Here is a 56398-nt window from a genome sequence, read left to right as displayed (position 1 = left end):
GGCGACTGCCGGGCCATCAGCTCGAAGACCTTCTCCTCCACGCCTTCGCCGGCGGCATCGAGCTGGATGTCGGCCGCGATGACCTCTTCGGCCCGGCGGATGTCGGCCTCCAGCAGCGCGGAGGTCGACCGGCGTACGGCGGTGGACACCGTCCGCGTCATCCGTTCCAGTTCGGCGAGGATGTCGTCGAGCTGCTCGTGGTAGGTGTCGCGCATTGTGTTCGATTCCGATCTGTGGTGTCCGATACCGCCCTGGACGAGGTCGGCAGCACAGGTCCCGTACCCGTCCAGAGGTGACCGTATGCCGTCGAGGTTGCCGGACGGCGACGAGTGGTGAACGACCGATGAACAGTTAGGTCGTGTCCCGGTCATCCGGTGCTCATTCGGTCTTTCCCTGCTGGTTGCCCGCGTAGCATCGTTGCCGTGGACCCCACGCTGGCTGCGGTGCTGGGCGGCGTCATCGGCGCGGCCCTGGCTCTGCTTTCGCTCGGTGCGATGATGCTTTCCGAGCGGGCCCAGCGCAAGATCCCGGAGACCTCGGACCCGATCGTCCCGGCCGGCGTCGCCACGGTCCTGTCCGTACTGCGCTCCTCGGCGGTCGTGATGGGCCCCGAGGACCAGGTCCTGCAGGCCAGCGCCCCGGCGCACGTGCTCGGCATCGTCCGCGGTGAGCGGCTGGTGGTCGACGACATCCTGACGATGGTCCGGCAGGTCCGCCGGGACGGCGAGATCCGCCAGCAGGACCTCGAGATCGTCCGCGGCCGGCTCGGCGCCACGCAGTACGTGAGCGCCCGGGTGGCCCCGCTGGGCAGCCAACTGGTGCTGGTGCTGGTCGAGGACCGGACCCGGGAGCGCCGGCTGGAGGCGATCCGGCGGGACTTCACCGTCAACGTCAGCCACGAGCTCAAGACCCCGGTCGGCGCGCTGATCCTGCTCGCCGACGCGGTCTCGGAGGCCTCCGACGACCCGGAGGCGGTGCAGCGGTTCTCGGACCGGATGCGGATCGAGGCCTCCCGGCTGAGCCGCCTGGTCAAGGAGATCATCGAGCTGTCCCGGTTGCAGGGCGACGACCCGCTGGAGAACCCAGGCCCGGTCGACGTCAACGGGATCATCGAGACAGCGGTGGACCGGTGCCGGATCGACGCCGACGACCGCGACATCAAGATCGTGGTGAAGACCGAACCGGACCTCGAGGTGATGGGCAGCGAGGACCAGCTCGCGATGGCGATCGGCAACCTGGTCGAGAACGCCATCAACTACAGCCCGGACGGCACCCGGGTCGCGGTCGCCGCGCACCCGATCGGCGACCTGGTCGAGGTGACCGTGTCCGACCAGGGCGTCGGCATCCCCAGCAGCGACCTGGAGCGGGTCTTCGAGCGCTTCTACCGGGTCGACCGGGCCCGCAGCCGCGAGACCGGCGGTACCGGGCTCGGCCTGTCGATCGTCAAGCACATCGCCTCCATCCACGGGGGCGACGTCCGGGTGTGGAGCGTCGAGGGCCAGGGCTCCACCTTCACCGTGAGACTCCCGCTGCGGCTCGAACCCGCGCCGGGCCAGACCGACTCCTCCAGCCAGGAGGAGCCGGCCGTCCCCCTGACGCCTACCCCGTCAGGTCAGATCGCAAAGGAGACAGCTTCGTGACCCGAGTGCTGGTCGTCGAAGACGAAGAGAGCTACAGCGACGCGCTGTCGTACGTGCTGCGCAAGGAAGGGTTCGAGGTCGCCGTCGCGGAGACCGGGCCCGATGCGCTGGACGAGTACGACCGCGCCGGTGCGGACATCGTCCTGCTCGACCTGATGCTGCCGGGTCTGTCCGGCACGGAGGTCTGCCGGGCGCTCCGCAGCCGGGGCAACGTCCCGGTGATCATCGTGAGCGCCAAGGACACCGAGGTCGACAAGGTCGTCGGGCTCGAGCTGGGCGCGGACGACTACGTGACCAAGCCCTACAGCCCGCGCGAGCTGCTCGCCCGGGTGCGCGCCGTACTGCGTCGTGGGCAGGACGTCGAGCTGCTTCCGGACACGCTCGAGGCAGGCCCGGTCCGGATGGACGTCGAGCGGCACGTGGTGACGGTGTCCGGGACCGAGATCCGGCTGCCGCTGAAGGAGTTCGAGCTGCTCGAGATGCTGCTGCGGAACACCGGCCGGGTGCTCACCCGCGGTCAGCTGATCGACCGGATCTGGGGCGCCGACTACGTGGGCGACACCAAGACCCTCGACGTACACGTGAAGCGGCTGCGCTCCAAGCTCGAGAAGGACCCGTCGAACCCGCAGCACCTGGTCACCGTGCGTGGCCTGGGCTACAAGTTCGAGTCCTGAGTCACACCCCTCGCAGGTCGCGACGGCCTGGGAGGTTAGCTTAGGCTCTCCTTAGTTGAGGCAATCTAAGGAGAGTCATCATGTCCTGGTCCCGTACGCGGGTCGTCAGCGCGGTCACGACCGTGCTGCTCGCCACGACCACGCTCGCCGCTTGCGGCAGCGACGGCGACAAGCAGGCCGAGACGGCCGATTCGTCACAGTCCGGGTTCCCGGTCACGCTGAAGAACACGTTCGGTGACACCACCATCACCAAGAAGCCGGAGCGGATCGTCACGCTCGGCTGGAACGCGCAGGACGTCGTCTACGCGCTGGGCGAGACCCCGGTCGGGATGCCGAAGGTCACCTACGGGCCGACCCCCGACGGCGTCACCGCGTGGGACGCGGACAAGTTCGACAAGTCGAAGACGACGCTGCTCGACACCGGGGACAAGTACCCGTTCGAGAAGATCGCGGCGCTCAAGCCCGACGTCATCCTGGCACCGTACGAGGGGTTCGACGAGGCGACGTACAAGACGCTGAGCGGGATCGCGCCGACCGTCGCGTACCCGGGGGCGCCGTGGCAGACCACCTGGCAGGACCAGACGCTGCTCGTCGGTGAGGCGCTCGGCCGGAAGGCCGACGCGGAGAAGCTGATCACCGGCATCGAGGACAAGATCAAGCAGGTCGCCGCCGAGCACCCTGAGTTCAAGGACAAGACGATCACGGTCGGCTCGTTCGGCGCGGACAACTACGTCTACATGCCGGGCGACCCGCGGGTGCAGATCCTGAACGAGATGGGCTTCAAGAACGCGCCGGGTGTGGAGGCGCTGGAGAAGACCAACACCAAGAAGGAGTTCTCGCTCGCGATCTCCAAGGAGAAGGTCGTCGACGTCGACGCCGACGTGCTGATCGCGTACGTCGACGGGATCGGTACGCAGAAGTTCCTGTCCGACCCGGTCTACTCGGCGCTGCAGGCGGTCAAGAGCGGCGGGGCGTACGCCGTGCAGGACCAGCAGGTGATCTCCGGGATGAGCGCGGTCAGCGTGCTCAGCGTCCCGTGGGTGCTGGACAAGATGCTCCCGGGCCTGTCGAAGGCGGCATCGGCGAGCAAGGGCTGAGCTTGTACGGCGGGCCTCGGCCACCGGTTCGCCGTACGAAGAAGAACGGGCCGTCCCGCGCCGGGGCGGCCCGTTCTGTATGGACCTAGGACCTACTCGTTCCCGACCGGGGAGGGGGAGTAGTGGTTGTCGGTGAGGACCGGGACGTACGCCGAGACCGGTGCGGCGTTGCCGAACGTGATCGTCACGTTGACCATCTGACCCGGCTTCGCGCCGGTGACGATGATCGCCGGGCCGGCGTCCTCCGCGCCCGGGGTCGGGGCCGACGGTGTGTCGGTCGGCGTCGCCGAGGGGGTCCCGGACGGGGTCGCGCTCGGCGTGGCCCCGGCCTCGGCGATCGGCGGGGTGTCGGTGCCCGGCAGCCGGAGCGCGGTGTGCGGCGCCAGGTCGATCGGCTCGGTCAGGCCCTCGAACTTCACGTCGGTCGGCTGGTCGGAGCCCGCCTGGCCGTCCTGGGTCCCGGCTGCCGCCTGGGTGATGCCGACCAGCGTGTCGGCCTCGTCACCGTCGTTGACGATCACGCTGTGCAGTTCGCCCTTGCCGTCGGCATCGGCCAGCACCAGCATGTTGCGGACCTTGAGCTGGCCGGACTCGAAGTTCGTGCCCTCGGCGGCCTGGTACGGCTGCAGGGTCGGCGCATCGAAGCTCGCGCTGCACGCCGCCAGCGCGATACTGAGAGTGGCGGCGGCACTCGCCAGCGCAGTACGCCGGGCGAACCGCGAGGACAACGTGATCGGCACTGGAATCCCTCTCGTGCAAGCTGATTCGACACTGTCTACGACAGTTCGTGACGCCGTCAGGCGGCCGCCTCCGGCGCCCCAAAGCGTAGCCCTCGGGCTCCCCGGGCCCGACGGCGGGATGCCCCCGGAGGGGGCGGTAGGCAACTGCTCGCGCGCGTACGAGGCACGCACGAGAGCGTTTGTCAAGGCGAGAAGTGGGCCCTGACCAGCGCAAACGCCAGAACCGGACCACCGGCCGCGTGGTAGGATAGATCTTGGAAAGGGGCACTTCACACATGACTTTCACAGTCGGCGAGACGGTTGTTTACCCCAATCACGGAGCGGCCGTCATCGAGGACATCGAGACCCGTCAGATCAAAGGTGAGGACAAGACCTATCTGGTCTTGAGGATCGTCGCTCAGAACGACCTGGTCGTCCGGGTCCCCGCGTGCAACCTCGATCTTGTCGGCGTGCGTGACGTCGTGGATCAGGCCGGCCTGGAGCGCGTCTTCGACGTGCTGCGTGCACCGCACACGGAGGAGCCGACCAACTGGTCGCGTCGTTACAAGGCGAACCTGGAGAAGCTGCACTCCGGTGACGTGCTGAAGGTGGCAGAGGTCGTCCGCGACCTGTGGCGCCGTGAGCGTGACCGCGGTCTGTCCGCCGGTGAGAAGCGGATGCTGGCGAAGGCTCGCCAGATCCTGGTCTCCGAGCTGGCCCTGGCCGAGCACACCAACGAGGACAAGGCCGAGGCCATCCTCGACGAGGTCCTCGCCTCCTAGGACTGTTGAGACAGTCCGAGTTGCAGTTCTGAATGACTAGCGCGGTCGTGATTCCCGCGGCCGGGTTAGGGCTGCGGCTCGGTGGACAGACACCGAAGGCATTTCGAGAGGTCGGTGGCGATTCGCTGCTGGTCCACGCGGTGCGTGGGCTGAAGGCAGCGACCGCCGCCGACCTCAGCTGTTTCGTGGTCGCCGTGCCGCCGGGTGCCGAGGAGAGCGTCACCAAGGAGCTCGAGCCGTACGTCGGGGACGCGCAGCTGCTCGTCGTCGCCGGTGGCGCCGAGCGACCCGATTCGGTCCGGGCTGCCCTGGACGTGGTCCCGGTCGACGGGATCGACTGCATCCTGGTGCACGACGCGGCCCGGGCATTCGTGCCGGCCGATGCGATCGAGCGGGTCGTCGCGGCGGTCCGCGCCGGCGCCGACGCCGTCGTACCGGTGGTGCCGGTGACCGACACGATCAAGCGGGTCGGGCCGAACGGCGAGGTCGTCGACACGCCCGACCGTTCGACGTTGGTCGCCGTCCAGACACCGCAAGGGTTCGCCCCGGAGGTACTGCGTCGCGCGCACGCGGCCGGCGCCGATGCCGGCGTCACCGACGACGCGATGATGTGCGAGCGGCTCGGGGTCACGGTGCAGACGGTCGAAGGCTCGCCGGACGCCTTCAAGGTGACCCGCCCGCAGGACCTGCTGCTCGCCGAGGCGTTGCTGGCGGAGAGGCGGCTCGGATGAGGATCCCGCGAGTCGGCAACGGTATCGACGTACATCCGTTGGAGGACGGCCGTCCGATGTGGCTGGCCGGGCTGCACTGGCCGGACGAGGCGGCCGGGCTGTCCGGTCATTCCGACGGCGACGCGGCCGCCCATGCCATCTGTACTGCGTTGCTCACGGCAGCGAAGCTGGGCGACCTCGGCTCGAACTTCGGCACCGCCGAGCCCGAGTGGGCCGGCGCGGCCGGGGTCGCGCTGGTCGCGGAGGCCGCGCGCCGGGTCCGGGCCGCCGGGTTCGAGATCGGGAACGTCGCGGTGCAGATCGTCTGCAACCGGCCCCGGATCGGCACCCGCCGCGAGGAAGCCGAGAAGGTGCTCTCGGCTGCCTGTGACGCGGAGGTGTCGGTGAGCGCGGCAACGACAGACGGCCTCGGCTTCCCGGGGCGAGGCGAGGGCATCGTCGCTCTCGCGACCGCCCTCATCTATTGATCCTTGAGCACCCGCCAACCGTCTTCAGACGCTGTCTGTGGTTGGCGGGTACTCAAAGTCGACCGGGTCCGGGGAGAAGCGGGCAGCTCGGGGATCCAGCTCGTTGCCTTGGCGTTGGGTGAGCGGGGTGTAGAGCTCCGGCCGTCGGCCCCGGAGCCAACGCCGACCGGTTGCCAACGGCACCAGATCCAGGTCGAGGTCGGCGACCACCACGGCCTCGGCAGGCACGGGTGTCTCGGCGACGATCCGGCCGTACGGGTCGAGGATCATCGCGTTCCCGGTGCGAAGTTCGTCGTCGTCCTTCCCGACACCGTTGCTGAACAGGACGAACATGCCGTTGTCATGCGCCCGCGCCGGTAGCCATCGCATCAGCCAGCCGCGCCCGCTCGGCCCGTTGAACGCCGCCTCGATCCGCGCGCGATCCCCGCTCTCCCAGACCTCCAGCGGGATCGGCTTCATCCCGTGCGGGCTGCGCGAATTCGTGCCGCCGGTCTGGTGCGGCGCGATCAGAACCGTTGCACCGAGCAACGCAGTGATCCGGACGTTCTCGACGAGGTTGTTGTCCCAGCAGATCAGTACGCCGGCGCGGAAGCCCCAGGGCGTGTCGAACACCGTGTACGACGACCCGCTCGCGATCTGCTCGTGCTCGAACGCATGCAGCTTCCGGTGCACGTGGACGGACCCGTCCGGCAGGCACACGGCGTACGCGTTGAACAGGATGCCCTCGGCGAGCTCGAGGAAGCCGACGCCGATGCCGGCCTCGAGTTCCTTGGCCAGGGCAAGGACCCGCGTGACCAGCGGTCCGTCGGTCGGCTCGGCCAACTCGTGCAGCCGCTCGGGCGTGTGCCGGCGGAGATGCCAGTAGCCGAGCAGGCACAGTTCGGGGAACACGACCAGCCGCGCTCCGTCGGCGACCGCCGTACGGGCCAGTCGCCCGATGGTGGCGAGGTTGGTCGCGGGCTGGTCAGGGGTCGGCTCGAACTGGACGACGGCGGCGCGGAAGGACGTCATACGCCCATCGAAACGCCGAGCGGTCTATGACGTCCAATAGCTGTTCGGGGCGATTCCATATCCTGGGGTTATGGATCTCCGTCTGCTCCGGGCGTTCGTCACGGTGGCCAGGCTGCGGAACTTCGGTGCCGCGGCCGAGGAGTTGTCGACCAGTCAGCCGGCGCTGACCAAGCAGATCCAGGTGCTGGAGCGTCGGGTCGGTGCGGTGCTGTTCAGCCGGGGCCGGCATGGCGCCCGGCTGACCCCGGCCGGGGAACTGCTGCTTCCTGACGCTCTGGAGTTGCTCGACCGGTCCGAGGCCTTCGAACGGCGGGCCGCGCAGGTCGCGTCCGGGGCCGAGGGATCGCTGGCGATCGGATTCGGACTGTCCGGTATCGAGTTGGCTCCGAAGGCCGTCGCACTGTTCCGGAGCCGGTGGCCGGGAGTGACGATCTCGCTCGAGGACATGTCGTCGTCGGTGCAGTGTGAGCGATTGCTGGCCGGGAGTCTGCAGATCGGGTTCGTCCGGTTGCCGGTGCCGGCCGGTCTCGAACACCTTCGGTTACGACGGGATCGGCTGACGCTCGCGGTCCCGGCCGGGCAGAATCTTCCCCGCGACCTGGTCCACTGGATCGACTCCCGCCCGTTGATCCGGCTGACCCCCTCGCGGGGACCGGGCCTCGCGGCGCAGATCAACAGTCTGTACGCCGAGCTTGGTTGCCACCCGCAAGTACTTCAGGAAGCCGGTGATCTACAGACCGTGCTCGCTCTGACCGCAGCCGGAGCGGGGCCGGCCGTCGTACCGCAGTCTGCTGAGCGGATCGCGCCGCCGGAGGTCCGGCTGGTGCCGCTGCCGGGACGCGCGGCCACCTGGTGGATCGGGACTGCCTGGGCGACCAGGACGCCACTGACCGAACGCTTCGTGAAGGCTGCCGTCGAGGTGGCCCGGCAGGCCGGCTGAGGCTGCCTATGGGCCGGAGCTGAAGCCCGGGTTCACGACGTGCCGGACATTGCCGTGCAGGCGGCGGTTGTGGACGGCCGCGGCCGCGATGATGCCGGCGGCAACGAGCAGGCAGAGGATGCCGCCGACGAGATCCGCGGTCACGTTCTCCTCGCCGACGAACTCGGGCTGCAGTACGCCGTGCTTGTCGAGGATGACCGGGACCGTGCCGCCGGGGAAGTCGTGCGAGCCGTGCTTGGTGAAGTCGTAGCTGTGACCGTTCGGGCAGTCTGCCGTGAACTCGTACACCGGGTCGCCGTCGTACCCGCGGACGTGGCAGGTGATCGTCGTACCGATCTGGGAGAGCGCGACCGGCGTCGGCGTCATCACAAACGGCACCGCGGCGAGTCCGCCGGCCAGCGCCCCGAAGTACCCGAAGTTGCCGCCGCCCAGCGTCGCGACGCCCATCACCAGGAAGCCGACGCCCAGAACCAGCACGAGGACCGACAGCACGATGTCGTGCGGCGGGAACGTGTACAGCCCACCGGCCGCGACCAGCAGCACCCAGCCCAGCACGATGTGATGCCAGGTCGGCCCCTTCGGCGACCCCGGCCGCCGCAGATGACGCCCGGCGACGATCACGATCACGATGATCGCCGCCATCCCACCGAAGAACTCGATACCGATCCGCATCGGCTAGCGCCTCCGGGGCAGCGGGGGGAGTTCGTAGGAGTCGAGCCAGGCGGCGAAGAGGTGGCGGAGGGCTTCCTCGTCCGGGCTGAACGTGGTTGCCAGGGCGATGAACTCGGTGGTGGTTACGGAGCCGTGCCGGTGGACCTTCGTCCAGGTGTGCAGGAGCTCGAAGAACGCCTCGTCGCCCAGGTGCTTCCGCAGTACGTGCAGGGTGATCGCGCCACGCTTGTACAGCCGGTCGTCGAACATCAGCTCCGGGCCGGGGTCCGACAGCATCAGGTCCTGCGGCAGACCCTTCAACCGGGAGTGCGCCTTGGAGACCTGCTGGTCGGCGGTCAGGCCGCGCGACTCCTCCGACCAGAGCCACTCGGCGTAGCAGGCGAAGCCTTCGTTCAGCCAGATGTGCTGCCAGCTCGCCGGGGTCAGGCTGTTGCCGAACCATTGGTGCGCCAGCTCGTGGGCGACCAGCCGCTCCGATCCGCGCCGCCCGTCGACGTGGTTGCTCCCGAAGACCGAGATGCCCTGTGCCTCGAGCGGGATCTCCAGCGGGTCGTCGGTCACCACAACCGTGTACCCGCCGAACGGATACGGCCCGAACTGCCGGCAGAACAGCTTCATCATGTCCTGCTGCCGCCCGAAGTCGTTACGGAACTCCCGGGTCAGCCGGCCCGGCAGCATGCCCTTCGTCGTCACCGGTGTGGTGGCCAGGCCGACCTCGTCGTACGAGCCGATCTGCACGGTCGCGAGGTACGTCGCCATCGGCGCCGCCTGGTCGAACACCCACGTCGTCCGGCTCGCCTTCACCCGGCGCGACACCAGCCGTCCGTTCGCGACGACCTGGTACGGCGAATCCGTGGTGATCGCGATCCGGTAGTGGGCCTTGTCGCCGGGGTGGTCGTTGCACGGGAACCAGGTGGCCGCGCCGCTCGGCTGGCTCGCGACGATCACACCCTCGGTGAGCTCCTCCCAGCCGAGCTCGCCCCACGGGCTGTCCTCGGGCTTGGGGTTCCCGCCGTACTGGATGTCGACGGTGAACTCGGCGCCGTCGGGCAGGTTCGCGGTGATGTAGAGCTTGCCCGCGCGCTGGGTGAAGCGCTGCGGGCGGCGGCCGTTGACCAGCACCTTGGACGCGCGCAGTCCGGACAGGTCGAAGCTGAACCGGGACAGCGCCTGGGTGGCGAACGCCGTGATCGTCGCCTTGCCGCTCAGCCGGTTGCTGTTGACCCGATAGTCGAGCTCCAGGTCGTACGACTCGACCTTGTAGCCGGCGTTTCCATGGGTGGGCACATAGGGGTCAACCATCAGCCCTGCCAGGGACCGATCGGATTCCCAGCCCAGCGCGTGCCATCAGGCACACCTTCACCACGCATCACGAGAGACACCGGCCCGATGGTAGCTCCTGCTCCAACCGAGGCGGCCGGGAGGACGATGCCGTGGGGCCCGAGGGTTGCTCCCGGCCCGAAGGTGACTGTGCTCATGGAGAGAACTCGATCATGAAAAAGGTGCGTCTGCAGCACGCAGCCGCGATTCACCGTGGCACCGTCGCCCAGGGTGACCAGATCTGCCTCCGGCAACCAGTACGTCTCGCACCAGACGCCCTTGCCGATCTTGGCTCCGAGTGACCTGAGCCACAGGTTGAGGACAGGCGTGCCGGCCGCCGCGTTCGCGAACCAGGGCGCCGCGACCAGCTCGACGAAGCTGTCGACGACCTCGTTGCGCCAGACGAACGAGCTCCACAGCGGATACTCGACCGCGCGCGTCCGGCCCACGATCAGCCACTTCGCGACGGTTGCCATCCCGCCCGCGACCGCGCCGGCGGTCAGGATCACCGCGCCGGACAGCAGCAGCGCGGGCAGCGGACCGAGCCAGATGTCGAGCGCCTGCAGCGCGAACAGCACACCGAGCGCGATCAGTACCGTGCACATCATCGGGACGAAGCGGCACAGCTCGACCAGCGCCCGCGCGACCTTCAGCTTGTACGGCGGGTTGAAGGTCCGGCTCTGGTCCCCGGCGACGGCCTGCCGGCGGAGTTTCACCGGGGGCGACCCGAGCCACGACGTACCGGCCTTGGACTTCTTCGGAGCCGCGGACAGTACGGCGACCAGGCCGTTCTTCGGGACGCTCCGGCCCGGCGCGGTCATACCGGAGTTGCCGAGGAACGCGCGCTTGCCGACCTTCGCGCCGGCCACATGCAGCCAGCCGCCGCCCAGCTCGTACGACGCGATCATCGTGTCGTCGGCAAGGAACGCGCCCTCGCCGACGGTGGTCATCTTGGGGAGCAGTAGCACGGTCGAGGCCTCGACATCGCGGCCGATCTTCGCACCGAGCGCCCGCAACCACCACGGCGTCAGCAGGCTTGCGTACAGCGGGAAGAGGAACGTGCGGGCCGAGTCGAGCAGCCGCTCGGTCGCCCAGACCTGCCACCCGATCCGGCTCCGGACCGGGTAGTGCCCGGGCTTGATCCCGATGCCGAGCAGCCGTACGCCGATCAGCGTGAGCACAGCCGTCGTCGCGAAGCCGACGAGCGTCATCAGCGGGATCGCTTCGAGGGCCTTGAGCGCTGCGTCGCCGAGCGTCTGCGTGCCCTTCACATACTGTCCGAGCACGACGAAGGCCGCGGCCGCGGCCGCCACCGGGATCAGCGACATGATCGCGGACTGGGCGCCGTACGCCGCGACCCACCACGGCGCGCGGGCGGGCCGATGATCCGGCCACGGGTGCCGGGCGCGGCCGATCCGGGCCGCGGGCGAGCCGGACCAGCGCTCGTTCGCGGGCACCTTGCCGGAGACGGCGGAGCCGGCCATGATCTCGGCGTTCCGGCCGATCTCCGCGCCGGGAAGCAAGGTGCTGCGGGAACCGACCACGGCTTCAGCACCGACCGTCACCGGCCCGACGTGCAGTTGGTCGCCGTCGATCCAGTAGCCGGCCAGGTCGACCTCGGGCTCGACGGACGCGCCGCGACCCATCGTGAGCATGCCGGTCACCGGCGGAAGCGTGTGCAGGTCCACGCCGCGGCCGACCTTGGCCCCGAGCGCGCGGGCGTAGTACGCGATCCACGGCGCGCCCGCGAGGTTCGCGGCTCCGGCGGCGTCGGCGAGGTTCTCGGCGGCCCAGAGCCGGACGTGGACGTTGCCGCCGCGCGGGTACGTGCCGGGTTTGAGGCCGCGCAGCAGGATCCGGGCGCCGAGCACCGCGATGCCCATCCGGCCGGCCGGGCTGATGAGAATCAGCCAGCCCGCCAGGATCCACCACCAGGACACGGTCCGTGCCCAGGGCAGCGGAGCGATCAGCTCGGCGAGCAGGTTGTTCAGCGTGAAGACGTACACCAGCCAGCGGACGCCGACGACGGTCTGGAGGATCAGGGTCAACGCCGTCTGCAGGAGCTGGGTGCCCTTCGGCGTCGGCCGGATGTCGCGGATCTCGACCGGCTCCAGTGCGGCCGGCTGGAACTCGTCGAGCCGCTCGGCCAGCGCGCCGAGACGCGGGTACTCGTAGATGTCGCCGACGGTGACATCGGGGAACTGCTCCCGCAGCGCCGAGACCAACTGGGCCGCTGCGAGGCTGCCACCGCCGTGCAGGAAGAAGTCGTTGTCGGCGCTGGTGACCTTGGCGCCGAGGACCTTGGTCCAGCGCTCGGCCAGCCAGCCCGCGGTGCCGGTCAGCTCAGCGGCCGGGCCGTCGGTGTCCATGCCGGGCAGCGGCCAAGGCAGCGCGTTGCGATCGACCTTGCCCGACGTCCTTGTGGGCAGCGTGTCGACGACGGCGAGCAACGGCACGAGCGCCGCGGGCAGTGCTTCACGCAGCCGCTCGGTTGCCTTGGCGTTGTCGAAGGAGGTGGCGTCGTCCGGTACGACGTACCCGACCAGGAGCTGGTTGCCTGCGGCGCTGTTGCGTACGGCGGCTGCGGCGCCGGTGATACCGGGCAGCGCCTGCAGGGCAGCGTCGACCTCGCCGAGCTCGATGCGGCGACCGCCGAGCTTGACCTGTTCGTCGGCGCGGCCCTGGAACAGCAGGCCCAACGGATCGGACCGGACCAGGTCGCCGCTGCGATACGCACGCTCCCAGCCGAGGGTCGGCATCGGGGCGAACTTCTCGGCGTCCTTGACCGGGTCGAGGTAGCGGGCCAGGCCGACCCCGCCGATGATCAGCTCGCCGATCTCACCGTCCGCAACTTCGTTGCCTGCGGCATCTACTACGGCGAGGTCCCAGCCGTCCAGCGGGAGACCGATCCGGACCGGGCCTTCGCCGGTCAGCTGGGCGGCGCAGGCCACCACGGTCGCCTCGGTCGGGCCGTACGTGTTCCAGACCTCGCGGCCGTCGACCGCGAGCCGCTCGGCGAGCTCGGGCGGGCAGGCCTCGCCGCCGAAGATCAGCAGCCGGACCTGATCCAGCGCGTCCGGCGGCCAGAGCGCGGCCAGCGTCGGCACGGTGGAGACGATAGTGATGCCTTGGGCAACTAACCACGGACCGAGGTCCATGCCGGTCCGGACCAGGGAGCGTGGTGCCGGCACGAGGCAGGCGCCGTGCCGCCAGGCCAGCCACATCTCCTCGCAGGACGCGTCGAACGCGACCGACAGCCCGGCCAGGACGCGGTCGTCCGGCCCGATCGGCTCGCTCTGCAGGAACAGGCGAGCCTCGGCGTCGACGAACGCGGCGGCGCTCCGGTGCGTGACCGCGACACCCTTCGGTACGCCGGTAGAGCCCGAGGTGAAGATGATCCACGCGTCGTCGGTCGTCTCCGGGCCCTGCGTGCTCCGCGCGGCGGCGGTCGCCGTCGGGGCGTCCATGCGGGCGGAGTACGGATAGTCGAAGGAGCCGTTGGCCGCGTCGTTGTCGAGGATCGGTTGCTGCTGCGGACGGGTCACCGTCAGCTCGAGCTCGTCGCCGACGGTGGCCGCGACCGCTGCTTCACCGAACACCAGCTCGGCGCGTTCGTCGGGGTCGTCCGCGTCGACCGGAACGTACGCCGCGCCGGCCTGGAGCGTGCCGAGGATCGCGACGTACAGGTCGTTGTGGCCGGACGAGATCCGGACGCCGACGCGGTCGCCGGGACCGATTCCTGCGGCCGTCAGGCGGTTGGCGAACTTGGTCGTCTGCGCCAGCAGTTCGCGGTAGCTGAGGCTGACGCTGCCGTCATCGAGCGCCGGCTCGTCGGCGTACCTGTTGGCCGTCTCTTCCAGCACATCCACAAGCGTCCGCGCGGCCGTCGCCAACTCCCCGCGTCGCAACGTCACGGCCGGATAATACGCCGACTGGTTAGCAGCTGGATAACCCGAAGCAAACACCTCAATCGCTTGTTGTGTCCCGATCGTGAGCAAACGCCTTGAAGGTACGGGCGGGACGACCGAGCGCTTGCTCGATGTCGAGCGTCGGTTCGCCGCCGTGTCCGTCGGCGATCGAGGTCAGGACGCCGGCGAGAAGCTCGGCGCCGGCCCGCGGAACGCCTTGGGCTACCTGCTGTTCGGTGTATTCGGCCGGCGTCACCGCGACGTACGCGACGGGCAGGCCGGCCTCGGTCAGATGCTCGGCGGCTTCGCTGAACGTGATGGCTTCGGGGCCGGTCAGATCGTAGGTGCGACCATCATGATCGGCGGTTGTCAGGGCGGCGGTGGCGACGTCCGCGATGTCGTTCGCGTCGACGAACGGCGTACGTCCGTTGCCGGCAGGTAGGGCGAGGGTGCCGGAGCGGACCGCGTTCTTCCACGGGCCTTCGGTGAAGTTCTGCGCGAACCAGTTGGGGTGCAGGATCGTCCACTCGGCATCGGAACCGCGGACGGTCTGCTCGACGGCGTGCAGGGGATGGCTGGTCTCCGATGCGCGGGACGCCGACAGCAGGACGAGCCGTCGTGCGCCGGATGCGAGCGCCAACTCCGCGAACCGGGCCAGGCGGTCTCCCGGGCGGATCGTCGGTTCCATCAGGTAGGCGGCGGTGATGCCGTCGAGCGTCGGGGCCCATGTTTCCGGGTCGTCGAGGTCGAGTCGTACGTCGCTGCCGGCGCGCGACGCCGTACGGACGTCGTGGCCCGCGGATCGGAGCCGGGCGGCGATGCGGCGGCCGGTGGTGCCGGTGCCGCCGAGGACGAGGAACGTGTTCATGGGACAAGCCAACTGGAGTCGGTGCAGACGATCCATGGGAGAGCGTCGCCGATCCATTTGTGATCGTCTAGCTTGGAGGGGTGGATGTCCTGAGTGATCTGCTCCAGCGGGCGCAGGCGACGGACGCGCTGGTCCGGCAGATCATCGCGCGCGGGCCGTGGTCGGTGACGTACGCCGACGTGCCGTCGCTGTCGGTTGTCGCGACGCTCGGCGGTAGCGCCTGCCTACGGCTGGACGACGGCGTACCGACGACGTTGGCGGCTGGTGACATCGCGCTGATCACGGGAGTCGCCAGCTACACGATCGCGGACGATCCGGCGACGCCGGCGTACTACGTGATCCGGGGCGGGCAGAAGTACACGATCGACAGCGAGCCGGTGGAGTGGAAGGGCGAGTACCTGGCGCCGCGCACGTACGGTGACGGGCTGCCGGGCGCGACGACGATGGTGCGTGGCGCGTACGACTTGCGTGGTGATGTCGGCCGGCGGGTGCTCGCGCTACTGCCGCCGCTGGCTGTGGTGTCTGCTACGCCGCAGACCCGTCCGGCGCTGGATCTCTTGACCACTGAGGTCGCCCGCGAGGAGCCGGGGCAGGACGCCGTACTGCGGAGACTGCTCGACTTCGTGCTGGTGCTCGCGCTACGTGCATGGTGTGCGGAGGCGGGAACGCCGTCCTGGTATCAGGCTCTCAGCGCGCCTGGCGTTGGTGATGCGCTCCGCCACCTCCACGAGGACCCGGCGCACCGTTGGTCCGTCGCGGAGCTCGCCGCCAAGGTCGGCCTGTCCCGTGCCACCTTCGCCGCCCGCTTCACCAAGCTGGTCGGCCAGCCGCCACTCACCTACCTCACCGCCTGGCGCATGACCCTGGCCGCCGACCTCCTCCGCACCACCACCGCCACCATCGCAACTGTGGCCCACCAAGTCGGCTACGACGACCCCTTCGCCTTCAGCGTCGCCTTCAAACGCGCGTATCACGAGCCCCCAACCGACTGGAGAACCAGACAAAAGACCTGAACGAAAGGAAGAAAAGAAAGAAGAGAGATTTGGAGTGGTGGCCGCCGAGTCGTGGATCACGGCAGATTTTCTGAACCACTTTCCACGACTCGACGGACGTGCTCAGCCGGGGACGTTGATGGAGTTGTCGTGGGAGGGGTGGGGTTTGGGCATGGCGGGACGGTAGGTCCGGGTGGTGGGGACCCCTCCCGAGGTCAGTCGTCGAGGATGTCGAGGTCGGCGGGGACCAGCGTGGTTGTGAGGAGGAGTGCTCGGAACAGGTTGTCGTTGAGGGCGTTGCCGACGGGCTCGCCGACCTCCTCGCGGGTCAGGCCGGGTACGCCGTCTCGGGAGAGGCGGGTGCGCACGTTGGAGACCAGGTGCTCGACGCGCTTGGCGGTCCAGTTCTCAGACGGTTGTAGCTCGGCCAGTTGGTCTGCGGCCTGCCGCCAGGACAGGGGCAGTGGGTGCAGGTCGTGTAGGAGGTAGCGCTGGCCGACGACGGTCAGCGCGAGCTTCTCGGCCGGAGACAGCTGCCAGATGCGCGGCGGCTGCGTGGGGTCGCGTGGTCGCAGTACCGGCCGGGTGCCACTGTCGCCTACGACGTACACCTCCAGTAGGTGCTCGCGACCGCTGGAGCCCTGGACGAACAGCGGGGTGTACCCGGCCGCGAGCGGCATCGGGTCCTCGCCGGCGAACAGTGTCTGCTCGCGTGGGAACCGCACCGGCAGCCGCCCGGTCACCGCGACCCACCACTGACCGGTCCGGTAGCTGATCGACCCGTGCATCCGGCTGACTCGCGGATCGTCCTCACCGACGCACACATGGACCTCAGGGCGATTCCGCCCGAACAGAATCGTCCGGTGCGGCCCCGGGTCGACGGTCAGACCGCCGCCGACGCTCAGCACGTACATCGTGCCGGGCTGGGCGTCGGGTACGCCGCCTGCCAGGCTGGCCTGGCCTTGGGGAAGACTCCGGATCGGCTCCATGTCAGGCCTTCGGCAGCTTCGGGACGGCAGCCTGGGCGAGCTTCGTCGCCAGTCCGCACAGTGAGGCGGGCTTCGCCGAGCCGCCGACGGACATCGTCACCAACTCGACGGCGTCCTGGCCGTTCGAGTCGACGTACGTCCGGTAGACGATCACCACCGCACAGGTCTTCGGACCGTCGTTCTCGTTCGACAGGAACGCGGACCGTCCGCCCACCGTGATCGGCTGCCCGTCCGACGCGTCGAGCGGCTGGTTGCGGTCGAAGTACAGGTCCACCGACAGGTCACTCGTCGTACTTTCCCAGCCGCACGACCAGTTGCCGAAGGACGTGTCCGGATGCGTCGCGTCCACACCAGGGATGAGCTTGAGTGCCTTGCTGTCCAGCAACGTGCACGCGTTGACCCGCGCCAGCGACGTTGCCGGCAAGGGCTCCGTACGCCGCGGGATCGGACCTGCCTGCACTACGCCGATCGCCTTCTGCGTAACGGCTTCCGCCATCGCGCACACGTCCATCCCGGCGCCGTCCGTGTGCTTGGCCTCCACCTGGATCTGCGTACGGTCGGACAGCACCAGCACCCGCTCGCAGTCGTCACCGCCGGACTTCACTCGCGTCACGGTGCGCAGGTTGCCGGTGAACTTCTGCACCGCACCTCTCGGCGAGTCGGTGTAGGGCAGGTTCAGCTCTGCCCGGACGTCGACCTCCTGGTCGCCCGTACCGGTCACCACCACGTCGCACCGGTCGAAGTTCCCGTACGCCGGCTCGAGGGTGGTCTGCCCGAACCGGCTGAGTGACTTCTCATCGATCAGGGCGCACGGATCAACCGTCATCGGATCCCCGACCAGCCCGGCTGCTGGTGAAGTGGAAGCGGTGGATCCACGGGTCGGCGCCGGCGTCGTGGCTGGAGCTGACGGCTCCGGTGATCCCGACGGCTCAGACGGCCCCGACACTGCGCGCCCGATCAGCACACCCAGTACGACGACAACCGCGAGACCGGCTGCCGTGACCGGAATCGCCCAGCGCTTACGGCTCTTCGCTGGCGCGATCGCAGTACCGCCGAGCTCCTGCACCACCTCGGCGACCGACGGACGCTGCTGCGGGTCGACGGCGAGCATCCGCGTGATCAGCGGCGTCAGCTCGCCACCGTGGCGCAGCGGCTCGAGTTCGCCCTGGGCGGCGCGTCGCAGTACCGCCAAGGGATTGGGGTCGGTGCCGAACGGTGAGTGGCCTTCCAAGGCCGTGTAGAGCACCGCACCGAGGGAGAACACGTCGGATGCCGTCGTCGGTTCGTTGCCATTGGCCACTTCCGGGGCGAGGTGGGCGGGCGTGCCGACGGTCGAGCTGTCGGTGAGCGTGGCCTCGGCCCACAGGCGGCGCGAGATCCCGAAGTCCGCGAGCTTCGCCGTACCGTCCGGAGTCACCAGGATGTTGGCGGGCTTGAGATCGCGGTGGATGATCCCGGCCGCGTGCACAGCCTGCAGTGCGGACGCGATCTGTACGCCGATCCGTGCGACCTCAGCCGGCGGCAGCGTGCCGAGCTCGTCCAGACCGCGCGACGGCAGGTACTCCAGCACGAGCCAATGCTCGTCGCCGTCGGTCACGACGTCGAAGATCGTGACCACGTGTGGATCGTGCAGCCGGGCGCCGGTCCGTGCCTCGCGGCGCAGCCGGCGTCCGTCCGCGTCGTCCACTCCGGGATGTGCACGCTTCAGCGCCACCGTGCGGTCGAGTTGCTGATCGTGCGCACGCCAGACCGAGCCCATACCGCCCGAGCCGAGCGGTTCCCCCAGTAGGTAGCGGCCCCCGATCAGGCGGCCGCTCACTGCCCGGCGTTCATTTCACTAGGTCCGCAGATACCGCGAAGGTGTCGCATGCCTTGTTGGCGCCGATGTTGAAGCCGTTCTGGATCCAGAAGCCCTGGCTGGTGGCCAGGCCGTGGGTCCGCTCGTCCTCCGGCGTGTCCGGGGACTCACCGAAGCTGTTGCTGGACTGCTCCTTGAACTCGTCCAGCCGCTTCGTCAGCGGGTAGGACTTCTCCACGGCCTTGCTGAACACACCGCCGAAACAGGAGGCCTGCAACTCGTTCCGCCGCGAGCTCTCCAGCTTCTGGTCCGGGTGGTCCTGCAGGTAGACGGCACGCGCGTAGAACAGACCGGTGACGCCCTGCACGTGGTGTCCGTACTCGTGGGCGATCGTCATCAGGTACGCGAGGTCCTGCTGCGGTCCGAAGGCCTTGTTCATCTGCTTCACGTCGACGTACATCACCTGGTTGCCGTAGCAATAGAACGCCAGGACGCGGCCGGACAGCGGCTGGAAGTTGCCGCACGCCGTCTGGACCGGCTGGTCGAACACGACCAGGCCAGGGTCCGGCTTGTCCTGTCCGAGCTCGTGGAAGACCGGACGCCAGGCGTCGTTCAAGCATTTGAAGAGGCGCTGGTAGTAGACCTTCTGCGAGGCCAGGCTGCCGCTGCCGAGGTTCGCTGCCGGGCAGTTCTGCTCCTGGAGCGGACCGGTGCGGTAGACATCGGCGTTCAGCAGGTAGTCCTCGGCGGACCCCTTCTGCGGGTTCGTGGTCGGCGTCGGCACGATCGACGGACCGGTGACCCCGGGCTCGGCCGTGTCGGTGCCGCCCTTGTTCAGCAGGGCGGACATGACGGCGAACGAGACGCCGAGGAAGATCAGCAGCACGAAGCCGAACAGGATCAGTCGCAGCGGGCCGCGGCGGCGAGGCGGCGGCTGGAAGCCGTTGAAGTGCCCTGGAGGTCCGTAGTACGGCTGCGCCCACTGGCCCGGATACTGCTGCTGCGGGGGGCCGGGTGGGTACTGGCCCTGCTGCGGCGGCCACGGGGCTGCCTGCGGCGGTGGCAGGATGCCGGGCGGCGGGCCGCCGTACCCGTACGGGCTGCTCACTACTCTGGCCTCCAGGCTGGTCGGTCGAGTTCGCTGCACGAACCGGCACGAGACTACTCTCGACCCATGTCACCGAAGCGCCGCCTCCTCCCGGCTGCCCTGCTGATTTCCCTGACCGCGCCGGTAGCGGGCCTGTTCGTTGCCCTGAGCCCGGTGTCTGCGCAGGCAGCGGGTCAGGCCGACGACCAGATCACGGCGTACACCGCGGATGCGACGCTCACCAAGGACGGGCAGCTCCAGGTCAAGGAGACCGTCGACCTGAACGCCGGCGGTACGACGTTCAGCCGGACGTTGACCACCCGGGTCCGGTCCGACTCCGAGCGCGACCGCACGTACGGCCTGAAGGACGTGTGGGCGACGGTGAACGGCCAGCCCGCCCAGGGCTTCCAGAACCAGAGCACCGACGACGGCCGCAAGCTCACGCTGAACGTGTCCGGTCAGTCGAAGATCGTCTACAGCTACACCGTGGACAACGTGGTCGCCGACTCGACCGAGGGCCGCGAGGTGAGCTGGCCGATCGTGCAGGGCTTCGCCGTCGCGGTCCCGACGGCCGACCTGAGCGTCAGCGTCCCGTTCGCGACCTGGGTGACCTGCTTCGCCGGCCGGACCGGTTCGAGCATGCCGTGTACGTCGTCCCAGCTGGGCGAGTCCGCCGACCTGCAGATCCAGCAGAACGGCGTACCGGCGGGTGGCCGGCTGACCTTCCTGACCGGGCTGAGCGACCAGGCGACGGTGCAGGCGAACGCGCAGTACTCCACGCGCTGGTCGCTCGGCCGCGCGTTCACGGTGGACTCGAGCACGATCGGCCTGGCCGTGATCGTGTTCGGCATCGGACTGCTCGGTGCGGTCGGCCTGTGGTTCTTCCGCGGGCGCGACGCGGCGAAGGTCGGTGCGGGCGCGCCGGAGCGTCCGGTGCTGGACGGCGCCGACGGACCGCAGTTCGCTGCGCCGGACGGCATCCGGCCCGGTCAGGTCGGTACGGTCGTCGACGAGACGGCCGACGTCGTCGACATCACCGCCACGCTGCTGGACCTTGCCGTCCGCAACTACCTGACGATCGTCGAGCAGCCGCGCGAGTCGCACTTCGGCAAGCTGGACTGGGAGCTGCAGCGGCTGCACCCGGGCGGACCGGAGCTCCTGCCGTACGAGAAGGCCTTGCTCGACGCGGTGTTCGCCGATGGCGACACGGTGCTGGTGTCCGCGCTCGGGCCGTCGCTGCGGCCGCGGCTCAACCTCGTCCGCGAGCAGCTGTACGCCGACGTGGTGACGCAGGGCTGGTTCAACAACCGCCCGGACGCCGTGCGGAACCGGTGGACCACCGCGGGCGTGGTGCTGCTCGGTGCGGGCGTCGTACTGACGATCGTGCTGGGGATCGTCACGAAGTTCGGTCTGGTCGGTTTCGCGGTTATGGCGGCCGGTCTGGTGCTCGCACTCGTCGGCCAGGCCGCACCGGCCCGGACCGCGCGCGGTGCCGCCGTACTGGGCCGTGTGGCTGGTCTGCAGCACTACCTGGCCAACGAGTCCTCGTCGACCCTGCCGCAGAGCCACCGGCTCGAGTTCGCGTCCCGCTGCCTGCCGTACGCCGCTGTTCTCGGGCTGACCGAGAAGTGGGCGCTGGAGATCGCGGCGACCGATGACGACGACGACCCCGACGCCGGCATCGGCTGGTACTCCGGACCGGAGAACTGGCACCTGTCGGACATCGGGGAGTCGCTCAGCAACTTCGTGACCGCGTTCGGCGGCTCACTGACCACCGCCCGCCGGCTCTTCGGCTGACGGGCGGCGGTCACGCTCTACGGCGCTAGTTGAGCCGGACGTCTGCTGCGGTGAACGTGTTGCAGGCGTCCGGCTTCTTGTTGTTGAAGCCGGTGACCGACCACTGGTAGTTGCTCACCCGGTTGCCGTGGTCGTGCACGCGCGGCCGGGCGTAGTCGTCACCGGAGTGGGAGATCAGGAACTTCCAGTTCGCCAGCAGCTGGCCGTTCATCGGGGTGAACGCCGCGTTCGCACCGAGGTAGACGGCGCCAAGGCAGGTCGCCTGCAGTTCGCGCCGGCGGCTCTCGAGCAGCTTCTGGTTCGGCGTCATCGACTGCTGCCGGGACATCGACGAGGCGAGGATCCCGCTCAGCTTCTGCACGTGGTGCCCGTACTCGTGGGCGAACGTGTTCAGCATGACCGCCCGCGCGTAGACCGGGTTGGTCTTGTAGTACCCGTTGTCGACCGCGAACGGCAGGTAGATCGTCTCGTTCGCAGCGCAGTACGCCGCCCGCACGCTGCGCTGGATCCCGCACGGTGACGGCGTCTTGCCGACGTACACGATCGCCTTCGGGTTGCGGAACGGCAGGTTCGCCTTCTTCATCGCCAGCCACCAGGTGCGGTTGAGGCAGGGCAGCAGGCGGTTGTAGTACTGCTGCGCTGCCGCGACCGTGACCGGTGCGAACGGCGGCTCTGCGCACTTGGACGCGGCGACCGGGCCGACCTTGTAGAGCGCACTGCCCTTCACGACCTCGTCCGCGGTCGGGCCGCGCGGGGTGGACGGACTGGGCGAACTCGACGGGCTCTCGGACGGCGACGAGGAGGACTCCGACACCGGTGCGGTGGGGTTGTTCGTCGCCTGGTTGTCGTCGCCGCCGAGGCTGCGGACGATCAGGGTGATGCCAGAGCCGACCACGAGTACGGCGAGTGCGACCAGGCCGATCAGCAGATTGCGCGAGACCTTCTTCTTCTTGCGACGTCGGCCGCCTGGTGGCTGCGGGATCGGGATCGGCGGGTACTGCCAGGTCGGCGCCTGCTGGACAGGCTGACCCATCGGGCCGATCTGTCCCGGCCCGCCCTGCGGTGCGGCGTGGCGGGGACCGGACTGCTGCTGCTGTGGTGGGAGCGCGTTGCTCCAGGGCGAGGAGGGCTGCTGACCCTGGTTGGGCGGGCCCCAGAGGTAGGAGCCTTCGGAGTGCGGACCGTTCTGGTCCCGCTGCTGTGGCTGCGACGGCGCCGCCTGCCAGGCACTCGACCCGGACTGGCCGGTCGCTGACCATCCCTGGCCGCTACCGGTCTGACCGGAGCCGGTGTCCGAGGACTCATCCTGCGCGTCGTTGTCGCCCGCAGAGCCATCCCGCAACGTCCACGACTGCGCAGACCAAGACGCACCAGCCTGACCGGCTTGCGGCGAGCTGGCGTGCCCGGACTGGCCGGACTGGCCGGACTGCGAGCCGGACTGCGGGGCGGTCGACTGCGACGGGTTCGGCTGCCACTGGTTGTGCCCGGTGGACTGCGCGGGACCCTGCTGGGACGGGCCTTCGGGGCCAGGCTGGTTGGGGCCCGGTGGGGTCGGGGCGGACTGCGACCAGAAGTCCGACTGCTGGTTGGACGGCGTCGGGTTGGTCTGCCACGGGTCAACCTGCGGCGGTGGACCCGACTGCCAAGAGCTCGGCGGGTTGGGACCGGCCTGACCTGGACCCGGTTGGTTCGGACCCGGTTGGTTCTGGCCAGGCCGACCGGGGCCTGCTTGGTTCTGGCCTGGCTGGTTAGGCCCTGCTTGGTTCGGACCGGGTTGTGGTCCGCGCTGCTGGGGGCCGGGTTGATTGGGGCCGGGCTGATTGGGGCCAGGCCGACCCGGCGGGTTCGGGCCCGGGCGGTTGGGACCGGACTGCTGGGCACCCGACTGCTGGGGACCGGCCTGCTGCGGGCCTGACTGTTGCGGACCGCGCTGGCCTGGGCCGGGCTGGCCCGGGCCGGGCTGGTTTGGGCCCGCGGGCTGGTCGGGGTGTTCGCGGCGGTTGGGGTTCCAGCCGCCGTCGAACCAGTTGTTGGCCGGCGGTTCGGCCTGGGACGGGTTCTGGAATTCGCGCTTGGCGTCGGTATCACCGGACCACCACGACTGCCCGGGCTGACCGTCGCCGGCGCCGGGCTGGCCAGGGCCGGACTGGTTGCCTGGGGCGCCGGGTCCGTTGGTGGCGGGGGCGTGCCGGCTGTCCCCTGGCGCGCCTCGGCCCTGGTCGGGGCCTTGCTGGTCTGCGCCGGGGCGGTGGGGGTTCTGCCCGGGACCGTGCTCCGGTGGGCGGCTCGGCTGATCGTCAGCCGGGTCGCTCCCCGGGGTCTGGTTCCAGTTGTCCGACATCGATGCTCCTCACGACCTTGCTCGGTGGGGGTGCCGGATGCCGATTCCCCCGGACATACTTTGCGCGATCCGGACCCACCAGGCTAGCTACCCCGGCCAGTCGCTTCGAACTGATTCGTCACTCGGGACCTACTGCACCTTCGCCGCCGGTGCGGCCCAGGTGTTGCACGCGTTCGGGTTGCGTCCGTTCCACCCGCGCAGCGCCCAGTAGTTGTGGATCGGCGGGGCGCCGTGGTCGTGGCCGTTGTCGATGGTGTTGGCGATCAGCCACCGCCACTGGACCAGCGACTGGCCGGTGATCGGGTAGGTACGCCGGTTCGAGCCGATGAAGATGTCCGAGAAGCATGACGCCTGCAGCTCCAGCCGCCGGCTGTCCTGCAACTCCTGCGCGTACGTCGCCCGCTCGTACCGGATCCGCGCGTACGCCGCCAGCATCCCGGTCATGCTCTGCACGTGGTGCCCGTACTCGTGGGCGAACTGGTGCAGCATCCACATCCGCGCCCACACCTTGCTGTACGACTCGGAGTACTTGTTGTAGTTCCCGACGTCCTCGGTGAGGTTCATGTAGATGGTGTCGTTGGTGCCGCAGTAGAACGGCGGCCCGCTGTCGCTCTTCGATCCGCACGGCGACTGGACCGTGCCGGTGAACGTGATCACCGAAGGCGATCGGTTCCGGCTGCCGGCTTTGGCGATCAACGGCGACCAGGCCTTGTTCAGGCAGCCCAGCAGGTTCTTGTAGTTGGCCCGGGCGCCGGCCGCGGTGGCGGGTCGCGACCCGGACTCCTTGCAGTTCACCGACCTCATCGCGCCGGCCTTGTACAGCTTGTTCCGCAGCACCAGGTCGGTGTCGCTCGGCCCGGGGTTGGTCGTCGGCCTGGTCGTGGTCGTCGAGCGGGACGTGGTCGGCACCGGCGCCTGCGTGGTCGGCCGGGTCGTGGTCGGCCGCACGGTGGGCTTGGTGGACGGCTGCCCGGACGGCTCGGACGACGGCTCTGCGCTGGGGCTGTACGACGACGTGGTGGTCGGCTCGGCGTACGACGGGTCGCCGTTGTGCTTCAGGATCGACGAGGCGATCTTCAGTCCGATCACGCCGATCACCACCACGCCGAGGACCACGAACAGCGCGATCACGCCGCCGCGGCCCTTCTTCGGCGGCCGCGGTCCACCGGGCGGAGCACCCGCACCCCAGCCGAACTGCGGCTGGCCGTGGAACGACTGCCCTTGGAACGGCTGCCCCGGGAACGGCTGCCCCTGGTAGGGCGGACCGGGCGGACCTTGGTACGGCGGCCCCGGCGGCGGTCCTTGGGGCGGGCGACCGGACGGTCCGCCGTACCCAGGCGCTTGCTGCCCAGGACCCGGCTGCCCCGGCCCGGGTTGTCCCGGCCCCGGCTGCCACGGCGGTGGCTGCTGCGGCGGGTACTGCTGCCCGGGCGGTGGACCCCATTGGTTGCCTGACACAGCGGTGACGCTACCGGAGCCCAGGCTCAACTTACCCTGGCGGGTGATGCCGACCAGGTGTTGCAACTCGCCGGGTTACGACTCGCGAAGGCGGCCCGGCTCCAGGCGCCGTGGCTGGTGGTGCTGCCGTGGTCCCTCGGGTACGGCGGCCGGTCGCCGCTGTTGTTCACGTCGTACAGCCACATCTGGTACGCGTACCCGGTGATGCCGTAGCTGCCTCGGTTGGCGCCGAGGAACACGTTGCCCAGACAGGAGGCCTGCAGCTCGAGCCGCCGGCTCAGGAGTAGCTGGCCGTCGGTGGTTGCGTCGTACCGCAGCTTCTCGTAGGCCTCGCCGAGCCCGGTCATCCACTGGACCGAGTGCGCGTACTCGTGCGCCACCGTGAAGCTGCCGACCATCCGGCCGAACGTCGGGTTCTGCTTGTAGAAGGTGATGACCGACGGCGACTCCATATAAATGGTGTGAGTCGTCGGGCAGTAGAACGAGCGCCCCGGCCCACTGCCGCACGGTGTGTTCACCGTGCCGCCCCAAACGACCAGTCCGGGCGAGCGGAACCGGCCACCCGACGCAGCGACCTGTCGCGGCCAGGCGCGGTCCAAGCAGGCCTTGATCGACTTGAAGTACGCCAGCGCCTGCGCACCATTACCCAGACCCGTCTTCGCCTGCTTGCAGTTCACCGTCCGCATCGCACCGGTCTTGTAGAGCCGGTGCGTCGCGATGTACGTAGCCGGGTTGACCTGCACCGGCTTCGGCGGCGCCGTGGTCACCGTCTTCTTGGGAGTTGGCGCAGGCCGCGTCGGCACAGCCTTGGTCGGGCGCACCGACGTAGTAACAGTCGGCGGCGCGGCCACAGTCGGCTCGTCACCACCGCCCTGCGAGAGTTTGACGAACAGGAACACGCCCCCGGCAGCGACCACCGCGACCAGGGCAACGATCAGTAGCACCGCGCCGCCCGACTTCTTCGGCGGCGGTTGGGGCGGCAAGGGACCCCAGCCGAACTGCGGTCCGGGCGGTGGCGGAGCTGCGTAGTACTGCGGCGGCCGGGGAGGAGCCGGGTAACCCTGCTGCGGCGGCGGGCCGAATTGCCCGGGAGGCGGTCCCCATTGGTTGCCTGACACCCCGCAGACGCTATCGTGCCCGGTGTCAACCTCCCCTCTTTCTACGGTGTGATTGGGCGATGCGTCTACGTCTCCTCGGGCTCTCCCTGTGTGCCCTCGGCCTGCTCGGCCTGTCGACTGTCCCGGCGGGCGCGACTGGATCTTCGGGTTCCAGCGCTGCCGCCGACCCGGTAGTGACCAACTACGACAGCCAGGTCCGGGTCGAACGTGACGGCCTGCTCCGGGTCGCGGAGACCTGGAAGCTCAGCAACGTGAACGGGACCTTCACCCGGTTCATCGTCACGCGGGACCACCTGCCCGACGACATCGACCACGTCCAGGAGATCGGCGACCTGCAGGTCAAGGCCGGCGGCCAGGACAAGAAGGCGGACGTCAAGACCGACGGCGACGTCACATCGATCGCGGTCCCCGGCATCGACAGCGGTACGACGGAGCTCGACTTCTCGTACACGGTCAAGGGCGCGGTGGCCACGGTCCTCGACGGCACGGAGGTGCGGTTCGCGCCGCTGACCGGGATCAGCATCCCGATCCAGCAGGCCAACGTGGTCTACAGCGTCCCTGAGGTTTCGCACGTCTCCTGCTTCGCGGGCCCGATCGACAGCAACATCCCGTGCACGCTGGCGCAGATCGGCGAGACCTCCGGTCCGACCTTCCAGCAGGCCAACCTGCCGCCGGGCAACACCGTCCGGATGGCGGTCGGCTTCCCGAAGGGCCAGATCGCGGCCAACTCGATCGTCGAGTACCGCCACACCTTCAAGCGCGCTTTCTCCACCGACGCAGCCCAGCTAATCACCGCTTTGGCCGTGCTGCTGCTCGGCGCGATCGCACTGTTCGCCCTGTACCGCCTGCGCGGCCGTGACCAGGTCGACCCGCGTCGCGTCGTACCGGCGTCGCTGTTCAGCCTCGGGACCGATGCCCGGATCAACTTCTCGCCGCCGTCGGACCTGCGGCCCGGCGAGGTCGGCACACTGATCGACGAGCGGATCGATCCGGTCGACGTGACCGCGACGATCATCGACCTGGCCGTCCGCGGCCACATCACGATCGTCGAGCAGGAGCACAGCACGGAGTACTCGCGTCCGGACTGGGAGCTGCGCCGGGTCTCGAACGCTCCGTCGGAAGAGCTGCAGCGCTACGAGAACGTGCTGATCCGCGCGATCTTCGGCGACGCCGACTCGGTGCTCGTCTCCGAGCTCGGCCGTCAGGTCCGCGCCAACCTCGAGCAGGTTCAGGACGCGCTGTACGACGGTGTCGTGAAGCGTGGCTGGTTCAGCGAGCGCCCGGACCGGACTCGGTCGCTGTGGGCAACGATCGGCATCGCCACCACGGTGGTCGGCGTGGTCGCGACCGTCCTGCTGGCGCTGCTGTCGACCTGGGGTCTGCTCGGCATCGCGATCACCCTGGTCGGTATCGGACTGCTCGTCGTCGGGCGCTACATGCCGGCCAAGGCTCCGGCTGCCGGACGCGTCCTCGGCCAGGTCGCTGCGATCCGCGGCGAGCTGCTGGAGATGGACGTCAGCGAGCTGCCGACCGACCAGCACGCCGAGCTCTGCTCACGCGCCCTGCCGTACGCCGTCGTACTGGGCGGCTCGGAGCGCTGGATCGACGCACTGGTCGCCACCGACACCACGCCGGACCAAGAGGACGAGGGCTTCACCTGGTACCGCGGCCCGCGCGGCTGGCACCTGCAGTACCTGCCTGACTCGCTCCGCAACCTCACCACGAACCTGACGGGCGCACTGTTCGCCCGCTAGTCCATAAGAGAACAGAGCCCGCCACGCCGCCCCGGCGTGGCGGGCTCTGTCGTTTCTGGACCTACCAGTTGTGCTGCGGCCCGACTGCCGGCGGCAGCGGCACACCCTCCGGGTGGATCACGTAGACCAGCCCACCCGAGTGCGGCACCCAGGCGTTCTCGAAAGCGGCCCGGTCGTACGTCGTGCGCACCTGGTCGTCACTCGCGATCAGATGCGACGCCGGGTCGTTCACCACCACGTTGCCGGCGGCATCGAATCCGACGATCACCATCAGGTGCCCGTTGGTCCCGTACCCCGCACCGGGCAGATCGCCCTTCTTGAACGACAGCGAGGCCACCAGCGGGATCCCCGCCTTGATGAACTGTTCCGCCTCGGTCAGCGACCGTAGCCGGGTGATGAACCCGTCCACGCCACGACTCCCGGCGTACGCCGTGTTGAACGGCCAGTTGCCGGCACCGTCGTACGAGTAGTCGAAGACGGACCGGGCCGAGTTGTCCACCTGCGGATCCGGATCGGACGGATCGACCCATGCGGTCTCGGCCGCGGTCGGACCGGCGCCCCAGTAGTCCAGCACCATCGCGGTCGACGTCGCCGAACACCAGGCCTCGCCACCGCCGTCCCACTGCGGGTAGTGCCCGATGTGCGTCTCCTGCGAGTACGTCGGCACGTCGAGCACCATGCCCTCCGCGCCGCCGAGGGGGCTCGCGGCAACCTTCTTGTCGGACGGCAGCCGGGAGGCCATCGCGCCGACGGACCGGACGACCGGTGACTGCGTCGTACCACTGAGCCGGTACAGGGTGACCTTCAGCTGCCAGCGATCCAGCCAGTGACCGGTGGCTGCCTGGAAGGTGTCGACGGCAACAGATCCGTTCGCATCACCTTGGCTCGGCACCGACGTCCGGTGAATGTCACCGGCCGCAGTGTCGTCGCCGCTGTTCCAGCGACCCATGACGTACCACTTGGTCGTGGCGCCGGTGTCAGTGACGCCGGCCATCGAGACTTCGATCCAGGTCCCGGGCGGGGTGGTCGCGTTCCAGGAGGCGACCAGCTCGGTCAGCCCGAAGCCGGTGCTGACGTGCGGCGAGATCCAGCTGGTCTGGTCGTAGCTCTTGGCGGTGCCGTCGCCGAACGGGTCGACGTACGACGTGGTGCCGGTCGAGGTACCGAAGGTGAGGGCGCCGTCGGAGACGGTGGTGCCGAACTGGTCGCCGGCCAGGAAGTCCGTGGACGACGTCCAGGTGCGATAGGCGATCTCCCGGGCCGGGGCGACCTTGACGGCTTCGCTCGGCAGAGTGCCGGCGCTGAGCACAACCGCCCCGACGATCAGGGCGGTGACGGAACGGGCGGAGGTCATAGTTTCGACGGTAGACCCGGTTGGCACTCCCTGCCATGCGAGGGCGCGCCGACGGCAAAATACTTACGAACGCTTGTCCCACTCGTCGTGCAGCATGGCGAAGACGAGCTCGTCGGTCCACTCGCCCTTGAGGTATTCGTTCCGCACGAAATGCGCCTCCTGGCGCAGGCCGAGGCGCTTGAGCAGATTGACCGACCCGTCGTTGCGGGCGTCCAGCCGGGCGATGATCCGGTGCATGCCGAGCTCCTCGAACCCGACGCGGAGCAGCTCGACGGCGGCTTCGCTGGCGTACCCGTGGCCGGCCGACTCCGGGTGGAAGACGTACCCGATCTCACCGGTGCGCTGCTCGACGCTGTTCAGGAACAGCACGACCTCGCCGAGGTGCCGGCCGGTCTCGCGGAGGATGACCGCGGCGGTGAGCGCTTGACCGTCGCGGTCCATCGGTACGTCGGCCATCCGGCCGGCGAGCGCCTCCTTGACCTGCTCGGGCGTCCGTACGTCGTACAGCAGGTACCGGGTGACGTCCGGGTTCGACTGCAGTTTCAGCAGGTCGTCGTAGTCGGTCTCGACATAGCGACGCAGGGTCAGGCGGTCAGTCTCGATCGGCAGCGTGTAGCTCACCGATCGAGACTATGCGACCGCTGCAACAGATTTAGCCGTTCGCCAGCGCCTGCAGCCGGGACATGTCGCCGTTGAAGCGGTCCTGGTCGATCGGCGTCGAGCTGTACTGCCAGATGGTGTGGAAGGGCCAGCCGCCGGGCAGCGTCCCCGGCGAGGAGGCGTACTTCGCGACCCACAGCGGGTTGGTGGAGTTGAACGCGGTGCTGTTACCGGTGCAGCGGCTCCACCAGTCCAGGTTGGTGTAGATCGGTACGTCGCGACCGGTGCGGGCCTTGTACGTGTTCGCGAAGTCCCGGATCCACGCGACCATGGACGCCGCGCTGAGCCCGTAGCAGGTCGCGCCGTACGGGTTGTACTCGATGTCGAGGGCACCCGGCAGCGTCTTGCCGTCCTTCGACCAACCGCCGCCGTGGGCCAGGAAGTACGTGGCCTGGTTGGCGCCGCTGGAGTCGTTCGGCGTGGCGAAGTGGTACGCGCCGCGGATCATCCCGACGTTGTAGGAACCGTTGTACTGCTGGGCGAAGTACGGGTTCGTGTAGTAGTTGCCTTCGGTCGCCTTTGTGTAGGCGAACCGCTTGCCGGCATTCCACTGCGCGGTCCAGTCGACATTGCCCTGGTGACTGGACACGTCGATACCTTCGACGCTGGCGGCGGGTGCCATCACCGCGGGCGCCGCGGCCAGGGTGTTGTTCTGGACCCAGCCCATGTAGGCGTCGCCGGCTTTCTCGATGCCGTGCTGACGGGCCTGGGCGGTCGGCTGGTGGGACGAGGTGCTGCCATCGCTGTCGATGGTGCTTGCTTGGGCGGAGCCGATCGAGGCCAGCAACAGGCCAAGAGTCACGGCGGCACCCGTGAAAAGGGCGGACTTCACGGTTTCCTCCAGAGCGATGAGGGGCGGACAGAGCGCTCGGAACTCATTCTTACCCGGCTCCGGAAAGAATCAACCTTTGAAGCTGTGGTGCAGGTGATTATTTACCTACGTAACCTCCCGTTACCCTTGACCGGTGACACTTCGTTTGTACGACACCGCGACGGCAGCAGTGCGAGATTTCGAGCCGGTCCATCCGGGCAAGGTCGGGATCTACCACTGTGGGCTGACGGTGCAGGGTGCCCCGCATGTCGGGCACATCTACAAGGAAGTCGTCTTCGACGTACTGCGCCGCTGGCTCGAGCGCTCCGGCTACGAGGTCACCGTGATCGCGAACGTGACCGACATCGAGGACAAGATCCTCGCCAAGTCGGCCGATCGCGGCGTCCCGTGGTGGGCGCACGCCTACGAGTTCGAGCGCGAGCTGCACTGGGCGTACGACGTGCTCGGCTGCCGCCCGCCGACGTACGAGCCGCGCGCCACCGGGCACATCCCGGAGATGATCGAGCTGATCGAGCAGCTGATCGCGGACGGGCACGCGTACGTCGCTCCGGACGGATCCGGTGACGTCTACTTCGACGTGAAGTCCTGGCCGACGTACGGCGCGCTGTCGCACCAGCGGATCGACGACATGGAAGCAGCCGAGGACGCCGACCCGCGCGGCAAGCGGGACCCGCGCGACTTCGCGCTCTGGAAGGGCTGGACCGAGGCCACGCCGCGGACCGCCTCCTGGCCGGCGCCGTGGGGACGCGGCCGTCCGGGCTGGCACATCGAGTGCTCGGCGATGGCCGGGAAGTACCTCGGCGAGGAGTTCGACATCCACGGCGGCGGGCTCGACCTGCGCTTCCCGCACCACGAGAACGAGCTGGCCCAGTCGACCGCGGTCGGGCAGAAGTTCGCCCGGTTCTGGATGCACAACGCGCTCGTCACCACGGCCGGCGAGAAGATGTCGAAGTCGATGGGCAACAGTGCCGTCGTGCGGAACGTGGTCGAGCGGGTCCGCCCGATCGAGCTGCGCTACTACCTCGTGCAGTCGCACTACCGGTCGGTGGTGGAGTTCTCGTTCGAGGCGCTTGACGAGGCCGCGAAGAGCTTCCAGCGCGTCGAGAACTTCGTCCTCCGCGCTACCGAGGTAGCAGGATCAGTGGAGCCGGCCAAGGACCTGCCGGCGGCCTTCTCGGCGGCGATGGACGACGACCTCGGCACGCCTGCGGCAGTAGCAGTCCTGCACAACGCAGTCCGTGACGGGAACAAGTTGCTGGCCGACGCCTTCGAGCCGAGCGTGCGTGGCTTCGACGGCGCGATCCAGGAAACCCTGGCCGCGGTGCGCGGGATGCTCGGAGTGCTCGGTTTGGATCCGCTGGGCGAGCCGTGGGCCTCGCGGGCGTCCGGTGGCGAGACCCACGAGCTCACCGAGGTCGTCGACGGGCTGGTGAAGGCACTGCTCGAGCAGCGCCAGGCCGCCCGGGAACGCAAGGACTTTGCCGCCGCGGACGCCGTCCGCGACCGGCTGAAGGCGCTCGGCGTCGTCGTCGAGGACACCCCGCAAGGACCGCGATGGTCGCTTGCATCAACAGACGAAGGAAGCTGAAGTGCCAGGCAGTAGTCAGCGTAAGGGCGCCATCCGGAAGAAGCCGCGGGGCAACCCGACGGCCGGATCCGGCGGGCGGGTTCGCCGCGGTCTCGAGGGCAAGGGCCCGACGCCGAAGGCGGTGGACCGGGTCAAACACCCCGCGCACAAGCGGGCCAAGGCGGCCGAGCGCGCCAAGGAGCGCGAGCGCGCGCCCCGGCGCCAGCAGCGCAAGGACAACGACGCGACCGTCGAGTGGGTGTACGGGCGCAACCCGGTCGTCGAGGCGCTGCGGGCCGGCGTGCCGGCCTCTGCCCTGCATGTTGCCGAGGGCACGGAGCGGGACGCCCGCCTGCGCGAGGCGCTGCTGGTCGCGGTCGAGACCGGTGTCTCGGTGCTCGAGGTGCCGCGGACGGAGCTCGACCGCGTCACCGCCGGCGGTTCGCACCAGGGCGTCGCGCTGCAGATCCCGCCGTACGAGTATGCGCACCCCGACGACCTGGTCGCCCGGGCGCACGACCTTGGCCAGGTGCCGCTGATCGTCGCGCTCGACGGCGTGACGGACCCGCGGAACCTCGGCGCGATCACCCGGTCGGCGGCCGCGTTCGGCGCCCACGGCGTCGTCGTCCCGGAGCGTCGTACGGCGTCGATGTCGGCGTCGGCCTGGAAGACCTCCGCCGGCGCCGCGGCCCGCATCCCCGTCGCCCGGGCCGGCAACCTCAACCGGGCCCTCAAGTCCTACAAGGACGCCGGTCTGCTGATCATCGGCCTGGACATGGACGGCGCCGTCGAGCTCCCCGAGCTCGAGGCCGCCACCGAGCCCGTGGTCCTGGTCATCGGCTCCGAGGGCAAGGGCCTGGCCCGCCTGGTCCGCGAGAACTGCGACCTGATCGTCTCGATCCCGATGACCAGCGCCACCGAGTCCCTCAACGCCGGCATCGCCGCCGGCGTAACCCTCTACGAAATCTCCCGCCGCCGCGCGAGCTGACCACATGACGGCGCCCCGGACCGTGAAGGTCCGGGGCGCTGTCATGTTGAGGGTCAGTAGACGCTGACGCCGTAGCGGGAGAGGGCTTCGGTGACGGGCTGGAAGTAGGTTGTGCCGCCGGAGGAGCAGTTGCCGGAGCCGCCGGAGGTGAGGCCGAGGGCTACCGAGCCGGCGAACAGCGCGCCGCCGGAGTCGCCGCCCTCTGCGCAGACGTTGGTGCGGATCAGGCCGGTGACGGTGCCCTCGGCGTAGTTCACCGTGGCGTTCACTGCCTGGACCGTGCCGCTGTGCACACCGGTGGTGCTACCGCTGCGCTTGACCGCCTGGCCTACGGACGCGTTGCCGGCGGACGTGATGTCCTGCGAGGAGCCGTTGTACAGATCCACCGTGCCGGGGTGGTTCGTGTACGAGGTGCTGTACTTCACGATCGCGTAGTCGTTACCCGGGAAGCTCGAGCCGTACGTCGTGCCGAGCAGGGTGGTCTTGCTGGAATTCGAGTACCAGCTCGACGCGATGTTGCCGCAGTGACCCGCGGTCAGGAAGTAGTACGTGCTGCCGCTGCGGACGTTGAAGCCGAGCGAGCAGCGGTACTGCCCGCCGTAGATGGCGTCGCCGCCGGCGATGTACTTCGTCAGCTTGCCGGACATCTTCTCCAGCGTGACCCGGCTGCCGAACTGCTTGGTGACACCGGCCAGCTGGGACAGCTTGGCGCCGGTCACGGTGTCGTCGTACGACACGATGATCCGGCCGTCCGGATTCGTCTGCCACGCCGTACCCGGGATCGTGGCGTCCTTGCTCAACGTGGACGTGATCGCGGATGCGGACAGGGTGGCGGGGTTGACCGGCGCGGCCGAGGCCTGCGACGCCAGAAGTCCGGCGGCAGCAAGCCCGGCCGCGGCCAGGAGAGCGGTGGTACGACGGAACGGGGACATGTTCACGGTTTCAGCCTCCTCACGATGAGGACGCCTTCGGGGCGGGGCGTCCTTGACTTCAACCGTGTCCAGTCCTACCCCCAATCTCCCTGAGTATTCAAGAGGTTCCGGAGAGTAGGGGAAACCTGCGCCTAGTAGATGGAGACTCCATACACGTTGAGAGCTTCCACTACCGGCTGGAAGTAGGTCACACCACCGGTCTTGCAGTCGCCGGAGCCACCGGAGGTCAGACCGAACGCCCACTGCCGGTAGAACAGCGGACCGCCCGAGTCGCCCGGCTCGGCGCACACGCTGGTCCGGATCAGGCCGGCCACGCGTCCGTCGCCGTAGTTCACGGTCGCGTTCAGTCCGGTCACCCGGCCGCTGTGCAGGCCGCTGGTCGCGCCGGAGCGGTAGACCAGCTGGTTGAGGCCGGGGTTCATCGCGGTGGTGATGTCCTGCGAGTGCCCGTTGTACAGGTACACGCTGCCGCCCGGGGGCTTCATCTTGATGTCGGTGCGGTAGACGACCAGCGAGTAGTCGTTCCACGGGTAGCTGGCGTTGACCACCGCGCCCGTGTACACAGCGTGGTTCTGGTCCTGGTACCAGCGGGCCGCGGCTACGCCGCAGTGACCGGCAGTGAGGAAGTAGTACTTACCGCGCCGCTGCACGTTGAAGCCGACGGAGCACTTGTACTCGCCGCCGAACGTCGCCATGCCGCCGCTGATGTACTTCTGCAGCTTGCCGGGCAGCTTCTCCATCGTGATGTTCGAGGCGAGCTGCTTGGTCAGACCGGTCAGCTTGGTCAGCTTCGTGCCGGTGACCGTGGAGTCGTACGACACCACGACGGTGCCGTCCGGCTTGGTCATCCACGCCGTACCGGGGGTGTTGATCTGATTGTTGAGCGTCTCGGTGATCGCTCTGGCGGACAGTCGTGGCGGCTTCACCGGGTCCGCCTTGGCCGGTACGGCGGCGGCCAGGGCGAGCGCGGCAGCCGCCATGACGGCCGCTGTTCGTCGCAGGGTTTTCATAGTCATCAGCCTTCCGGGGCGTACGGCTCTGATGCGCAAGATGGCAGCAAGAGGACGATCCCCAACCTTAAGGGGACTGCTGGTTCAGTCCAGGCGCAGGGAGTGCAGGACGAACGAGGCGAGTTCGCGGTAGGCCTCGGCGTCGTTCAGGCCGGTACGCCGGGCGATGTCGCCGCGCTGGATCGCCTGCATGGTGTGCGCGATCATCTCGGCCGCGAACGCGATGTCGACCTGCCGGAACATCTTGTTGTTGATGCCGTCCTCGATCAGCGTCCGGACCCGCTCGGCGGCGATCCGGGTGTTCCGCTCGTACACCGACCGGGCCGGTGCGAACGTCGCCACGTCGTCCAGGAAGGTCCGGCTGGCCGGCCGCAGCGCGTCCGCGACCGCGTTCAGGTACGCCGCGATCCGGCGGTCGTGCCGGGTCTGCCGCGCGACCGCGGACTCCACCTGCGCGGTGGCATTCTTGAAGTAGTGCTTGACCACCTCGACGGCGAGCTGTTCCTTGCTCGGCGCCAGCGCGTACAGGGTCGTCTTGCTGCAGCGCAGCTCGGCGGCCAGGTCGTCCAGGGTGAAGCGGCTGAACCCCTGCTCGAGGAACAGGGACAGGAGCCGGTCGAGGAGCTCGGACTGTCGGCGGGTCCGCCGCCCCGGAACGACTGTTGTCATATCGAGACAGCATAGAACGATACGGAACTATGTGCTTCAGTATCGTTCCTAGTATCATTTTGGCAGTTGTTGAAGAGGGGGTTCCTGATGCCTGTCGACCGACTCCTGCCGACCGACGAGTCCATCGACCTGCTCGCCCTGGTCCGGGACCTGTGTGAGCACGAGCTCGCTCCGCATGCCGCCCGCGCGGAGGAGAGCGAGACGTTCCCGAGGGACGCGTTCCGCACCCTCGGCAAGGCCGGTCTGCTCGGCCTGCCCTACCCGGAGCAGTACAGCGGCGCCGAGCAGCCGTACGAGGTGTACCTGCAGATGCTCGAGGAGATCGCGTCCGCGTGGATGTCCGTCGGCGTCGGCGTCTCCGTGCACACGATGACGTCGTACGGGCTGGCGACGTTCGGGACCGACGAGCAGAAGGCCCGGCTGCTGCCGGACATGGTGGGCGGCGAGCTGCTGGGGGCTTACGCGCTGTCCGAGCCGCAGGCCGGCTCCGACATCAGCTCGCTGACGACCAGGGCTGTCCGGGACGGCGACTCGTATGTGCTGAACGGGACGAAGGCGTGGATCAGCCACGGCTCGCACGCCGACTTCTACACGACGTTCGCGCGGACCTCGGACGACCCGAAGCACGGCATCTCCGCGTTCCATGTGCCGGGTTCGGCGGAGGGGCTCAGCTTCGGTGCGCCGGAGCGGAAGATGGGTCTGACCGGGTCGACCACGACGCTGGTCAACTACGACAACGTGCGGGTTCCGGCCGCCAACCTGATCGGCGCGGAGGGCGACGGTATGCGGATCGCGTTGTCCGCGCTGGACTCCGGCCGCCTCGGGATCGCGGCGTGTGCGATCGGTCTGGGGCAGGCAGCGCTCGACGTTGCCACGTCGTACGCGAAGGAGCGTCAGCAGTTCGGGCACGCGATCGCTGACTTCCAGGGGATGCAGTTCCTGCTCGCCGACATGGCGGCCGCGGTCGAGTCCGGGCGGGCGACGTACCTGCATGCCGCGCGCCGGCGTGATCTCGGGCGGTCGTTCACCCGCGAGGCGGCGATCGCCAAGCTGGTCTGCACGGACGCGGCGATGAAGGTCACCACCGACGCGGTGCAGGTGCTCGGTGGGTACGGTTACACCCGGGAGTTCCCGGCCGAGCGGTACATGCGCGAGGCCAAGGTGACCCAGATCTTCGAAGGCACCAACCAGATCCAGCGACTGGTCATCAGCCGCGAAGTCCTCAGGAGCGTGTAGATGAAGTTCAGCCCGTCCGACGTCGCCCTCGTCACCGGTGGTGGTTCCGGGCTCGGAGAGGCGACGGTACGACGGCTTGCCGCCGACGGACTGGGTGTGGTGATCGTCGACCTGCCGTCGTCCGCGGGCAAGGCGGTCGCGGACGAGCTGGGCGACCGGGTGGTGTTCGCGCCGACCGACGTCACCGACGAGGCCGGCGTCACGGCCGCGCTCGACGCGGCCTCGGCGCTGGGTACGTTGCGGGTGGTCGTGAACTGCGCCGGTGTCGCGACGCCGGGGCGGGTCGTCGGCCGCAAGGGACCGTTGCCGCTAGCAACGTTCCGGCAGGTGATCGAGGTGAACCTCATCGGCACGTTCAACGTCCTCCGGCTGACGGCCGAGCGGATGATAGAGCTGCCGGCGGGCGAGGACGGCGATCGTGGCGTCGTGGTGATGACCGCGTCGATCGCGGCGTACGACGGTCAGGTCGGGCAGGCGGCGTACGCGTCGAGCAAGGGCGGGATCGTCGCCCTCACGCTGACGGCGGCGCGAGACCTTGCAGACAAGGGGATCCGGGTCGTCACGATCGCGCCCGGCACGATGGAGACGCCGATGCTCGCCGGCCTGCCCGAGGAGACCCGGACGGTGCTCGAGCAGCAGGTCCCACACCCGTCGCGGCTCGGTAGGCCGTCGGAGTACGCCGCGCTGGTGCGGCACATCCTCGACAACCAGCTGCTGAACGGCGAGGTCATCCGCCTCGACGGCGCGCTGCGGATGCCGCCGCGCTGATGCGCTTCCGCGCAATGCTGCTGCGGGCGGGCTCGCCGTTCGCGCAGCTGTGGTTCCGCGTCCGCAAACCCACGACCTTCGGCGTCAAAGCCCTGCTGCGACAGGCGGACGGCCGCTTCCTGGTCGTCCGCCACTCGTACGCCGACACCCGCCGCTGGGCACTGCCCGGCGGCGGCTACAAGCCGGCCCGCGAGACGCCCGCGGAGGCGGCAGCCCGGGAGATCCGCGAGGAACTCGGCATCGCCCTGCCGCCCTCCGCCTTCACCGTGCTGGACACCACCGTCACCACCCTCGAAGGCAAACACGACAACCTGACGACCCTCACCGCAACGACCGCCGACGGCGGCCTGCGGCTCTCACCCGAGATCGCCGAGGCCCGCTGGATCAGCGCCCTCGAGGAACTGGACGATGCGCCCGTCTCCCGCTGGTTGCTGCGAGCCGTGGGTCGGTAGCGGTGGGTCACCACTCGGCGAAGGAGCCGTCGGTGTGGCGGAGGATGGGGGAGCGCCAGCGGTGCGGGTTGGCGGCGGCCGCGCGGACTACGTCCTCGTTGACCTCGATGCCTAGGCCGGGACCGGTCGGTCGCTCCACATGCCCGTCGGTGAAGGTGAACACGCCAGGGTCGACGAGGTAGTCGAGCAGCTCGTTGCCGCCGCCGTACTCGATGCCGAGGCTCTGTTCCTGGATCAGGAAGTTCGGCGTCGCGAAGTCGATCTGCAGGCTCGCCGCCAGCGTGATCGGCCCGAGCGGGCAGTGCGGTGCCACGTTCACGTCGTACGCCTCGGCCATGGCCGCGATCCGCCGTACCTCGGAGACGCCACCGGCATGTGAGATGTCCGGCTGTGCCACCGCGATCCCGGTCGTCAGCACGTCCCGGAAGTCCCACCGCGAGAACAACCGTTCCCCGGTCGCGATCGGGATGCTGGTCGACTCCGTGATCCGGCGCAGATCGCGCGAATACTCCGGCGTCACCGGCTCCTCGACGAACAGCGGCAGCAGCGGCTCGAGCAACGGCAGTAGTTGCCGGGTGGCCGCCGTACTCAACCGTCCGTGGAAGTCGAGCGCGATGTCCACGCCGTCGCCGAGTGCGGTCCGCAGCGCCTCGACCCGCGACGCCATCCGCCGTACGTCGGCGGCACCCGGGATCGGCGGCAGCGCCTCGGACACGTTGATCTTCACCGCGGTGAACCCGCTCGCGACCTTGGCCAGCGCATCGTCGACGAGAGCCGCGTTGTCGACACCGTGCGCCCACGTGTACATCCGGACCCGCTCACGCACCGGCCCGCCGAGCAACTCGTGCACCGGTACTCCGTGATGGCGCCCCTTGATGTCCCACAACGCCTGGTCGATCCCCGCGAGCGCACTCGACAGCACCGCACCGCCGCGATAGAACCCGCCCTTGGCCAGCACCTGCCAGTGTTCCTCGATCCGCAACGGATCCGTGCCCACCAGGTATTCCATACCGGCCGCAACCGCCCCCTGCACCGCCTCGGCCCGCCCCTCGACGATCGGCTCCCCCCAACCACTGATCCCCTCATCGGTATCAATCCGCAAGAACTGCCACCGCGGCGCCACCAGAAACGTCTCGTACCCAACGATTTTCACGTTTCAACCCTAGACAACTTCTCCTGTGGACAACCGCCGGAGGGGCTCCGAACGGCTGTAACTTCTCTGCCGATCAACGAGAAGGGCGGTGTCAGACAAATATGTACTACTCTGAAGCTATGGCTGAAGTACCGATCCGGATGCTGAATCAGGAAACGGCCCGGGTGTTGGCCCGGGTGAAGCAGGGCGAGGAGATCGAGATCACCGAGCGCGGCGTCGTCGTCGCACGGTTGATCCCGGCGAAGCCGTCACCGATCGCGCGGCTGCTTGCAAGCGGTGGCTTCCGGCCGGCGCTGTACACGAATCCCATCCCGCGCCCGAAGGGTGAGGTGCGCACAGACAACGAGGCCGGCGAACTCCTCGAGCGGATGCGTGACGAGGAGCGCTACTGATGATCTACCTGGACACGGCCGCGCTCGTGAAACTCGTCCGTCGCGAGGTGTCGTCGGACGAACTCGCGGACTGGCTCGACGAGCAGGAGGATCGTCTTCTGGTTTCCTCGGCACTGGCAGAGGTGGAGCTCCCACGTGCACTTCGACGGAGCGAGCCGGCATTGCTCACCTCCGCTCCGGTCGTCTTGTCACGGATCGGCGTCTGCGACATCGATCCGGCGGTGCGCACTGCCGCGGCGGCCTACGACGAGCCGTCGCTGCGTGCACTCGACGCGATTCATCTTGCGACAGCAGAGTTGGTCATCGGCGACGATCTGACCGCGTTCGTCACCTATGACCGTCGGCTGCTGGCCGCCGCGAAGGCGATAGGTCTCCCGGTGAAGAGCCCTGGGCTGTCCTGACTGGACCGTGGTGCTCAGCGCGGCAAGGACGGGATCGGGCTGACGGGGTCGAAGAGGTCGGCGCCCTGGGTCTGGTGGTGAGGGCCGGTCTGGATGATGTTCAAGGCAGGTGACTGGTGGTCGACGGAGCAGGTGGAGTACGAGACGTGGACCGGCCACGACTGGTCGCTGGTGCGGAGATGGATGACGTACTCGCGGCGGGCGGGGTCCTGGCAGCCGGCCGGTGCCGGGCCCGGGCCGGAGCGTGGCTGGGGCGGGCTGAGGAGTTCGCCGGTCAGTTCGAGGACCTTCTCCGGCGGGACGCTCGAGCTTGCGATGAGCGAACCGTTCCAGTATTCGCAGACCGAAGCGGCGGTGATCTGGGCTGTCGGCTTGCCGGTCGGTTCGTCGGCGGGCTGCTGGGGGGTGCAGCCGTAGTAGTCCGTGCCGGTGATGGATCGAGCCGAGTCGAGGATCGTTCGACGCAGCGCGTCGTCCTTGGTCAGCACGCTGAGCTTCACGCCGCCGACCACGCGGGTCTCCTCGGTCCAGCCGCCGTCGTACCGCTTGATACCCGGCGCTTGGACGTCGTTGAACCAGAGATACGGCTGTCGTTGAGCCAGCGGCAGGACCGCGGTGTTGCAGGTGTAGACCTTGCTCGCCGGCCAACCGTTCAGCCGACCGATGGCAGGCACTGCCGCGTTGCCGAGGAAGGTGCACGGCGCCGGTCCGGACACGTACTGCGTCCAGCTCGACGGGACTTGTACCTGGACCGTCCTGAAGGACTCCCAACGCCAACCGGGCGCCGGGTTCTGGGCGACCTGCGGATCGGTGCGCAGCTGTAGGTGGGTTGCGGTGATCGCGGTGGCGACGGCCGCGGCCGCGACGACGACCGCGCCGATGGTGCGGCCGGTGCGGCGGCGACGTAGGCGGGTGTGGACTGCGGCCAGGAGGCGGTCGTCCGACGGGGCGTCCGCGGCGTGTTTCGACAGGCTGTCGGCGATGAGTTGTTCGGAGCGGTCCATCAGTGCTTGACCTCCTCGGTGGTGATGGTGGTGCGCAGGCTCGCCAGGGCGCGGTGGATCTGGGAGCGGACGGTGGCGGGTGAGCAGTCCAGGATCACGGCGATCTCCGCGTCCGGGAGGTCCTCGTAGTACCGCAGTACGACGGCTGCTCGTTGTTTTGCGGGCAAGGTCGCGCACAGTGCCCACACGGCGTCATGTTCGGCCTGGGTGGCGGCGTGGTCCGGGGTGGCGTCCGGCGTAGCGACGTTCTCGGTCGGGGTTTCCCGGCGGAAGAAGCGGCGCCAGCGGGAGATGTCGGCGTTGACGATGGAGCGCCGTACGTAGGCTTCCGGGTCCTGGACGCGGCAGATCTTCGTCCAGCGTGAGTACGCCGCGATCAGCGCGTCCTGGACCGCTTCCTCCGCGCGGTTGTGGTCGCGCGTGACCAGGTACGCGAACCGCAGCAGCGCACCGCCGCGCTGAGTGACCCAGTCGTCGAAGTCGGGTGTCTCCATCCGGCACCTCCCACCCTGATCACGTCGCGGAGGGCCGGAACGTTGCAAACCTCAGTCGGGCTCGGGAAGAGACGGTGTCGGCAGTGCCAGCTTCTCGTCCGGCTTGGCGGCGAGTACGTCGTTCACGTACGAGCGAGCCGCCTCCATCGTGTCGACCTCGTGGCCGGCTTGCTCCGACAGGAACCAGCGGTGCTCGAGGACCTCGTGGAAGACCTCGGCCGGCTCGAGCTTGCGGTTCAGGTTGCGGGGGACCGAGCGGACGACCGGCTCGAAGACGTCGGTCAGCCACTGGTGGGCGACGATCTCCTCGTCCTCGTTCTGCTGGTCGGTCGCGGCCGCGAACGCGTCCAGGTCGTTGAGCAACCGGCGGGCCTGGTTCTCCTCGACGTCCAGCCCGGTGAGGCGGAGCAGCCGGCGGGAGTGGTGGCCGGCGTCGACGACCTTCGGCTGGATGCGGACCTGGCTGCCGTCCCAGTCGGTGATGATGTCGATCTCGGCGACGTCGAAGCCGAGCTCGTTCAGCCGCCGGATCCGCGAGTCGAGCCGGTGCATCTCGTCGGTGGCGAACTCCTCCGGCGCGGTCAGCTCGGCCCACAGCGCCTCGTACCGCTTCTGGATCGACTCGACCGTCTCCTGCGGGTCGATCGACTCGTCGAGCAGACCGCCCTCCTGCAGGTCGAGCAGTTCGCCGAACAGGTTGATCTCCGCGGTGTACAGATCGTGTGCCCGCTGCCCGTCGGAGATGTCCTGGTGCAGCTCGCCGGTCTCGGCGTCCACCAGGTACGCCGCGAACGCGCCGGCGTCGCGTCGGAACAGGGTGTTGGACAACGAGCAGTCGCCCCAGAAGAACCCGAGCAGGTGCAGCCGCACGATCAGCGCGACCAGCGCGTCGATCAGCCGGTTGACCGTGTCGGGCCGGAGCGTGCTGGAGAACAGCGCGCGGTACGGCAGGGAGAACTGCAGGTGCCGGGTGATCAGGATCGAGTCGATCGGCTCGCCGTCGCGGTCGACCCGGTCGGTGATCACGCCGACGGGCTCGACGGACGGGGCCTCGAGGCGTTCGAGGTCGCGGAGCAGCCGGTACTCGTGCATCGCGAGATGCTCGAGGACCTCCTTGATCGCGTAGACCGTGCCGTTGACCCGGACGAAGCGGACGACGTGCCGCGAGATACCGCGCGGAAGCGCGACCAGCTGGTCCTCGGGCCAGTCCTCCAGCGGGACGTCCCAGGGGAGCGACAGCAGGCCGGTGTCCGGGCGGGTGGCGACGAATCGGGGCACGGCTCCCAGTCTGTCAGGAATCCTGAGGGTTCAGCTGTCCATCTCCTCCTAGTCTCTTTCCCGCTCCCAACACAGAGCGAAATCGACGCAAGTGGTTGCAAATTCTTGCGTGATTAGGCGTACAGTTTGCGCCATGACACGACGACTTGCAGAGGTGGCCAAGAAGGTCGGCGTCAGTGAAGCCACCGTGAGCCGCGTCCTGAACGGGAAGCCGGGAGTGTCCGAGGCGACCCGCGAAGCGGTGCTCACCGCCCTCGACGTGCTCGGGTACGAGCGTCCCACCCAGCTGCGCGGTGACCGCGCCCGGCTGGTCGGTCTGGTCCTGCCGGAGTTGCAGAACCCGATCTTCCCGGCGTTCGCCGAGGTCGTCGGCGGTGCGCTCGCGCAGCAAGGTTTCACGTCCTTGCTCTGCACCCGGACGGTCGGCGGTGTGTCCGAGGCCGACTACGTCGATCTGCTCCTGCAGCAGCAGGTGTCCGGGGTGGTGTTCGCCGGCGGTTTCTACGCGCAGGCGGACGCGCCGCACCAGCACTACGAGCTGATCCAGGAGCGGAAGCTGCCGACCGTGCTGGTCAACGCGGCGGTCGATCACCTCGGCTTCCCGCAGGTCTCGTCGGACGACTACGTCGCCGCGGAGATGGCGATCGGTCACCTGCGAGCTCTCGGTCACCTGCGGATCGGGATGGTGCTCGGCCCGCGCGACCACATCCCCTCGCGGCGGAAACTCGAGGCGTACCTGGCTGCGGACGAGGCCGATCCGAAGCTGGTCGAGCACACGATGTTCTCGCTCGAGGGCGGGCACGCGGCCGCGACCCGGCTGGTCAACAACGGCGTCACCGGCATCGTCTGCGCGAGTGACATCCTCGCGCTCGGTGCGATCCGCGCAGTCCGTCGGGCCGGCCTGAGCGTGCCGGGCGAGGTGTCGGTGATCGGGTACGACGACTCCGCGATGATGAACTGCACCGACCCGCCGCTGACCACCGTCCGCCAGCCGATCGACGCGATGGGCCGGGCCGCGGTCGACATGCTGGTCGCGCTGATCGAGCGCGCCGTCGTACCGGCCGACGAACTGCTCTTCGAACCGGAGCTCGTCGTCCGAGCCTCCACCGCACGGGCCCGCATCTAGACGTCACGCAGTACCTCGGCAGCCGCTGACCGCTTTGGTCGGCGGCTGCTGTCGTTTGCTCTCTGGCGGGTAATCTCCCACAAGAAGTCACGTTTTTGCAATCTCCAATCGAAGTATTGCGATCATGCGTCCAGTTCCCTACGGTGTCCACACGATCCGAGGGAGAGGGTGGAAATGACGACAACGCGCCGCGGGCTCAGCCTGCTGCTGGTTGCGGGACTCGGGCTGGTGGCCGCGTCCTGCGGGTCGGACGACGGGAACAAGCCGGCCGCCGGGGGAGCGTCGGACGGACCGGTGACGATCACGGTCGGCTGCGAGCCGCCGAAGAGCAATCCGAAGGAGCGCGAGGCCTGGGAGGCGGATGTCGCCACGTTCCAGAAAGCGCACCCGAACATCACCGTGCAGGGCAAGGACGCGTTCCCCTGCATCAACCCCGACACGTTCCAGGCGAAGCTGGCCGGCGGGACGCAGGAGGATCTGTTCTACGTCTACTACACCGACGTACGGAAGATCATCGACAAGAAGCAGGCCGCCGACATCAGCCAGTACGTCGGCAGCGTCGGCGCGGTCAAGGATCTGCGTCCGGACGTGATGGGCGTGTTCAAGGACGGCGACAAGACGTACGGACTGCCGCGCAACAACTACAACATGGGCCTGGTCTACAACCGCAAGCTGTTCACGCAGGCCGGCCTGGACCCGGCCAACCCGCCGAAGACCTGGGAAGAGGTCCGCGAGGCGGCGAAGAAGATCGCGGCGCTCGGCCCGGGCTACGTCGGGTACGGCGAGTACTCCGCCGGCAACACGGGCGGCTGGCACTTCGCGGCCGAGCTGTACGCGCGCGGTGGGTCGATGGTGAGCGACGACGGGAAGACCGCGGCGTTCAACAGCGACGAGGGCAAGGCGGTGCTCGAGAACCTGAAGAAGATGCGTTGGGACGACAACTCCATGGGCACCAAGCAGCTGCTCCAGTGGGAGGACCTGATGCGGATGATGGGTGGCGGCAAGCTCGGGATGATGGTCGGTGCGCCCGATGTCGTGCAGTCGGTCAACAACGACTTCAAGGGCAAGTTCGACGACTACGGCGTCACCGCCGTACCGGAGTCGGACGGGAAGTCGTCGCTGAGCGGCGGCGACGGGTACATGTTCAACCCGAAGGCGTCGCCGGAGAAGATCAAGGCCGGTCTGCTGTGGCTGGAGTTCCATGAGTTGACGCCGGGCAAGGGGCAGTTCGACTACGCCCGGTCCAAGGAGCAGGGCCGCCCGGTCGGTCTGCCGATCCCGGACCTGTACGGAACCAGTGCCCCCGGCAACGAGATCACCGCGTTGCGCAAGCAGTACGCGACGGTCCCGGTCGACAACTTCGCGCCGTACGTCGCTGCCCAGGGCAACATCACCAACAAGCTCGAACCGCCCAAGGCGCAGGAGCTCTACGCGGTCCTCGACGTGGCCATGTCCGCCGTCCTCACCCGCAAGGACGCCGACATCAACAAGCTCCTGTCAGACGCCGAGAGCAAGGCGAACAAGATCCTGGCGAAGAACACGTAATGACGGTGACCGAGGAGCAGGTCCGTCGTCCCCACGCAGTGGGGGCGGCGGACCCGCGAATCCCAGACGGCCACGGCGCCCTGCGGCGGGCGTTCGGGCGGAACCTCACGGCGTACGGGTTCTTGTGTGCGGCTTTGATCTGTTTCGCCTTGTTCTCCTGGTATCCGATGGTTCGGGAAGTTGTGCTGAGTTTCCAGCAGAACAACTTTGTGGATCCGGGGGTTTGGGTCGGGTTCGACAACTTCCGGACGGTGATCGCGGATCCGGCGTTCCGGTCCGCGTGGTTGAACACGGCGGCCTTCAGCGGGTTGGCGCTGGTGATCGGGTACGCCGTACCGTTCGTGCTCGCCGTCGTGCTCAACGAGCTCAAGCACGCGAAGGCGTACCTGCGGTTCGTCGTGTACCTGCCGGTGATGCTTCCGCCGGCGGTCGCCGTACTGCTGTTCAAGTGGTTCTACGACCCGGGCGCCGGCCTCTTCAACCAGGCGCTCGACGTCGTCCACATCCCGCCGCTGAGCTGGCTGGACTCGACGAGTACGGCGCTGATCAGCCTCGTGATCGTGTCGACCTGGATGAACCTCGGCACCGGCACGCTGATCTACCTCGCCGCGCTGCAGAGCATCCCCGGTGACCTGTACGAGTCCGCGGAGCTCGACGGCGCCGGCCTGTTCCGGCGGGTGTGGCACGTGACGATCCCGCAGACCAAGCTGATCCTGCTGGTGATGCTGCTCCTGCAGATCGTCGCGACGATGCAGGTCTTCATCGAGCCGTACCTGCTGACCGGCGGCGGCCCGGAGAACGCGACCGTGACGGTCGCCTACCTGATGTACCAGTACGCGTTCAACTTCGGCGACTTCGGCGGCGGCTCCGCGCTCGGCCTGATGTTGATGATCGTGCTGCTGATCTTCTCCACGGTCTACCTGCGTGTGTCGCGCGAGGAGGACGCCCGATGAGGACCTTGGTCTCACCGCTCGCACTCCGCAGTCCGCGTGGTCGGGTGATCTACTGGACGATCCTCACGGTGACGGTCGTCGGGTTCACCGGGGCGTTCGTGTTCCCGCTCTACTGGATGGTGACGGGCGCGCTCAAGTCACCTGACGAGCTCGCGCAGATCCCGCCGAGCTTCTTCCCGAAACACTTCGACCTGCACGTGTACGTCGACGCGTGGGAGCAGCTCCAGCTCGGAGTCTTCCTGAAGAACACCGTGCTGTACGCCGGTGGCGCGTGGCTGTTCACGCTCGCGGTCGACGTCAGCGCGGCGTATGCGTTGTCGAAGCTGCGACCGATCTTCGGGAAGCTCGTGCTCGGCGCGATGCTGGCAACGTTGATGATCCCGCCGATGGTGCTGCTGCTGCCGACGTACCTGGTCGCGAAGGACCTGCCGATCTTCCACGCCGACCTGCTGAACACCCCGTGGGCGATTTGGTTGCCGGCGGCAGCGAACGGCTTCTTCGTGTTCCTGCTGAAGCGGTTCTTCGACTCGATCCCGCGCGAGCTGCTGGAGGCCGCGGAGATCGACGGCGCCTCTCCCGCGAGGATCCTGTGGTCGATCGTGCTGCCGGTGTCGCGCCCGATCATCGGAGTCGTGTCGATCCTGTCGGTCGTCACGGTCTGGAAGGACTTCGTCTGGCCGCTCCTGGTCCTCCCGGAGACCGACAAGATGTCGATCAGCGTCGGCATCGCGTCCCTCTCGGCCCAGATGCCCCAGAACGTCCTCATCGCCTCCCTGGTCATCGCGAGCCTGCCCACAATCCTGGTGTTCTTCGTGTTCCAGAGGAGCATCATGGCGGGCTTGACAGCCGGAAGCCTAAAAGGATGAAAGCGCCCGCCCCTCGCTCCGCTCGGGGCGGGGAAGGAACGGGAGCCGGCCTCCACGGAGGTCGGGTTGGACACCGCCTGGTCGGGGCGGGCTGGAACTGGACACCGGACCTGCGCTCGGGGCAGGCATGAAAACATCACCGGCCCGAGCGGAGCGAGGGTCGGCTGAGAGGAGATTTATGGCTGACGAATGGTGGCGCGGAGCGGCTATCTATCAGGTCTATCTGCGGAGTTTTGCCGACGGCAACGATGACGGTGTCGGGGATCTCGGCGGGTTGCGGGCCAAGCTCGGGTATCTGGCCGAGTTGGGGGTGGACGCGATCTGGCTGAACCCGTGGTACCCGTCGCCGATGGCCGACGGTGGGTACGACGTTGCCGACTACCGCGCGATCGACCCGGCGTTCGGCACGCTCGCGGAGGCCGAGGCGTACATCGCGGAGGCGCACGCGCTGAACATCCGGACGATCATCGACATCGTGCCGAACCACGGCTCCGACCAGCAGGACTGGTTCGTCGAGGCTCTGCGCGCCGGCCCGGGGTCGCCCGAGCGGGAGCGGTTCCTGTTCCGGGCCGGCCGGAACGATGGCCCGCCCAACGACTGGCAGTCGATCTTCAACGGGCCCGCGTGGACGCAGGTCGAGGACGGCGAGTGGTACCTGCACCTGTTCGCGCCCGAGCAGCCCGACTTCAACTGGCGAAACCCGGAGGTCGTCGAGGAGTTCCACGACATCCTCCGGTTCTGGCTGGACCGCGGGGTCGACGGCATCCGGATCGACAGCGCCGCCGTACTGTTCAAGGACCTGGACAGCGTCGAGGAGTCGTACACCGACCACGACGAGGTCCACGAGGTATATCGCGGCTGGCGGCACATCACCGATCAGTACGACGGCCGCTTCCTCGTCGGTGAGATGTGGATGCCGGACCAGGAACGGTTCGCGCTGTACCTGCGGCCGGACGAGATGCAGACCGCCTTCAACTTCGACTTCCTGTCCCGCCCTTGGGAAGCCGAGGAGCTGAAGGCATCCATCGACCTCACCCTCTCCACCCACGTCCCGATCGGCGCGCCCCCGACCTGGGTGCTGTCGAACCACGACGTGACGCGACCGGTAACGAAGTACGGTCGGCCCGACACGTCGTTCTCGCACCAGGATCGCAAGCACGGGATGCAGACCGACCTCGTGCTGGGTGAGCGCCGGGCCCGTGCGGCCGCGCTGCTCGCCATGGCCCTCCCCGGGAGCCTCTACGTCTACCAGGGCGAAGAGCTGGGACTGCCCGAGGTGGAGGACCTGCCCGACGAGCTGCTGCAGGATCCGATCTTCGCGCGCTCGGGCGGCACGGACCGGGGACGAGATGGTTGCCGGGTGCCACTGCCGTGGTCGGGGAAGGAGCCGCCCTTCGGCTTCGGTGTCGGTACGCCGTGGCTCCCGCAGCCGGCGGACTGGAAGAACTTGACGGTCGAATCCCAGCACGACGACCAGAACTCGATGCTGGCCCTGTACCGCACCGGACTACGGATCCGGCGCGAGCTGCTCGGCGACGGCACCTTGTCCTGGGTCGAATCCGCCGCCGACGTGCTGGTGTTCCGCCGGGAGAACCTCACCTGCGTGACGAACCTCAGCGCCGACCCGATCGAGCTGCCGCCGCACGAGGAGGTGCTGTTGACCAGCATCCCCCTCGACGACGGCAGGCTCCCGAGCGACGCGACCGCCTGGATCAGGTGAGCGAACGGAACCGACGCAACCGCAGGCTGTTGGACACGACGAACACTGAGCTGAAGGCCATCGCGGCCCCGGCCAGCATCGGGTTCAACAGACCGGCGGCGGCGAGCGGCAGCGCCAGCACGTTGTAGGCGAAGGCCCAGAACAGGTTTCCCTTGATCGTGCGCAACGTACTGCGGGACAGCCGGATGGCGTCCACAGCCGCCCGTAGATCACCGCGCACCAGCGTTAGGTCGCTTGCTTCGATCGCCACGTCGGTACCAGTGCCCATGCTAAGGCCGAGGTCGGCCTGGGCGAGCGCGGCCGCGTCGTTGACGCCGTCCCCGATCATCGCGACGACGCGGCCCTCGTCCTGGAGCTTCTTCACTGCGTCGACCTTGCCGGCCGGCAGTACTTCGGCGATCACCTCGTCGATACCGACCTCGCCGGCGACCTTCGACGCCACCGCTTCGTTGTCCCCGGTCAGCAGCACCGGGCGGAGTCCTAGCTCCCTGAGCTCCCGGATCGCCTGCACCGACGTCGGTTTCACGGTGTCCGCGACAACGAGCACGGCCCGCGCGACCCCGTCCCAGCCTACGGCAACCGCCGTACTGCCCTCCGCCTCGGCGTGTTCCTTCGCGTGTGCGAGGTCATCAGGCAGGTGCTGGCTCCACTCCTCCAGCAGCCGCGTCCGCCCGACGAGTACGGCGTGCCCGTCGACGATCCCTTGTACGCCAAGGCCTTCGACGTTCCCGAAGTCCTCGACCTCCGGCAGCTTCCCGGCGGCCGACGCGGCCCGGGCGACGGCCTGCGCGATCGGGTGCTCCGACGAGTTCTCGAGCGCGCCCGCCAACCGCAGTACCTCGGCCCGCTCCTGACCGGGAGCCAGCAGTACGTCGACCAGCTCCATCCGGCCCGTGGTGACGGTGCCTGTCTTGTCCAGTACGACGGTGTCGACGCGCCGCGTGGACTCCAGGACCTCCGGGCCCTTGATCAGGATGCCCAACTGCGCACCCCTGCCGGTCCCGACCATCAACGCGGTCGGCGTGGCCAGCCCCAACGCACACGGGCAGGCGATGATCAGTACGGCGACTGCCGCCGTGAACGCGGTCTCCGCCGGCGAGCCGTTGCCCAGCCAGAAGCCGAGTGTCGCCAGCGCAAGCCCGATCACGATCGGCACGAAGATCCCGGACACCTTGTCGGCAAGGCGTTGTACGGCGGCCTTCCCGTTCTGCGCATCCTCGACCAGCCGGGCCATCTGCGCCAGCTGGGTATCCGCGCCGACCCTGGTCGCCCGGACGACGAGCCGGCCGCCCGCATTGACGGTCGCACCAACGACTGCGTCCCCGGCGCCGACCTCGACCGGCACGGATTCGCCGGTCAGCATCGACGCGTCGACCGCGCTGCTCCCGGTCACGATCACACCGTCCGTGGCGATCTTCTCTCCCGGCCGGACGACGAACTCGTCGCCCACGACCAGCTGGTCCGCCGGGATCCGGGTCTCCGTGCCGTTCCGCAGTACTGCGACGTCCTTCGCCCCGAGCTCCAGCAGAGCGCGCAAGGCGGCACCGGAGCGACGCTTGGCCCGCGCCTCGAAGTACCGCCCGGACAGGATGAACACGGTGACGGCAGTCGCCACCTCGAGGTAGATCTCCTCGGCGCCGCTGCCGCGGGACGGGATCAGCGTGAACGGCATCTTCATGCCCGGTTGGCCGGCCGTGCCGAGGAACAGCGCGTACAGCGACCAGAGGAACGAGCTCACCACGCCCAGCGAGATCAGTGTGTCCATCGTCGTCGCGGCGTGCCGCAGGTTGGTCCAGGCGGCCTTGTGGAACGGCCAGGCCGCCCACGTCACCACCGGGAACGCCAGCGTCAGCGACGCCCACTGCCACGAGTCGAACTGCAGCGCCGGGATCATCCCGAACGCGACCACCGGCACCGTGAGCACGATGCTCGCGATCAGCCGCTGCCGCAGGGGCTTCAGCTCATCCGGCTCCTCGGCCTCGGTCGTGACGGCCGGCGTCGGCAGGGCCGCGGTGTAACCGGTCTTCTCGACGGTCGCGACCAGGTCGTCGGTCGAGACGCCCTCGGGGTACGTCACCTTCGCCTTCTCGGTGGCGTAGTTGACGGTCGCCGTGACGCCGTCCATCCGGTTCAGCTTCTTCTCGACCCGGGCGGCGCAGGAGGCGCACGTCATCCCGCCGATGATGAGCTCAACGGACTGGTTGCTCATGTTCGTGTCCCTCCTCTTCATGCGCTGCGGACGTCGGTACGGCGGTGGGCGGGACGATCGTGGTGCCGTTGGAGTCGACGTGGACCGTGAACTCCGCGGTGTGAACGGCGCCGGCGTGCTGGAAGTCCAGGAACAGGCTGTACGTCCCCGCGGTCGGGAAGGTCGTCATGAAATCGATCGACGGCCCGCCCTTCATCCCCGGCTCCGCGTGCTGCGCCGGATGGTTGTGCAGGTAGGCCAGGTCGCCGCTGCGCAGTGAGACCAGGTGCCCGAAGGCGCCCAGGTACGGCTGCAGGTCGGTCACCGGCTTGCCGTTCTTGCTGATCGTGAACGTCAGCTGCGACTCCTTGCCCGCAACTGGCGTGCCGGCGAGCGTCACGTCGTACCCATGGATACTCGTGACGGCCGCGGGATCGTTGAGCGGGACCGGGACGTACAGGCCGGTGACGTTGACGTCCGTGCCGAGCGTGATGTTCTTGTCCAGGCCGGCCGGCTGGAAGTCGGCGTACATCCGCCACGTCCCGCCGGCAGTGAATGTGAACGGGATGCTCCACGTCCCGTCCGCCGCCAGCGTCGGGTGCACGTGGTGGAACCCGGACAGGTCCCGCCGTACGACGATCAGATGCAGATCCTTCTCATGCGTCTTCGTGTACTGCGTGACCGGTTTGCCGTCCGGCCCTTGAATCGTGAAGCGCAGCTCGGTCTTCTGTTTGGCGGTGAAGAACGTCGCGGCCGGCGCGAATGTGTACCCGGCGTCGGACACCGCGAGCCCCGGCAGTTGCCCGCCGGCGTCGTGCCCGCCCATGTCGCTCATGCCCATCTCCTGCTGCGATTGCGATGGCGTGTCGGCCGCCGCGATCGGATCGACCGCGGCACCGATGCCGTACGCCGCCCCGAAGGCGAGCGCCAACGCACCGGCGAACGCGCCGAGCCGGAGCGCGGCGGCCCGGCTCACGACGCCGCCAGTTCGTAACCCGCCTCGTCGACGGCCTCACGCACAGCGGCCTCGTCGAGCACGGCCTCACTCGTCACATGCACCGCAGAGGTGCCACCGGCAACGAGATCGATCTTGATGTCCTGCACGCCGACGAGCTTGCTGATCTCCTCGGTAACCGCCGAAGTGCAGTGCGCACACGTCATACCGGAAACGGAGTAAGTGGTGGTGGTCATATCAATTGCTCCTCAAGTAATTAGCTACAAACCGACCGGCTGGCATCGCTCGGGTGATCGCGCCGGGTGGCTAGCTGCGAACCAGGCGGGCGATTGCGTCGGAAGCCTCGCGGACCTTCTCCTCGGCTTCCGGGCCGCCCTTCTGCGCGGCCTCGACCACGCAGTGTGAGAGGTGCTCGTCGAGCAGCTCGAGCGAGAACGACTGCAACGCCTTCGTGGCCGCCGACACCTGGGTCAGGATGTCGATGCAGTACTTGTCCTCCTCGACCATCCGCTGCAGACCCCGAATCTGCCCCTCGATCCGCCGCAGCCGCTTCAGGTGACTGGTCTTCTCAGCCGTATATCCGTGTACGTGCTCGTCGCTCATCTCAAACTCCTCAGCTACCCCTCGGGGGTATGTCGACACCAAGAAAGTACCCCCTACGGGTATCGAATGCAAGTCGCGAGCGATACCCATAGGGGGTATTTGTCCCAGACGTGGTCGGCGTCACCACCAGATGTCCGTTGCGCGCAGCGAATACGTGGCGCGGGCGGGTGCTTTGATCCAAGATTGAACGGATCTGTTGGCCAACCGAAGGAGCTGCTTGTGAACGCACGTCCGCCGTTGCCTCCATTCACGCGAGAGACGGCCGTACAGAAGGTTCGTGCCGCGGAGAACGCATGGAACAAGCAGGATCCGGAGGCGGTGTCGCTCGCCTACACCCCGGACACCTACTGGCGGAACCGCGACGTCTTCGTGAACGGGCGGGCCGAGGTCGTCGAGTTCCTGACCCAGAAGTGGGCGCGCGAGCTGGACTACCGGCTGATCAAGGAGCTCTGGGCGTTCACCGACGACCGGATCGCGGTCCGGTTCGTGTACGAGTCGCACGACGCAGCCGGCCAGTGGTACCGCTCGCACGGCAACGAGAACTGGGAGTTCGACGAGAACGGCCTGATGCGGGTACGCCGCGCCAGCATCAACGACCAGTTGATCGCAGAATCCGACCGCCTCTTCCATTGGGACGCTCCAGGCCCGCGCCCCGCCGACCACCCCACCCTCACCGACCTAGCCCTCTAACCCCCAGGCAGTCGAGGTTGGGGAGGATCTTGTCCCGATACGGGCAGAAAATCCTCCCCAACCTCGTCGGGGGTGGGGAGGCGCAGGGTGATGAACAAATCTGTCACGCTGTGCGTCTGGTCAGTGACGAGAGGGGTGTGGATGGCCGACGTGGCTATCGGTACGCGTGGTTTGCGTAAGACGTACCGGACGCGCCGGGGCCGCAAGGTGGTCGCGGTACAGGGGCTTGATCTCGAGGTCCCGACGGGTGGTGTGCACGGGTTCCTCGGGCCGAACGGGTCGGGGAAGACCACTTCGATCCGGATGCTTCTCGGGCTGGTTCGGGCTGATGCGGGGACGATGACGGTGTTCGGCAAGACGGTGCCGGCGCAGTTGCCTGAGGTTGTCGGCAGGATCGGCGCGATCGTGGAGTCGCCGAAGTTCTTTCCGCCCTTCACCGGTCGGAAGAATCTCGAGCTGCTCGCGGAGGCGATCGGCGCGCCGAGGGCGCGGGTCGGTGAGGTGCTCGAGCAGACCTCACTGGGGGAACGCGGCAACGACCGCTTCCGCTCGTACTCCCTCGGCATGAAGCAACGTCTCGCGATCGCCGCCACGCTGCTGAAGGAGCCCGACCTGCTGATCTTCGACGAGCCGACGAACGGCCTGGACCCGGCCGGTATCAGGGAGATCCGCGAGACGATGCGCGGCCTCGGCGACCAGGGCAAGACCGTGCTCGTGAGCAGTCACATCCTGGCCGAGGTCGAGCAGGTCGCCGATACGGTCTCGATCATCGGCCACGGCCGGCTCCTCGCTTCGGGGACAGTTGCCGAGGTCATCGGCGGCGGTACGGCGCCGACCGTGAAGGTTGCTGTTGGCAACCACGAGGCCGCGACCCGGATCCTCACCGCAGCCGGCATGACCGTGCGGGCCGACGGCAACTACCTGCTCGTCGAGGGCGCTCCCGATCCGGCCGACGTGACTCGGCGGCTCGCGCACCAGGAGCTGTACGTGTCGGAGCTCGTCCCGGTCCGCGCCGATCTGGAGTCCGTGTTCCTCGAGCTGACCCAAGGCGAGGGGCTGTGATGATCCGACTCACGAAGGTCGAACTCCGCCGCCTGACCGCGCGCCGGCTCACGTTGATCGGCGTGGCCGGGCTGTTCCTCATCACCGCGCTGCTGCTCGTCGCCACCTGGTTCGACGCCCAACCCCTGTCCGCGGCCGAACAGCAGCAGGCGGAGCGTCAGTTCCAGCTGGCCCACAAGGACTGGGTCGACCACGCAGCCGAGAACCGCGCGCAGTGCGAGGCGGACTGGAAGACCCAGCCCGACCCGAAGCCGACGGTCGACGACATGTGCTCCTACCCGGAGCCGAAGCTGGAGGACTACGGCAAACCGCCGACGGTCTTCGCGCAGATCATGCCGGACCTGCTGCAGGGATCTTCGTACTTCTTGGCGTTCGCCGCGTTCCTGATCGGGGCCAGCTTCCTCGGCGCGGAGTTCAGTTCCGGTGCCATCGGCAACTGGTTGACGTTCGAACCGCGCCGGCTCCGGGTCTACGGCAGCAAGCTGCTCGCGGCCGCGACCGGCTTCGTGCCGATCGCCGCGGTGGTGCTCGCGATCGTGCTACTCGGCACGTTCCTGATCGTCGACCACCTGGGCGACACCGCCGGTACGACGAGTAAGACCTGGGGCGATCTCAGCGCGATCGGCGGTCGTGCCGTGCTGACGACCGCGCTCGCGGCTGCGCTCGGCTGCATCGTCGGCCTGCTGCTGCGCCATACGGCGGCCGCGATCGGCCTGGTGATGGCCTACCTCGTGCTCGCCGAGGGCGTGTTCGCCGCGTTCCTGGAGAAGGCCCAGCCGTGGCTCGTGAAGGTCAACTTCGACGCCTTCGTTCGCCACGACGCGCAGTACTACGTCACCGAGTGCAAGACCGGCAACGACGGAAGCTACGTCTGCGACTACGTCCAGAAGACGCTCACGTTCGAGCACGGCGCCTGGTACCTGGCGATCCTCGCCGTGCTCGCGATCCTGCTCGGCGGATGGGTGTTCCACCGCCGCGACATCAACTAGCGAGGCGCCGCCGCCGTCGTACTGCGCCGAGAAGGACGATCCCGAGCGTGAGCACGGCGGCGGCCCCGCCGATCGCCAACCCGCGGCGCAGCCCGGGCGGGACGAACGTGCAGTCGACCCGGTCCGCGCTCCCCGACAGCGGAACCGCGATCAGGCCGCCGTAATCCCTCGGCACCTGGGCTTTTCCGCCGCCGACCGAGCACATCCAGCCGTCGATCTTCGGTGCGGCGACCACGGCGTACCCCGTGCTGCCGGGCCGAAGCGTCGCGTGCAGGGTATGACCGCCGGCCTCCACGTCGGTCGCTCCACTCGCGCGCAACCGCCGGACCGCCTTCGCGAGCTCCTGGT

Annotated in this window: 53 protein-coding genes (2 of these 53 cut by a window edge); 25 read left to right on the top strand and 28 right to left on the bottom strand. The window is 68.5% G+C overall.

Going from position 1 to position 56398, the window contains the following annotated elements:
* On the bottom strand, positions 1-215 hold the start of the coding sequence (gene phoU / locus ABT313_RS07350) for a phosphate signaling complex protein PhoU (RefSeq protein ID WP_350849657.1). It extends 493 nt beyond the left edge of the window; only the first 215 of its 708 coding nucleotides appear in the window; the start codon lies at positions 213-215; its stop codon lies beyond the left edge, outside the window.
* Positions 216-422: 207 nt separating this feature from the next.
* Here phoU and ABT313_RS07345 point away from each other — a divergent pair, with 207 nt between their 5' ends.
* The 3 genes from ABT313_RS07345 to ABT313_RS07335 all read left to right on the top strand — a co-directional run bounded on the left by ABT313_RS07345 (position 423) and on the right by ABT313_RS07335 (position 3411).
* Positions 423-1640 carry a sensor histidine kinase gene (locus ABT313_RS07345; protein ID WP_350849655.1) on the top strand — a complete coding sequence of 406 codons (1218 nt, stop codon included), beginning with the start codon at positions 423-425 and terminating at the stop codon, positions 1638-1640.
* On the top strand, positions 1637-2314 hold the full coding sequence (locus ABT313_RS07340) for a winged helix-turn-helix domain-containing protein (RefSeq protein WP_133787236.1): 678 nt from the start codon (positions 1637-1639) through the stop codon (positions 2312-2314). The genes ABT313_RS07345 and ABT313_RS07340 overlap by 4 nt, the downstream gene beginning before the upstream one ends.
* 80 nt (positions 2315-2394) lie before the next feature.
* The gene (locus ABT313_RS07335; protein ID WP_350849653.1) at positions 2395-3411 is read left to right on the top strand and encodes an iron-siderophore ABC transporter substrate-binding protein; all 1017 of its coding nucleotides are present in this window, start codon (positions 2395-2397) and stop codon (positions 3409-3411) included.
* Positions 3412-3503: 92 nt separating this feature from the next.
* Here the strand turns inward: ABT313_RS07335 and ABT313_RS07330 are convergent, their stop codons facing one another.
* Entirely contained in the window at positions 3504-4151 is a 648-nt protein-coding gene (locus ABT313_RS07330) for a hypothetical protein (protein WP_350849651.1), read from the bottom strand.
* A gap of 275 nt (positions 4152-4426) precedes the next feature.
* Between ABT313_RS07330 and ABT313_RS07325 the strand changes: the two genes are divergently transcribed.
* The 3 genes from ABT313_RS07325 to ispF are packed head-to-tail and all read left to right on the top strand — an operon-like array spanning position 4427 to position 6110.
* A complete protein-coding gene (locus ABT313_RS07325; protein ID WP_130446326.1) occupies positions 4427-4912 on the top strand; it encodes a CarD family transcriptional regulator in 486 nt (161 codons plus the stop codon).
* Positions 4913-4944: 32 nt separating this feature from the next.
* On the top strand, positions 4945-5643 hold the full coding sequence (gene ispD / locus ABT313_RS07320; protein WP_350849648.1) for a 2-C-methyl-D-erythritol 4-phosphate cytidylyltransferase: 699 nt from the start codon (positions 4945-4947) through the stop codon (positions 5641-5643).
* On the top strand, positions 5640-6110 hold the full coding sequence (gene ispF / locus ABT313_RS07315) for a 2-C-methyl-D-erythritol 2,4-cyclodiphosphate synthase (RefSeq protein WP_350849647.1): 471 nt from the start codon (positions 5640-5642) through the stop codon (positions 6108-6110). The genes ispD and ispF overlap by 4 nt, the downstream gene beginning before the upstream one ends.
* A 24-nt stretch (positions 6111-6134) precedes the next feature.
* Here the strand turns inward: ispF and ABT313_RS07310 are convergent, their stop codons facing one another.
* Positions 6135-7121: a nitrilase family protein gene (locus ABT313_RS07310; protein WP_350849646.1), complete on the bottom strand. Its 987-nt coding sequence runs from the start codon at positions 7119-7121 to the stop codon at positions 6135-6137.
* A 70-nt stretch (positions 7122-7191) separates the two neighbouring features.
* Here ABT313_RS07310 and ABT313_RS07305 point away from each other — a divergent pair, with 70 nt between their 5' ends.
* Positions 7192-8061 carry a LysR family transcriptional regulator gene (locus ABT313_RS07305; protein WP_350849644.1) on the top strand — a complete coding sequence of 290 codons (870 nt, stop codon included), beginning with the start codon at positions 7192-7194 and terminating at the stop codon, positions 8059-8061.
* A gap of 6 nt (positions 8062-8067) precedes the next feature.
* Here the strand turns inward: ABT313_RS07305 and ABT313_RS07300 are convergent, their stop codons facing one another.
* Genes ABT313_RS07300 through ABT313_RS07285 form a run of 4 tightly spaced genes read right to left on the bottom strand, consistent with a single transcriptional unit; the run spans position 8068 to position 14829 of the window.
* Positions 8068-8733 (bottom strand): hypothetical protein, encoded by a 666-nt coding sequence (locus tag ABT313_RS07300; RefSeq protein WP_350849642.1) that lies wholly within the window; start codon positions 8731-8733, stop codon positions 8068-8070.
* Between the two features lie 3 nt (positions 8734-8736).
* Positions 8737-10035, bottom strand: coding sequence for a M1 family metallopeptidase (locus ABT313_RS07295; protein ID WP_350849640.1), 1299 nt, complete (start codon positions 10033-10035; stop codon positions 8737-8739).
* The gene (locus tag ABT313_RS07290) at positions 10035-13967 is read right to left on the bottom strand and encodes a Pls/PosA family non-ribosomal peptide synthetase (protein ID WP_350849638.1); all 3933 of its coding nucleotides are present in this window, start codon (positions 13965-13967) and stop codon (positions 10035-10037) included. The genes ABT313_RS07295 and ABT313_RS07290 overlap by 1 nt, the downstream gene beginning before the upstream one ends.
* 52 nt (positions 13968-14019) lie before the next feature.
* Positions 14020-14829, bottom strand: a complete 810-nt coding sequence (locus tag ABT313_RS07285) for an NAD(P)H-binding protein (RefSeq protein WP_350849636.1) — start codon at positions 14827-14829, stop codon at positions 14020-14022.
* A gap of 80 nt (positions 14830-14909) precedes the next feature.
* On the opposite strand from ABT313_RS07285, the gene ABT313_RS07280 reads away from it, so the two are divergent.
* The gene (locus ABT313_RS07280) at positions 14910-15842 is read left to right on the top strand and encodes an AraC family transcriptional regulator (RefSeq protein ID WP_350849634.1); all 933 of its coding nucleotides are present in this window, start codon (positions 14910-14912) and stop codon (positions 15840-15842) included.
* Between the two features lie 194 nt (positions 15843-16036).
* On the opposite strand, the gene ABT313_RS07275 is transcribed toward ABT313_RS07280, so the two are convergent.
* The 3 genes from ABT313_RS07275 to ABT313_RS07265 are packed head-to-tail and all read right to left on the bottom strand — an operon-like array spanning position 16037 to position 19716.
* Complete coding sequence (locus tag ABT313_RS07275) at positions 16037-16810, bottom strand: FHA domain-containing protein (RefSeq protein WP_350849632.1); 774 nt, start codon at positions 16808-16810, stop codon at positions 16037-16039.
* A 1-nt stretch (position 16811) separates the two neighbouring features.
* On the bottom strand, positions 16812-18629 hold the full coding sequence (locus ABT313_RS07270) for a serine/threonine-protein kinase (RefSeq protein ID WP_350849630.1): 1818 nt from the start codon (positions 18627-18629) through the stop codon (positions 16812-16814).
* A 10-nt stretch (positions 18630-18639) separates the two neighbouring features.
* Positions 18640-19716 carry a neutral zinc metallopeptidase gene (locus ABT313_RS07265; protein WP_350849628.1) on the bottom strand — a complete coding sequence of 359 codons (1077 nt, stop codon included), beginning with the start codon at positions 19714-19716 and terminating at the stop codon, positions 18640-18642.
* 66 nt (positions 19717-19782) lie between these two features.
* Here ABT313_RS07265 and ABT313_RS07260 point away from each other — a divergent pair, with 66 nt between their 5' ends.
* Complete coding sequence (locus ABT313_RS07260; RefSeq protein WP_350849626.1) at positions 19783-21492, top strand: DUF2207 domain-containing protein; 1710 nt, start codon at positions 19783-19785, stop codon at positions 21490-21492.
* Between the two features lie 25 nt (positions 21493-21517).
* Here ABT313_RS07260 and ABT313_RS07255 read toward each other — a convergent pair whose 3' ends face one another.
* The 3 genes from ABT313_RS07255 to ABT313_RS07245 all read right to left on the bottom strand — a co-directional run bounded on the left by ABT313_RS07255 (position 21518) and on the right by ABT313_RS07245 (position 26409).
* Positions 21518-23833 (bottom strand): neutral zinc metallopeptidase, encoded by a 2316-nt coding sequence (locus ABT313_RS07255; protein WP_350849624.1) that lies wholly within the window; start codon positions 23831-23833, stop codon positions 21518-21520.
* A 129-nt stretch (positions 23834-23962) separates the two neighbouring features.
* A complete protein-coding gene (locus ABT313_RS07250; RefSeq protein WP_350849622.1) occupies positions 23963-25291 on the bottom strand; it encodes a neutral zinc metallopeptidase in 1329 nt (442 codons plus the stop codon).
* 26 nt (positions 25292-25317) lie between these two features.
* Positions 25318-26409: a neutral zinc metallopeptidase gene (locus ABT313_RS07245; protein WP_350849620.1), complete on the bottom strand. Its 1092-nt coding sequence runs from the start codon at positions 26407-26409 to the stop codon at positions 25318-25320.
* A 59-nt stretch (positions 26410-26468) separates the two neighbouring features.
* Here ABT313_RS07245 and ABT313_RS07240 point away from each other — a divergent pair, with 59 nt between their 5' ends.
* Positions 26469-28163 (top strand): DUF2207 domain-containing protein, encoded by a 1695-nt coding sequence (locus ABT313_RS07240; RefSeq protein ID WP_350849618.1) that lies wholly within the window; start codon positions 26469-26471, stop codon positions 28161-28163.
* A 61-nt stretch (positions 28164-28224) separates the two neighbouring features.
* On the opposite strand, the gene ABT313_RS07235 is transcribed toward ABT313_RS07240, so the two are convergent.
* The 3 genes from ABT313_RS07235 to ABT313_RS07225 form a co-directional block, all read right to left on the bottom strand.
* A complete protein-coding gene (locus ABT313_RS07235; protein ID WP_350849616.1) occupies positions 28225-29517 on the bottom strand; it encodes a C39 family peptidase in 1293 nt (430 codons plus the stop codon).
* 63 nt (positions 29518-29580) lie between these two features.
* Complete coding sequence (locus ABT313_RS07230; protein ID WP_350849614.1) at positions 29581-30138, bottom strand: GNAT family N-acetyltransferase; 558 nt, start codon at positions 30136-30138, stop codon at positions 29581-29583.
* A gap of 31 nt (positions 30139-30169) precedes the next feature.
* On the bottom strand, positions 30170-31009 hold the full coding sequence (locus ABT313_RS07225; protein ID WP_350849612.1) for a lysozyme: 840 nt from the start codon (positions 31007-31009) through the stop codon (positions 30170-30172).
* 133 nt (positions 31010-31142) lie between these two features.
* On the opposite strand from ABT313_RS07225, the gene cysS reads away from it, so the two are divergent.
* Both cysS and rlmB read left to right on the top strand, forming a co-directional pair.
* Entirely contained in the window at positions 31143-32597 is a 1455-nt protein-coding gene (gene cysS, locus ABT313_RS07220) for a cysteine--tRNA ligase (RefSeq protein ID WP_350849611.1), read from the top strand.
* A 1-nt stretch (position 32598) separates the two neighbouring features.
* The gene (rlmB, locus tag ABT313_RS07215; RefSeq protein WP_350849609.1) at positions 32599-33564 is read left to right on the top strand and encodes a 23S rRNA (guanosine(2251)-2'-O)-methyltransferase RlmB; all 966 of its coding nucleotides are present in this window, start codon (positions 32599-32601) and stop codon (positions 33562-33564) included.
* A gap of 53 nt (positions 33565-33617) precedes the next feature.
* On the opposite strand, the gene ABT313_RS07210 is transcribed toward rlmB, so the two are convergent.
* The 3 genes from ABT313_RS07210 to ABT313_RS07200 all read right to left on the bottom strand — a co-directional run bounded on the left by ABT313_RS07210 (position 33618) and on the right by ABT313_RS07200 (position 36175).
* Positions 33618-34496, bottom strand: coding sequence for a S1 family peptidase (locus tag ABT313_RS07210; protein WP_350849867.1), 879 nt, complete (start codon positions 34494-34496; stop codon positions 33618-33620).
* A 131-nt stretch (positions 34497-34627) separates the two neighbouring features.
* On the bottom strand, positions 34628-35506 hold the full coding sequence (locus ABT313_RS07205; RefSeq protein WP_350849607.1) for a S1 family peptidase: 879 nt from the start codon (positions 35504-35506) through the stop codon (positions 34628-34630).
* 84 nt (positions 35507-35590) lie between these two features.
* A complete protein-coding gene (locus ABT313_RS07200; protein ID WP_130383294.1) occupies positions 35591-36175 on the bottom strand; it encodes a TetR/AcrR family transcriptional regulator in 585 nt (194 codons plus the stop codon).
* Positions 36176-36262: 87 nt separating this feature from the next.
* Between ABT313_RS07200 and ABT313_RS07195 the strand changes: the two genes are divergently transcribed.
* The 3 genes from ABT313_RS07195 to ABT313_RS07185 are packed head-to-tail and all read left to right on the top strand — an operon-like array spanning position 36263 to position 38631.
* Positions 36263-37411, top strand: a complete 1149-nt coding sequence (locus ABT313_RS07195; protein ID WP_350849604.1) for an acyl-CoA dehydrogenase family protein — start codon at positions 36263-36265, stop codon at positions 37409-37411.
* Positions 37412-38179, top strand: a complete 768-nt coding sequence (locus ABT313_RS07190; protein ID WP_350849602.1) for an SDR family NAD(P)-dependent oxidoreductase — start codon at positions 37412-37414, stop codon at positions 38177-38179.
* Positions 38179-38631 (top strand): NUDIX domain-containing protein, encoded by a 453-nt coding sequence (locus ABT313_RS07185; RefSeq protein ID WP_350849600.1) that lies wholly within the window; start codon positions 38179-38181, stop codon positions 38629-38631. Before ABT313_RS07190 ends, ABT313_RS07185 begins: the two co-directional genes overlap by 1 nt.
* Positions 38632-38638: 7 nt before the next feature.
* Here the strand turns inward: ABT313_RS07185 and dgoD are convergent, their stop codons facing one another.
* Positions 38639-39784, bottom strand: coding sequence for a galactonate dehydratase (gene dgoD, locus ABT313_RS07180; protein ID WP_350849598.1), 1146 nt, complete (start codon positions 39782-39784; stop codon positions 38639-38641).
* A gap of 119 nt (positions 39785-39903) precedes the next feature.
* Here dgoD and ABT313_RS07175 point away from each other — a divergent pair, with 119 nt between their 5' ends.
* Together ABT313_RS07175 and ABT313_RS07170 are read left to right on the top strand one after the other, a co-directional pair.
* Positions 39904-40176, top strand: a complete 273-nt coding sequence (locus ABT313_RS07175; protein ID WP_350849596.1) for a type II toxin-antitoxin system Phd/YefM family antitoxin — start codon at positions 39904-39906, stop codon at positions 40174-40176.
* Positions 40176-40577 carry a type II toxin-antitoxin system VapC family toxin gene (locus ABT313_RS07170; RefSeq protein WP_350849594.1) on the top strand — a complete coding sequence of 134 codons (402 nt, stop codon included), beginning with the start codon at positions 40176-40178 and terminating at the stop codon, positions 40575-40577. The genes ABT313_RS07175 and ABT313_RS07170 overlap by 1 nt, the downstream gene beginning before the upstream one ends.
* Positions 40578-40591: 14 nt before the next feature.
* Here ABT313_RS07170 and ABT313_RS07165 read toward each other — a convergent pair whose 3' ends face one another.
* The 3 genes from ABT313_RS07165 to ABT313_RS07155 are packed head-to-tail and all read right to left on the bottom strand — an operon-like array spanning position 40592 to position 43374.
* Positions 40592-41581: a hypothetical protein gene (locus tag ABT313_RS07165; RefSeq protein ID WP_350849592.1), complete on the bottom strand. Its 990-nt coding sequence runs from the start codon at positions 41579-41581 to the stop codon at positions 40592-40594.
* Entirely contained in the window at positions 41581-42075 is a 495-nt protein-coding gene (locus tag ABT313_RS07160) for a SigE family RNA polymerase sigma factor (protein ID WP_350849590.1), read from the bottom strand. Before ABT313_RS07160 ends, ABT313_RS07165 begins: the two co-directional genes overlap by 1 nt.
* Positions 42076-42126: 51 nt before the next feature.
* The gene (locus ABT313_RS07155) at positions 42127-43374 is read right to left on the bottom strand and encodes a DUF4032 domain-containing protein (RefSeq protein WP_350849865.1); all 1248 of its coding nucleotides are present in this window, start codon (positions 43372-43374) and stop codon (positions 42127-42129) included.
* Between the two features lie 112 nt (positions 43375-43486).
* On the opposite strand from ABT313_RS07155, the gene ABT313_RS07150 reads away from it, so the two are divergent.
* From ABT313_RS07150 to ABT313_RS07130, 5 genes are all read left to right on the top strand, one after another.
* Positions 43487-44479: a LacI family DNA-binding transcriptional regulator gene (locus ABT313_RS07150; protein WP_350849588.1), complete on the top strand. Its 993-nt coding sequence runs from the start codon at positions 43487-43489 to the stop codon at positions 44477-44479.
* A gap of 174 nt (positions 44480-44653) precedes the next feature.
* Complete coding sequence (locus ABT313_RS07145; RefSeq protein WP_350849586.1) at positions 44654-46024, top strand: ABC transporter substrate-binding protein; 1371 nt, start codon at positions 44654-44656, stop codon at positions 46022-46024.
* A complete protein-coding gene (locus ABT313_RS07140; RefSeq protein WP_350849584.1) occupies positions 46024-46977 on the top strand; it encodes a carbohydrate ABC transporter permease in 954 nt (317 codons plus the stop codon). Before ABT313_RS07145 ends, ABT313_RS07140 begins: the two co-directional genes overlap by 1 nt.
* Complete coding sequence (locus ABT313_RS07135) at positions 46974-47843, top strand: carbohydrate ABC transporter permease (RefSeq protein WP_350849582.1); 870 nt, start codon at positions 46974-46976, stop codon at positions 47841-47843. Before ABT313_RS07140 ends, ABT313_RS07135 begins: the two co-directional genes overlap by 4 nt.
* A gap of 178 nt (positions 47844-48021) precedes the next feature.
* On the top strand, positions 48022-49563 hold the full coding sequence (locus tag ABT313_RS07130; protein ID WP_350849580.1) for a glycoside hydrolase family 13 protein: 1542 nt from the start codon (positions 48022-48024) through the stop codon (positions 49561-49563).
* Here the strand turns inward: ABT313_RS07130 and ABT313_RS07125 are convergent.
* The 4 genes from ABT313_RS07125 to ABT313_RS07110 form a co-directional block, all read right to left on the bottom strand.
* Entirely contained in the window at positions 49556-51772 is a 2217-nt protein-coding gene (locus ABT313_RS07125; protein ID WP_350849578.1) for a heavy metal translocating P-type ATPase, read from the bottom strand. The two genes, ABT313_RS07130 and ABT313_RS07125, sit on opposite strands and share 8 nt — an antisense overlap.
* Positions 51753-52727 carry a DUF8832 domain-containing protein gene (locus tag ABT313_RS07120; RefSeq protein ID WP_350849576.1) on the bottom strand — a complete coding sequence of 325 codons (975 nt, stop codon included), beginning with the start codon at positions 52725-52727 and terminating at the stop codon, positions 51753-51755. The genes ABT313_RS07125 and ABT313_RS07120 overlap by 20 nt, the downstream gene beginning before the upstream one ends.
* Complete coding sequence (locus ABT313_RS07115; RefSeq protein WP_350849574.1) at positions 52724-52942, bottom strand: heavy-metal-associated domain-containing protein; 219 nt, start codon at positions 52940-52942, stop codon at positions 52724-52726. The genes ABT313_RS07120 and ABT313_RS07115 overlap by 4 nt, the downstream gene beginning before the upstream one ends.
* Before the next feature lie 70 nt (positions 52943-53012).
* Entirely contained in the window at positions 53013-53309 is a 297-nt protein-coding gene (locus ABT313_RS07110; protein WP_130446371.1) for a metal-sensitive transcriptional regulator, read from the bottom strand.
* 219 nt (positions 53310-53528) lie between these two features.
* Here ABT313_RS07110 and ABT313_RS07105 point away from each other — a divergent pair, with 219 nt between their 5' ends.
* From ABT313_RS07105 to ABT313_RS07095, 3 genes are all read left to right on the top strand, one after another.
* Positions 53529-53999 (top strand): nuclear transport factor 2 family protein, encoded by a 471-nt coding sequence (locus ABT313_RS07105; RefSeq protein ID WP_350849572.1) that lies wholly within the window; start codon positions 53529-53531, stop codon positions 53997-53999.
* A 141-nt stretch (positions 54000-54140) separates the two neighbouring features.
* The gene (locus ABT313_RS07100; protein WP_350849570.1) at positions 54141-55061 is read left to right on the top strand and encodes an ABC transporter ATP-binding protein; all 921 of its coding nucleotides are present in this window, start codon (positions 54141-54143) and stop codon (positions 55059-55061) included.
* Positions 55061-56050, top strand: a complete 990-nt coding sequence (locus ABT313_RS07095; RefSeq protein WP_350849568.1) for a DUF2705 family protein — start codon at positions 55061-55063, stop codon at positions 56048-56050. Before ABT313_RS07100 ends, ABT313_RS07095 begins: the two co-directional genes overlap by 1 nt.
* Here ABT313_RS07095 and ABT313_RS07090 read toward each other — a convergent pair.
* Positions 56043-56398, bottom strand: partial view of a YfhO family protein gene (locus ABT313_RS07090; protein ID WP_350849567.1) — the 3' end only. It continues 2155 nt past the right edge of the window; 356 of the gene's 2511 nt are visible here — the last part of the coding sequence; its start codon lies off the right edge, out of view; it ends in the stop codon at positions 56043-56045. The genes ABT313_RS07095 and ABT313_RS07090 overlap by 8 nt on opposite strands.

The sequence above is a fragment of the Kribbella sp. NPDC000426 genome (genome assembly GCF_040300265.1).
In the GTDB taxonomy this organism is placed as follows: domain Bacteria; phylum Actinomycetota; class Actinomycetes; order Propionibacteriales; family Kribbellaceae; genus Kribbella.
The sequence above is the reverse complement of the archived record's forward strand: the minus strand, read 5'-3'. Positions and strand labels throughout refer to the sequence as shown.

Bases quoted from the DNA above. Each gene is read 5' to 3' on its own strand.
- ABT313_RS07335 (WP_350849653.1), top strand. From the start codon at position 2,395: ATGTCCTGGTCCCGTACGCGGGTCGTCAGCGCGGTCACGACCGTGCTG.
- ABT313_RS07325 (WP_130446326.1), top strand. From the start codon at position 4,427: ATGACTTTCACAGTCGGCGAGACGGTTGTTTACCCCAATCACGGAGCG.
- ispD (WP_350849648.1), top strand. From the start codon at position 4,945: ATGACTAGCGCGGTCGTGATTCCCGCGGCCGGGTTAGGGCTGCGGCTC.
- ispF (WP_350849647.1), top strand. From the start codon at position 5,640: ATGAGGATCCCGCGAGTCGGCAACGGTATCGACGTACATCCGTTGGAG.
- ABT313_RS07310 (WP_350849646.1), bottom strand. From the start codon at position 7,121: ATGACGTCCTTCCGCGCCGCCGTCGTCCAGTTCGAGCCGACCCCTGAC.
- ABT313_RS07305 (WP_350849644.1), top strand. From the start codon at position 7,192: ATGGATCTCCGTCTGCTCCGGGCGTTCGTCACGGTGGCCAGGCTGCGG.
- ABT313_RS07300 (WP_350849642.1), bottom strand. From the start codon at position 8,733: ATGCGGATCGGTATCGAGTTCTTCGGTGGGATGGCGGCGATCATCGTG.
- ABT313_RS07295 (WP_350849640.1), bottom strand. From the start codon at position 10,035: ATGGTTGACCCCTATGTGCCCACCCATGGAAACGCCGGCTACAAGGTC.
- ABT313_RS07285 (WP_350849636.1), bottom strand. From the start codon at position 14,829: ATGAACACGTTCCTCGTCCTCGGCGGCACCGGCACCACCGGCCGCCGC.
- ABT313_RS07275 (WP_350849632.1), bottom strand. From the start codon at position 16,810: ATGGAGCCGATCCGGAGTCTTCCCCAAGGCCAGGCCAGCCTGGCAGGC.
- ABT313_RS07260 (WP_350849626.1), top strand. From the start codon at position 19,783: ATGTCACCGAAGCGCCGCCTCCTCCCGGCTGCCCTGCTGATTTCCCTG.
- ABT313_RS07255 (WP_350849624.1), bottom strand. From the start codon at position 23,833: ATGTCGGACAACTGGAACCAGACCCCGGGGAGCGACCCGGCTGACGAT.
- ABT313_RS07240 (WP_350849618.1), top strand. From the start codon at position 26,469: ATGCGTCTACGTCTCCTCGGGCTCTCCCTGTGTGCCCTCGGCCTGCTC.
- ABT313_RS07235 (WP_350849616.1), bottom strand. From the start codon at position 29,517: ATGACCTCCGCCCGTTCCGTCACCGCCCTGATCGTCGGGGCGGTTGTG.
- ABT313_RS07210 (WP_350849867.1), bottom strand. From the start codon at position 34,496: ATGTCCCCGTTCCGTCGTACCACCGCTCTCCTGGCCGCGGCCGGGCTT.
- ABT313_RS07205 (WP_350849607.1), bottom strand. From the start codon at position 35,506: ATGAAAACCCTGCGACGAACAGCGGCCGTCATGGCGGCTGCCGCGCTC.
- ABT313_RS07200 (WP_130383294.1), bottom strand. From the start codon at position 36,175: ATGACAACAGTCGTTCCGGGGCGGCGGACCCGCCGACAGTCCGAGCTC.
- ABT313_RS07195 (WP_350849604.1), top strand. From the start codon at position 36,263: ATGCCTGTCGACCGACTCCTGCCGACCGACGAGTCCATCGACCTGCTC.
- ABT313_RS07190 (WP_350849602.1), top strand. From the start codon at position 37,412: ATGAAGTTCAGCCCGTCCGACGTCGCCCTCGTCACCGGTGGTGGTTCC.
- ABT313_RS07185 (WP_350849600.1), top strand. From the start codon at position 38,179: ATGCGCTTCCGCGCAATGCTGCTGCGGGCGGGCTCGCCGTTCGCGCAG.
- ABT313_RS07175 (WP_350849596.1), top strand. From the start codon at position 39,904: ATGGCTGAAGTACCGATCCGGATGCTGAATCAGGAAACGGCCCGGGTG.
- ABT313_RS07170 (WP_350849594.1), top strand. From the start codon at position 40,176: ATGATCTACCTGGACACGGCCGCGCTCGTGAAACTCGTCCGTCGCGAG.
- ABT313_RS07165 (WP_350849592.1), bottom strand. From the start codon at position 41,581: ATGGACCGCTCCGAACAACTCATCGCCGACAGCCTGTCGAAACACGCC.
- ABT313_RS07160 (WP_350849590.1), bottom strand. From the start codon at position 42,075: ATGGAGACACCCGACTTCGACGACTGGGTCACTCAGCGCGGCGGTGCG.
- ABT313_RS07150 (WP_350849588.1), top strand. From the start codon at position 43,487: ATGACACGACGACTTGCAGAGGTGGCCAAGAAGGTCGGCGTCAGTGAA.
- ABT313_RS07145 (WP_350849586.1), top strand. From the start codon at position 44,654: ATGACGACAACGCGCCGCGGGCTCAGCCTGCTGCTGGTTGCGGGACTC.
- ABT313_RS07140 (WP_350849584.1), top strand. From the start codon at position 46,024: ATGACGGTGACCGAGGAGCAGGTCCGTCGTCCCCACGCAGTGGGGGCG.
- ABT313_RS07135 (WP_350849582.1), top strand. From the start codon at position 46,974: ATGAGGACCTTGGTCTCACCGCTCGCACTCCGCAGTCCGCGTGGTCGG.
- ABT313_RS07130 (WP_350849580.1), top strand. From the start codon at position 48,022: ATGGCTGACGAATGGTGGCGCGGAGCGGCTATCTATCAGGTCTATCTG.
- ABT313_RS07125 (WP_350849578.1), bottom strand. From the start codon at position 51,772: ATGAGCAACCAGTCCGTTGAGCTCATCATCGGCGGGATGACGTGCGCC.
- ABT313_RS07115 (WP_350849574.1), bottom strand. From the start codon at position 52,942: ATGACCACCACCACTTACTCCGTTTCCGGTATGACGTGTGCGCACTGC.
- ABT313_RS07110 (WP_130446371.1), bottom strand. From the start codon at position 53,309: ATGAGCGACGAGCACGTACACGGATATACGGCTGAGAAGACCAGTCAC.
- ABT313_RS07100 (WP_350849570.1), top strand. From the start codon at position 54,141: ATGGCCGACGTGGCTATCGGTACGCGTGGTTTGCGTAAGACGTACCGG.
- ABT313_RS07095 (WP_350849568.1), top strand. From the start codon at position 55,061: ATGATCCGACTCACGAAGGTCGAACTCCGCCGCCTGACCGCGCGCCGG.